This is a genomic window from Actinotignum sp. usb-actsch-213 (genome assembly GCF_059085665.1).
The window spans coordinates 57672-103536 of the sequence record NZ_JBHNSQ010000028.1 but is presented as its reverse complement, the minus strand read 5'-3'; the positions used below and the strand labels follow the sequence as shown (position 1 = coordinate 103536).

The following is a 45865-nucleotide window of genomic DNA, read 5'->3' as shown; positions in this document are numbered from 1 at the left end:
ACTGCGGCTGAGCTGAGACGAGTCAAGGCGGGAAAACCGAAGTTTTCCCGCCTTGTGCTGTACCCCGTACCGGATTTGAACCGGTGTTACCGCCGTGAGAGGGCGACGTCCTAGGCCGCTAGACGAACGGGGCCTATGAGGATGCCGAAGCATCATCGCTGGGGTACCAGGACTCGAACCTAGAATGGATGAACCAGAATCACCTGTGTTGCCAATTACACCATACCCCAAGGGTGTGGACCTCAGAATCATGACGTTCCCGAGGACGACAGATAAAAAGCTTAGTGGAATCTCCTCGAGCTGGCAAATCCGCTCGGCGTGTGACGCACCACGTTCTCGGCCCGCGCTAGTTCAAGCGGCGCACCTGCTCGAACTGCGCTCGTACCGCTCCCGCGCAAGCCATACCGAAACCCACCGCTACCATTCACGCACGCGGCCCTGCCGCTCGGCTTCCTCCCGCAAGGCATCCGGCACCCGCAACCAGATGCGGGAACCGGGCGTACAACCGGTCAGCATCGTATAGCCATCGCAGGCGGGCAGCGGCGAAAATACGGTGCGCACAGCCCCGGCGATGGTGATGTCCACGGCGTTGTAATCGCAGCGCGCCCGCGTCCAATTGACCGTGTAGGTATCCAGGCCGCCAAGGGCATCCGGGCTCCATGTCCGGTCGAGAGGAATCCGGAGCGGGTAGCGTTCCACCAGCTTGACCCAGTCGGCCACGGTGAGAATCCGATAGATCCGCGAAGGATCCGGCTCGACCGCATCCGGAAGCGCGGTGCGGACCAGGCGGGAATGGGGGTAGTCGCCGGCGTCGTCGCCGAAAAACGACCAGGTACTGGAGAGCTCCCCGAGGGAGTGACCAGCAAAGAACTCGCCCACGTCGAAACTGAGGTAGCTGAAGGCAAGATAGTCCTCCGGGAGCGCCGGACTATCGGCCGGGCCGAGGATTTCGATGATCTGCGAACTGATCTCCCAGCCAAGTGGAGCGCGGCTGCGGCGGGAACGGTGAGTGCGGCGGCGACTAGGTAGAGCTACCTCGTGGAAACGTAGCTGCTGGGGTTCGAAGCTCGCCTCCCATTCGGGCGGAATACGCTGCTCAAGTACATGATTGATTCGCGCGGCCTCGCGCGCACCCACAGCCCAATCCCCGGCAAGAACCCGGTCAATATCCGCATTAAAAGCAAAATGGATGGAGAACTCCACCAGCGCAAGGTTCGCGCACTGGAAACGCCCCACTTCAGCTAGCGGCCAGGACGGTTGGGAATTTTTCGCACCGAAGAGCCCCACCCGCGGAACGCACTCCACGCTGCCGTCATCCATGTCGAGAGGCTCGAAGAATACCCTGCAGGCCGCTCCCTTGCCCGCACGCGCGCCTTCGCTCGCGCGCGTGCCCCAAGGTTCACCCGCCCCCGCACAGTCACCTGCACCTACAACTACCCGGTCCCAGGCCCTGCCCCAGGCACGCAAGTAGGTTCCCGGCGCGGGAAAAGACGCGGCGGGCCGCGGCGGCGGCGTCGTACATACCACCATCGCGGCCCTCCCCGTCCGTATCTTAACTATCCGGAAATCTTCTCCAGGAGTTGGTCGATGCGCGCCACCGCTTCCTCACGCCCGAGGATAGCGATGGAGTCAATAACAGGAATGGACACATTCGTGCCCGTCATCGCCACGAAAAGCGGGCCGAAGGCGAAACGCGGTTTGATACCGAGCCCCTCCACCAGCGCCGCGTCAAGGGCGGGCTTAATAGCATCCGGAGTGAAATCATTCAGAGCGCTCAGCGCTTCACGAGCCCCGCGCAGCGCTTCGGGCGCCGAATCGCGCAGCTTGGACAGCGCTTTCTCGTTGTATTCCAGTTTCGCAGCACTAACGAAAAGGAAACCGAGCAGATCCCGAGCCTCCCCCAGCAGCTGCATACGGGTCTGCGCCAACGGCGCCGCCGCGTCAAGAATTTCCCGTTCGCGATCCGTGAGATCCTCATAGGTGGAGGCGCTGAGCACATCACTGAGGTAAGGAACGAGGCGCCGGGTGTAATCGGCCACGTCAAGGAGGCGGATATGGTCCGCATTAATGGCCACGCACTTCTTGTCATCAAAACGTGCCGGGTTCGGATTGACATTGTGGATATCGAAGTGCTCCACAAGTTCTTCCTTGCTGAACACATCACGTTCGGCGGAGAAAGACCACCCGAGCAGGGCCAGATAGTTGAGCAGGCCCTCCGGAATCATGCCGCGTTCGCGGTGAAGCAGCAGATTCGATTCCGGATCACGCTTGGAAAGCTTCTTGTTGCCCTCCCCCATCACGTAGGGCATGTGACCAAAGCGCGGCGTCCATTTCGCGATGCCCAGCTCTTCCAGGGCACGGTAGAGCACGATCTGGCGCGGTGTGGAGGACAGCAGATCCTCCCCGCGCAGCACGTCCGTCACTTCCGTGAGGGCATCGTCAATGGGGTTCGTGAGAGTGTAAAGCGGATCCCCGTTGGCACGCACAATCACGTAATCCGGGGTGGAGCCGGCCCGGAACGTGATATCCCCGCGGATCACATCCGTGAACGTAATATCCTCATCGGGCATGCGCATGCGCAACACCGGTTCGCGCCCTTCAGCCCGGTAGGCGGCCTTCTGTTCTTCTGTGAGGTCACGATCATAACCGTCGTACCCGAGCTTGGGATCCTCCCCGCGCTCCCGGTGGCGCGCCTCGATTTCCTCCGGGGTGGAGAAAGATTCGTAGGCGTAGCCGCGCTCCAATAGCTGGGCCGCGACCTTGCGGTAGATATCACCGCGCTGGGATTGCCGGTAGGGACCGTGTGGGCCGCCCACCTCAACCCCTTCATCCCAGTCCAGCCCGAGCCAGCGCAGGGAATCAAGAATCTGGTGATACGACTCTTCAGAATCACGGGCTGCATCGGTATCTTCAATGCGGAAAATAAAAGTTCCACCCACGTGCCGGGCGTAGGCCCAGTTAAAGAGGCAGGTGCGTACCATACCGACATGCGGGGTGCCGGTGGGTGAGGGACAGAAACGAACTCGGATCTCGCGTCCGGTAGCAGTTGTGATAGCCATGATGGGTTAAGGATACGCTACGGATATGACATATGATTTCGACACTCGCACCATCTCTGATCTCCTCGCGCAGGGATCGCACAAATGGTCCGCGTTTGGGGATGCTATCGCCATGTGGGTGGCCGAAATGGACTTGGGAATCGCGCCGGAAATTCGCGATTACCTGGTGAGCGCAGCGCAGCGCGGCACCCTCGGCTACCTTCCTCCCCGCGAAATTCCGGGGATTATGAACGCAGTTTCCACCTGGCTCGGCCAATTCGGCCCAGCTCCCGACCCGGAGCGCATGTTCCTCATTCCCGAGGTTCTCAGTGCCTTACGGATCACGATCACGCAGTTCACAGCCCCGGGAGCCCCGGTTATTGTCCCCACCCCAGCCTATATGCCGTTCCTCACACTTCCGGGCGAGTATGACCGGGAGGTACGCCAGGTCCCCTCGATTTTCCGCGAGGGGCGGTGGGAGCTAGACCTCGAAGCGCTGGAAGAGGCACTCACCCCCGGTTCTCTCCTTGTTTTATGCAACCCGTGGAATCCGGCGGGCCGATGTTTGAGTGGCCCGGAGCTCGATAAGGTCGCGGCCGTGGTGGAGCGGCGCGGGGCCCGCGTTTTTGAGGATTCCATTCACGCCCCGGTGCTGATTGACGGCACCTACGTTCCCTACGGCCCGCGCAGCGCGGCTACCCGCGCGCATACGATCAGCGCGACCAGCGCAACGAAGGGCTGGAATATCCCCGGTCTCAAGGCCGCGCAGCTCATTTTTTATAACGACGACGACACCGCCCGCTACGCACCCCTTGACAACGCCTGGAGCTCCCCGACTTCCACGGTGGGAGCCCGGGCCACCAAAATCGCTTTCGAGGAGGGGCGGGATTGGAATCGCGCGGTGTGCTCCTATATCGCTGAAACGTTGCGGATCGTGGAAAACCGGGTGCGGACCTGGCCCGGGGTGCGCATGGCCCACGTGGAAGGCACCTATATCGCTTTTCTCGATTTTTCCGAGGCGGAATTTGTGCGCGCGGAGGAGGAACGTGCCCGCGAAGAGGCGCGTGAGCCGAAGGGCGCCGTCGCCACTATTTTGGAGCGGGCCAACGTGGCACTCACTCCCGGGCGGGCCTCGGGCGCCGGTTTTGAGCAATGGGCGCGCATGGTGCTGGCGACCCCGCGCGCAATCGCACTGGAGGCCCTGGACCGAATCGAAGGCCTGCTGGAGGCGGGGGCGTAACGCGCAGGTAGCAAGGCAGCACAGCAACGTGCCTTCGGGGCGCCGGTCGCTAAAGTCTAGGTGAAATACTAAGGTTATTGATATGAAAATAGCACGCTTGAGTTTGAGCCAGGGCCCGCGCTACGCGGTCTACGACGAAGGCGCTGATGACTTCGTTATCCTCGCCGACGATCCGATTTTCGGGGAGATCCAACCTACCGGAGAGCGGGTGGCCGCTGCCGATGCCGTGCTCCTCTCCCCCATGATTCCACGCTCGAAGGCAATTGGTTTCGGCAATGCAACCGCACCGGGTGCCACAGCTGATGACCTCTTCTTCTTTATGAAGCCCAATACGGCGGTGTGCGGGCCTGATGATCCAATTATTATTCCGGACTGGGCTAGCGAAGGCCTCGCCCACGAAGTGGAACTCGGGATTATTATCGGGCGGGTCGCCAAGGACGTTCCCGAAGAACGCGCGCTGGAAGCCATATTTGGTTACACCATTATTAATGATGTAACCGCCCGCGGGGATGTGAACGGTGCACAGAAGATGTTTGATACCGCGCTCCCGGTGGGCCCCTTTATTCTCACCGATATTGACGTGAGCGATCTGGCCATGACCTCGCGGGTGAACGGGGAAACCTACACCCGGGCGCGGACCTCTGACTATCCGCTCTCCGTGGCGCAGTCGGTGGCAGCGGCCTCGCGGCGCTGCACCCTACTTCCCGGCGATATTATTCTGCCCGGTGCCTTTAACGGTGAGCCGCCGCTGAAAGCGGGCGACGTCGTGGAATGTGAAATCGAAGGTTTCGGGGTGCTGCGCAACCCGGTCCTTGCGGCGAACTAAAGTCCGGCAGGCGAACTATACAACCGAGGACCGTACCCGCACCGCGGACGGGCCCATGCAGGAGGATAGATGAAGAAGCATCGCGATGGTTCCCTATCGCAAAAAGCTCCTTTCAAGAACGAGTCGTATCACACGGTTCCGTGGCTGCTCGCGCAGCGGCAACGCAAGTATCCGCGCGATATCGCGGTGCATATCCAGAACTCCATCGGTGGGAATTGGAAACCGTTGACGATTACGGAATTCCTCGAGCAAGTCCGTCTTACGGCGCGCGGGCTCATCGGCCTGGGCCTGGGGCACGGCGAACGCATCGGCATTCTCGCGGCTACGTCTTACGAGTGGGCGCTGCTAGATGCGGCCGCCTTGCACATCGGGGTTGTGCCGGTGCCGATTTATGAAACAAGTTCCGCCAAGCAGATCGCGTGGATGGTCGCGGATGCGGAGATCACCCATATTTTCACCGATACCCGCGCCCATGCGGAGTTGGTTGATTCGGTGACGCCGCCCGCGATTCCGCCCGCGACCGTCATGACGGAGGATTGGCGCGCCGCTCTCAATGCCGCGGCTCTTGAAGTTCCCGAAGAAGATCTCGACGCCCGCATCGCGGCGGTCACCGCTGATTCCCTCGCGACCATTATTTACACCTCGGGCACCACCGGAGATCCCAAGGGAGTGGAGCTTACCCACGGGAATTTCGCGCGCACCGTGCTGGGAACATGGCATTACGAACCGGAAATCCTCAATAATCCGCAGGCGTCGCTGCTGCTGTTCCTCCCCATGGCGCACGTCATGGGGCGGATTTGCGCCTACTTCGGCTTGGCCACCCGTATTTCGGTAGGTTTCGTAGGTAATCTCAAGAATCTCATGAGCGACCTAGAAACTTTCAAACCCACCCTGCTGCTGGTGGTTCCGAGGGTGCTGGAAAAGGTCTATAACGCGGCCGAGGCGAAAGCCGGGGCGGGCCTGCGGCGCCGGATTTTCCGCTGGGCGGCAGACATCGCGGTGCAGAACGGCACCCGGCGCCGGCGCAGTCCGATTTTCGCGGTGAAGCGTGCACTGGCACGCAAACTGGTTTTCAATAAATTGCGCGAGGCAATGGGCGGGCGAATTCGTTTCGCGATTTCCGCCGGGGCGCCGCTGGGTACCCGCCTGGGGCGCTTCTATCGCGGCATCGGCTTAACGGTGGTGGAAGGTTACGGCCTCACGGAAACCACCGGTCCGGCAAATGCCACGCGCGCGGCGAATCCCGTGTTGGGTACCGTTGGATGGCCGCTTCCGGGCATGCGCATCAAACTTGCCGACGACGGCGAAGTCTTGGTCAAGGGCCACTCTGTCTTCCGCGGTTACCATAACAATCCCGAAGCTACCGCGGCTGCCTTTGCGGATGGTTGGTTCCATACCGGGGACCTCGGGACGCTCGATAAGCGCGGCAACCTCACCATTACCGGCCGCAAGAAGCACCTGATCGTAACGGCCGGGGGTAAGAATGTGGCGCCGGCGGTGCTGGAGGATAAGCTGAGCTCTCACCCCCTCATTTCCAATGTGGTGGTTTTAGGTGATGGCGAGCCCTTTATTTCCGCGCTCATTACTCTTGATGCGCAGATGCTTCCCTCCTGGCTTTCTTCGCACGGTTTGCCGAAGATGACTCCGGCGGAGGCAATGAATTCTGAGCCGGTTAACGCTTCGCTCCAGCGCGCGATTGACCGCACCAATGCGCAGGTATCGCGTGCGGAATCCATTCGTAAATTCGTGATTGTGCCCGGTGATTTTAGCGAGGCGAATGGTTTGCTCACGCCGTCGCTTAAGGTGCGCCGCGAAGTTGTGCTCGAGCGGTACCGCGATGTGGTGGATGGTATTTACGGAGCGAATCATTCCGAGTCCACGAAGAAATCGGAGGCGAAGGAACGCCGGAGGGCCGCGCGGAAAGAACGGCGCGCGCAGCGCCGGCTTGGGCGGCTGCGGCGGCGCGGTATGCTCGGACAGCACGGGATGCAGTCTGGTCAGCAGGATGATCAGCACCCTGGAGCGGTAGGCGGCGGCGAGAAGTAGCACGATGGGGATTAATGGGCGCACGGTTAGTTACGCCGTGATCGGGCATCCGGTGGGACATTCCCGCTCTCCCGCCATGCATAACGCATCCTTTTCCCACCTGGGCGTGAACGCTGTTTACCTCGCGTATGATATCGCGCCGGATTCGGGCGCTCGGGCAGTTACTGCTTTATGCGACCTTGGTTTTGGCGGTTTTAACGTGACGATGCCACATAAAACCTCCGTGTATGAGCTTGTTGATGAGCTCTCCGACGATGCCCGGCTCATGGAGTCCGTAAACACCGTTCACATTCGCGAGGATGGGAGCACGGTCGGTCATAACACCGATGGCCGCGGTGCTTTTGCAGCGGTACGGGCGGCAGGCTATGACCCGGGTGAAGCGCTGGTGGTTCTGGGAGCTGGCGGAGCTTCGCGTGCGATCTATACTCGGGCCGCCCTCGAAGGCGTGTCCCGTATCCGGGTTTTTTCCCGGCGCGGGCAGAATTTTGAGCGCGCCGTCAGTATCCTCGGTCGCTTGCGTGCCGAGACGGGTGTGGATGCCCAGCTTTGTGACCTCAGTGATGAGGACGCGCTCCGCCGCGAGGTTGATGCGGCTTCGCTTCTGGTCAATGCCACAAGTGTGGGGATGAGTGCTTATCCGGGGGCTCTGATTCCCGAAAACTGGCTGCGCCCCGATCACATTGTTTTTGATGCGGTGTACGAACCGCTAGAAACTGAGCTCCTCCAGCGAGCCCGCCGGGTCGGCGCGGGGTGCGTATCCGGCCTGGATATGCTGCTGTGGCAAGGTGTTTTTGCGGAGGAAATCTGGCTGGGCCGCACCGACATTCCCGTGGAGGTCATGCGGGCGGCCCTGTGCCAATAGTGGCGATATTGCCCACGAACACCTTGATAGGTATTGATAGGAAAATAATTCACAAGAGTGCGCACGGAGGGACTCGAACCCTCACGCCCAAAGGCACTGGAACCTAAATCCAGCGCGTCTACCAATTCCGCCACGCGCGCGTACCGGTCTATCCTAGCGGATTTCCCGGTGCAGGAAAATTCAGAAGCTGATCGGAAGATCAGAAAACGACCGGAAGCGTTCCGAGAACTAACGGTAGTGTTCCGGCGGCTCATTCCTCCCGATTACTCATCGATACCGAGATCGCGCCGTAGCCGTGCCACATGCCCGGTAGCTTTCACATTATAGAAAGCTGCCGCCACGGTACCATCCGGATTAACCACTACGGTGGAGCGGCGCATCCCGATAACCGTTTTACCCCAGTTTTGCTTTTCTCCCCAGGCACCCCATTCGCTTGCTACCGCATGATCCGGATCCGAGGCGAGCACAAAGTTGAGACCCTGCTTCTCCCGGAACTCCTCCAGCGAAGTGAGCGAATCAGGGGAAACTCCCACCACGGCGTAACCAGCTGAACGCAAGGAATTGAGATTATCCCGGAAATCACAGGCCTCGGTAGTACACCCCGGGGTATTTGCTTTCGGGTAAAAGTACACGATGACGCCGCGGGCGCCGTCGTTCAGATGCTCGGATAGCCGGAAGGTTCCCGCCGTGCTCTCCAAAGTAAAATCGGGGGCACGATCACCAGAATTTAACATTATTTTCCTTCACAATAAGCACGGCCCACGCGATGAGCATGGCGATACCAATGCCGAGGGGCCACAGCCCCAGGGGTGTGGGCGCGAACCACAGCATAAAAACAGCACCGGCCCCGAATATCCAGGGGCGTTCGCTCCGGTACCCGATCCCGCAGGCCACCGCTCCGACCGTTCCAAGCGTGAGAATCACTCCGTACTGTGGAAGAAGATTCCCACTGATGGCGATATACCAACCTAAAATGAGGGTTGCCACGCCCAGCACAAGAATAGCGAGGGCTAGGTAGTTGAGGTATCGAGCTTGGCGCATGCCACTCAGTCTAGCTTCCTAGCTTCCGCATCACCCACCGCTCCCTGGCTCGCACCGGCGCTCTACGCGAAAATGCAGATGTTTCGCGGGTAGCGTGGAGTGGACCACGGGGCCGCGAAGCCCGGCAAAATTAAGAACATGAGTGAAGTCGACGCAGCTGATATGGGTCCGTGGCTCAGCCCCGAAGAACTCGAATTTGTCCGGCACAAGGTCCCGATGGTGTACGTGGATATTGTTCCGGTTCGCCTGGATGAAACCGGGCGGGTGATCGCTATCGGGATGCTGCTGCGTGCCGATTCTGAGGGAATTTTGCGGGAGTTCCCCTCGGGGCGGGTGCTCTTCCACGAACCGGTGCGCGCCGCGCTCATCCGCCATATCGATAAAGACCTAGGCTCGGTGGCACTTCCTCAACTTCCACCGTACCTGGCACCGTTCACGGTCACCGAATACTTCCCCACTCCCGAACCGGAGGCCGGGTATTACGATGCACGCCAGCACCGTGTTGATCTGGCCTATATCATCCCTATTCACGGGGATTGCGATCCGGGAAATGATTCCCTGGAATTCACCTGGTTCACGCCCGGGGAGGCACGCACCGCGGAGCTGCAAGCGGAAATGTCTGATGGGCACGCCGCGCTCCTGCGCGCCGCGCTCGGCTATATTGGGCGCTGCTAACCGTTGTAAACAGCGCTTATGGCAGCGGTTACGCGGCTTGTAAGCGGTGTTCACACAAATCCGGGGAACACCGCTCCGCCGCCCGGCTACTTCTGCGCACTAATCCCGCTCGGCCAGCACCTGCATAATTACCGGGGCTAGCTGGGCAAAGGCCTTGCCCCGATGGGAGATGGCGTCCTTTTCTTCCGGGCTCAGCTCCGCATTGGAACGATTGAAGCCGAGCGGCGCGAAGATGGGATCATATCCAAAGCCGCCGCTGCCACGTTCAGCGCTAAGGAGATTACCCGGCATATCCCCTTCACGTACTTCCTCACGACCCTCCGGGGTTACCAACGCGGCCGCGCAATGGAAATGCGCGCCACGATTGGCCCGCGGCACATCGGCCAGCTGGGCGAGGAGGAGCTCGCGGTTTGCGGCGTCGTTGCCGTGGGCACCGCTCCAGCGCGCCGAAAAAATCCCGGGCGCCCCACCTAAAATATCCACGCATAGGCCCGAATCATCGGCAATAGCCGGTAAGCCGGTGGCCCGCGCGTAGGCCCGCGCCTTGATGAGGGCGTTCTGCGCGAACGTGGTTCCATCCTCAACGGGTTCGGAAACCTCAAATTCCGCCCCGGAGACGAGCTCAATTTTCTGCAACCACGGCGCCAGAATATTGCGAAGTTCCGTGACTTTATGGGCGTTTCCGGTAGCGACGACGACGCGCCGCGACTGCGCTACTTCCACTGCTCACCACCGGTAAAAACATCGCTACGCACGGGATTATCCCCCTCGAAAAGTACCCGGTGCTGGAGCTCACGAAGCTCACGGGTGCCCTTATCCGCCAGATCAAGTAAAGCCGCCAGATCAGCGCGGTTAAAGGGGTGGTGTTCGGCAGTTCCCTGAACTTCCACGTAGTCCCCACTGCCCAAAGCCACGATATTCATATCGGTATCAGCCCGCACATCTTCTTCATAGGGCAGGTCAAGGCGGGGCTGGCCGTCAATCATACCCACAGATACCGCGGAAACCGAGGTGGTGAGAACCGGGCGCCGCACCAGCTTACGTGCCCGAGCCCAGGAGATGGCATCCGCCAGGGCCACGAAAGCGCCGGTAATGGCCGCGGTGCGAGTTCCGCCGTCGGCCTGCAAAACATCGCAATCCAGAGTAATGGTGTTCTCCCCCAAAGCTTTCATATCAACAACCGCACGCAGGCTACGGCCGATAAGCCGCGAAATCTCATGGGTGCGGCCCCCGATTTTCCCGCGCACCGATTCGCGCGGTGAGCGATCCGAGGTAGCACGCGGAAGCATAGAATATTCTGCAGTAACCCAGCCTTCCCCGCTGCCTTTACGCCAGCGCGGCACCCCTTCTTCAAAAGAGGCAACACAGAGCACGGTAGTGCGCCCGTAGCGCACCAGCACACTGCCTTCCCCGGTTTCAAAATAGTGGCGGTCAATGGTGACGGGGCGCATCTCATCTGCGGCGCGCCCATCTGCACGAGTGGCGCTGGAGTTCTTATCAGTCATGGCTTAAGGCTACCGCGCCGCCCCGACATGAAAAATTCACAGAGCCCAAAGCGCGGTACCTGACAGCCGCACACGGCTCCCCGCCACGGCGCCGCGCCGCCCCGCCCCACTCAACTCGCGCGGGGCTTAGATACGGAAGGCTTCGCCGGCCCGCACGCAGGCCACCCGGCCCTCGTATTCTTCCTGCGCCGCGGCCCGCACCGAATCCCGATCCGTCCACGGCTGCAGGTGGGTGAGGAGCATCTCATGTGCACCGGCCTGCGCTGCCAAAGCGCCAGCTCGCGAACCGGTGAGATGAATGCCGCGTACGGTATCCCGTCCGTCCTCATAAGCGCATTCGGAAAGAAGCAGATCGGCGCCGCGCGCCGCGGCGACGACGCCGTCGCACATATCGGTATCCCCCGTGAACGTGAGCACCGCGTTCTCCCCCGGGCGAATATCCGAGGGCCCGGTGATCCGGTAGGCGAAAGCTTCCACCGTGTGGAGTGCGGGGAACGCCTGGATGGTCATAGGGCCGATGCGGAAAGTATCCCCACTACGAACCTGGCGAAAATCGAAGACATCATCGTAGGTTTCCTCGGGGCCGTCGTCGCCCAGCTGGCGGGCGCGCCGCCGGGCATCGCCGGGGCTGTAGACCGCCACCCGGGGAAGCGGGCCGGAGGGGTGCCAGCGCCGGTAAACCTGCATCCCGATGAGGTCCGCACAGTGATCGGCGTGCAGGTGCGAGATCACCATGGCATCCACAAGCGCCGGGTCGGTATAGCGCAGCAGATGGCCCATGGCTCCGGGGCCGAAATCCAGCGTAAAGGTGTAGGTGCGCGGCGCACCGTTCGCGTCCATTCCTTCCGCCTGCACGAGGTAGGCCGAGGCCGGAGATTCGGGCCCGGACATCGATCCGGAACATCCAATGATTGTCAGTCTCATGCCGAGAGTTCCTCCGTAGATAGCACGGTTCCTACTTCCGGACCGAGGAATCTGCGGGCGAGGCGCCCGAAACTCACCGGGTCACCGGTGGCGTAGAAGCGGCGCCGAGGGGTGCCCGGGCCGGCAAACATATCGCGGGTGGCTAGTTCGCGGTAAACATCGCGGGCGGTTTCATCCGCGGAGGACACGATGGTGACATCCTCCCCCATGGTGTAAGAGATCACGCCAGCGAGCAGCGGGTAATGGGTACAGCCAAGTACCAGGGTATCCACCCCGGCGGCCCGCACCGGGGCCAAGTAGTGTTCGGCCACTGCCTGCACCTGGGCGCCGGCCGTCTGCCCCTGTTCCACCAGCTCCACGAACTCCGGACAAGCCCGGGTGGTGAGTTCCAGATTCGGGGCAGCGGTGAAAGCATCCTGGTAGGCACCCGATTCGATGGTGGCCGGGGTGGCAATCACCCCGATTTTCCCGTTCCGGGTGGACCGGACCGCGCGGCGCACCGCCGGGCGAATCACTTCCAAGACCGGGATCCCCATTTCCGTAGCAAAGCGCTGCCGAGCGTCGGCAAGTGCCGCGGAAGTCGCAGAGTTGCAGGCGATGACCAGCATTTTCACACCGGATCTCACCAATTTATCCATGATGTCCATGGCGTAGGCGCGCACCTCGGGGATAGATTTGGTGCCGTAGGGGCAGTGCGCGGTATCCCCGATATAGGTGATGGATTCGCCAGGAAGCTGGTCAATAATGGCGCGAGCGACCGTGAGGCCACCTACGCCGGAATCAAAAATACCAATGGGACGGGAATCCATACTGTCAAGTTACCGCCGCAGCTCTTTGTTCTGAATGGCAGTGATGAGTGAATCTTGCCACCACGCGATAATCACGTAGAGCACGCCGATCATGTCGTCGGTGGTATCGATCTGGGGGCGTTCGGATTCCATAATGCTGAGTGCACGCGAAGTTACCGCCTGCGATTCTGCCGCCGTGGTGATATTGCGGCGGGTGCCGAGCACAATGCGGATATCGTTGGCGCCGGCCAGCCACGCCCCGGCATCTTCGTTACTCACCCACACTTTTTCGGTTGCCAGCGAGGTGTAGAAAACTAGCAAGTTGCGGATTTTTGTGTGGCAGACCGCGGATTCGGTAAGCGAACGTAATTCGTCCGCGAGCGCGGGCTCTTCCGACATGTCCGGGAGGAGGCGGGCGAGTGCGGTATCCATATTGCTGGCCGGGGTGTAGCAGCGTGTACTCTCCAGGTCAGCTAATTCGCGTTCGTAGGAGGCGAGTACATCGCTGGATTCTTCCATGTTATGGACGCTACTTTTGCCTGTGACATGGCTGGTAAGGCCACCTTCTTCGTGCATTTCTTCGTCCAGGTTGTAGCCGAGCAGCGTTGCAACATCGCGCGCGAGTCCGGCAAAAAGTTGCCGTTCGGTCGCGTCAACACTGGCGCGGTAGCCGCCGCGGGCGGGGCGGAAAGGCAGCATGGTTATCTCCCGCCTTCCGGTTCTTCTTCGATGGTGGCGAGCAGGCCGTAGGTGTGCATGGCCCGGGCGTCTGTTTCCATCTGCTCGCGCGGTCCGGATGATACGACGGCGCGCCCGCGGGTATGGACCTCTAGCATGAGGGTGAGGGCACGGTCGGCCGAATGGCCAAAGTAGGATTGGAACACCCATTGCACATAGCTCATGAGGTTGATCGGGTCATCGTGAACAACGGTACGCCAGGCACGGGCCGGGCCGGCTACCGCTTCGAAAAGCGTGAGGCTTTCGGTGTGGGTGGCTGGGCTGCTGGCCCCTAAATCTTCAGAAGATGGGTGCGCGCTCATATCTCCATCCTAGTGCCAAGCTCTAACCGGCGCGGCCAATCATCCCCGGCCAGCTCAGGCGGGCGCGGGTAGACTCGTGCATATGAGTGTTTCAACTGCTTTGCTCACTGATATGTACGAGCTGACCATGGTGGATGCCGCCATGCAGTCGGGAAAGGCCCAACGGCGGGCCGTTTTTGAGATTTTTGCGCGCCGGCTCCCGGGCGGGCGCCGCTACGGGGTGGTGGCCGGAACTGGCCGTCTCCTCGACGCCCTGAAGAATTTCCGTTTCGGGGAAGAAGAAATTGAGTATTTGCGCGCCAATAAGATCGTTTCCGATTCCGCTTTGGAGTGGCTGCGCACATTCCGATTCTCCGGTGATATTTGGGGTTACGCGGAAGGTGAAATGTACTTCCCCGGCTCTCCGATTCTCACCGCGGTGGGAACTTTCGCGGAGTGCTGCGTGCTGGAAACTCTCGCGCTATCTATTTTCAACTATGACTCGGCGGTGGCGACGGCTGCCTCGCGGATGACGATTGCGGCGCACGGCCGGCCCTGCGTGGACTTCGGGGCGCGCCGCACCCACGAACGCAGCGCCGTTTCCGCGGCGCGCGCCGCCTATATTGCGGGCTTTGTGGGCACCTCGGATCTGGAAGCCGGACGCCAGTACGGTATCCCGGTTTCCGGTACCTCAGCGCATTCTTTCACCCTGGTTCACGATTCGGAGCGGGAAGCTTTTGACACTCAGATCGCGGCCATGGGCACCGGTACCACCCTCCTCGTGGATACCTACAATATCGCGCAGGGCGTGGAGAATGCGGTGGCTGCCGGGCGCGCGGCCGGCGGCGAGATCGGCGCGGTGCGTATCGATTCGGGTGATTTGATCGCAACTGCTTTCAAGGTGCGCGAGCAGCTTGATCGCCTGGAGGCCACCTCCACGAAGATTACCGTTACCTCGGATCTGGATGAGTACGCTATTGCGGCCCTCAATTCCGCTCCGGTGGACGGCTACGGAGTGGGTACCCGGCTGGTGACCGGTTCGGGGGTTCCCACCGCACAAATGGTCTACAAGCTGGTTCAGCGCGAGGGCGCTGACGGCCGCCCCGAGGAGGTCGCCAAGGCCTCGGAAAATAAGGCCTCGGTGGGCGGGCTCAAGGTTGCCGGGCGCCTGGAAAGCGGCGGGCATGCCACCGAAGAGCTGGTGGTGAGCGCCTCGAGTTTCGCCGAGGGCCTGGCCTACCTGGAGAAGCAGGGCGCCCGCCCGCTCCAGGTTCACCTGGTGAATGCCGGCAGCATTGACGAACGCTATTGCGGCACGGAAGTCCTCTCCGCCGCGCGTCTGCGCCACGACACCTCACGCGATGCTCTCCCCTACGACGGTTGGCGCCTCTCCGCCGGGGAACCCGCTATCCCCACCCGCATGGTGGATATTTTCCCGGGCGACGACGCCGCGGTTTAATTCCCGCTCGCCTTCCCGCTCGCTGCGGCGCTGCTTCGGGGTTACGCGCTTAGCGCTGGCCCACGAACCAGCGCCGCAGTGTTTTCACCCGTGCCTCAATCTGATCGGCACTAGCCCGGGCGACTTCCGGACCGCCGCAGGCCCGGCGCAGCTCGGTGTGAATAAGGGCGTGCGGATCCCCGGTTTTCTTCGCCCAGGCGGCCACCAGCTGGGTGAGTTCCTTGCGGGCGGTGCGCCGCCGGGTGAGTTCATCGTTTCCGGAAGCCGGACGTTGAGTACGGGCCTTTTTCGCCTGCTCTGCCTGGTGGGCCCGCAGCAGCGTCGTTACTTCTTCTGGCTCCAATAGCCCGGGAATCCCCAAGAAATCGGCTTCTTCTTCCGAACCGACAGCCGCGCCGAGCCCGAACTCACCGCCGTCAAAAAGTGCCCTATCGAAAAGCGCACCCGATTCCAAGGCTTCGTAGCCCGGGCCGGCCAGTTCCTCGCTGGCTTTTTCTTCCCGGTTGGCGGCCTCCAGTAGCTCATCTTCCCAGCCGGCCACCTCCGCCTGCTTCGAAATCGCATGGTCGCGTTCTTTTTCCATCTGGGCGGCCAGCTCCAGCAGCACCGGCACCGAGGGCAGGAACACCGTGGCGGTTTCTCCGCGGCGGCGGGCCCGGACGAAACGCCCGATAGCCTGCGCAAAATAGAGCGGAGTGGAGGCTGAGGTGGCGTAGACGCCCACCGCGAGCCGCGGCACGTCCACGCCTTCGGATACCATGCGCACCGCCACCATCCACCGGGAATCTGAATCCGCGAACGTCGCAATCTTCTCGTTCGCGCCGGCATCGTCGGAGAGCACCACCGTGGGTGCCTCCCCGGTGATCTCGGTAAGGATCTGCGCGTAGGCCCGCGCGTCTTTCTGGTTGGAGGCGATGACCAGCCCACCCGAATCAGGGAGCGAGCGACGCACCACCGTGAGGCGTTCGTTCGCGGCGGACAGCACCTCGGGGATCCATTCCCCGCCCGGGTTGAGTGCGGTGCGCCAGGCCTGCGCCGTCATATCTTTGGTGAGTGGCTCGCCCAGGGTTGCCGCCACCACGTCTCCCTGTTTGGTTTGCCAGCGCACCTGCCCGGAATAGGACAGGAAGATGACGGGCCGGACCACGCCGTCGCGCAGGGCCTGCGCGTAGCCGTAGGTGTAATCAGCTTTGGAGCGCAGGTTTCCGTAGCCGTCCGGTTCGTAGGTGACGAAAGGGATGGGTGAGGTATCCGAGCGGAAAGGTGTTCCGGTGAGGGCCAGGCGCCGTGCCGCCGGGGTGAAAGCTTCGCGGATGCCATCACCCCAGGAGAGGGCATCCCCGCCGTGGTGGATCTCATCCAGAATCACGAAAGTGGGCCGGGCGCCGGTGCGTTCACGATGCAAGGCCGGGTTGGCGGCAACCTGTGCGTAGGTCACGCACACCCCGTTGAAGAAGGATCCCTCGGTGCGTTGCGCATTCGTAAAATCAGCGTCCAGCTGAATACCTACGCGGGCTGCGGCCTGCGCCCACTGGGTTTTGAGGTGTTCGGTGGGACAGACCACCGTGATGGTGCGGGCCTCGTGGCGCGCGAGCATTTCGACGGCGACGCGCAGCGCGAAGGTGGTTTTTCCCGCACCGGGGGTAGCTACCGCGAGGAAATCACGGGGCATGCGTTCCAGGTAGAGGCGCAGCGCTTCGGCCTGCCACGAACGCAGGCTCGAGGTGGTTCCCCAGGCCGCGCGGGCCGGGAAAGCCGGAGGGAGATTCGAAGCGGCAGAAACGGAGGGGGTATGCGGGGTGGAAGCAGGAATCGAGCGGTGTAGACTCACTTGCCACTTCCCGGCACGTCCGGCCCGAAAGGCCATCCGGAGCCTTGGTTGCCCATCTGTTTACGGATCTCCTTGCAGGTGGGGCACACCGGGTAGCGGTCCGGGTTGCGCGAGGGAATCCAAATTTTCCCGCACAGCGCCACCACGGGCTGGCCGTATACGGCTGAGGCCACGAGGCGATCCTTGCGGACATAGTGGGAAAAACGTTCCTCATCACCGTGGGAGAGGCGTTCTTCGGTGCGTTCCAGCACCCCGACGGATTGTTGAGATTCCGTAGCCGGGCCGGCCGGGGCCGATGGCGCGCCCGGAGTTCCTAAAGGATCGGGAAGGGAAGTACTCATGGGCTCTATTGTACGGCCCGGGCCGGCCCGGGGAAGACGCCCCGAACACGCCACCTAGAAAGCGACAGTGGACAGCAGCCCGGCGGCGCCGTCGTACCTCACCTCAGCACACACAAGAATCGCCTCCCCGGAACGAACCGAGGAGGCGATACTGGACAACCAGTGACCTTACTTGTTGGACACAGCCTTCTTGAGGTTGGAGCCAGCCGAGATCTTCACGCCGTAACCGGCGGGAATTTCGATCTCGTCACCGGTGCGGGGGTTGCGGCCCTTGCGGGCGGCGCGCTCGGTGCGCTCCACGGAGAGCAGGCCGGTGATCTTCACGGCTTCGCCCTTGGAAAGCGAATCGACGAGCACTTCCTGGAGCGCGGCGATCGCCTTATCTGCATCAGACTTGGACAGGCCGGAACGGTCGGCGATAGCTGCAATGAGCTCTGTGCGGTTAACGGACATGAAAATACCTCTCGATATCTGTTCAGGTACATGGCTCATAAGAACCACTAAGCAAAAATGTAGCGGAAACTGGCGCCAAAGTGAGAATTTTCTGCGAAATCACCGCGTGTCGGTTAAGACATACATCACAACTCCCACCAATTTCCACAGTTGTCACAGGATTTGCGCGCCCGCAGCGCCCCCGTTTACCGGCGCGAAGGCCCGGCTTAAGGGCATAATGAGTAAGGTTCAGGATGCCCCGGGGCCTGCCAGCGCCGTGACAGCGAGCGCGCGGGCCCGGGCGTCGTCGTCGAAGAAAGGTTCCCCGGTGTCGCGACTTGTCGCTTTCATCCGCTCCCATCCCCGCCCCTTCAAAATCACTTTCTATGTGCTGGTGATCGCCGGGGTGGCGGCCGTGGCTCGTACCCAACTCCAGGAGTTGAGCGGGGAACACATGGCGCGGGTGCTCAGCGAGACACCGCCGATAGTCCTCGTGGAACTCGTGGCTCTCGGTTTCCTCGCCTTTACCGCCACCGGTATTTATGACATTTTCGCCTCGCGGCATTTCGGCGTGGAGATCCCGGTGGGAACGGCAGCGAAAATCGGGTGGATCGCCCAGGCGTTCAACAATTTTGCCGGCCTGGGTGGGCTAACCGGCGGGGCGATTCGCTCGCGCTACTACAAGCGGGCCGGAGCCTCCACCAAAGCCGCTGTGGATGCGAGCGTTGCGGTATGGGCCGCGAACCTGCTCGGGCTTTTCGCCATGCTGCTGGCCACCCTGCCTTTCGCTTTCCGCTACGACGGGCGTTTCCTGGTGGTACCGGTGGTGGCCTGCCTGTATATCCCCGTGTATTTCCTGGCCGGCAAGGTCCATTTCTGGAAGATTGACCTGCGCAACACCGCGATTGGCACCCAGAATTTCCGGCAAAAACTCCAGATGCTTTTCGCCTCTGTTGCTGATTGGCTGGCCGCGGCAGTGTTCTTCTGGATTTGCGTGCGGACCTTCCTGGGTGAGGTTTCCTTCGTGCAGGCGGTGTTTGTATACGCCACTGCCACCCTGGTGGGTCTGCTCAGCTTCATCCCGGCGGGCCTGGGAACTTTCGATCTCACCGTTATCGTCTTCTTCCAGCACCTCGGTTTTGATTCCTCCGTCCTGGTGCTCGCGATTATTGTTTACCGCGTTACTTATTACGCGCTACCGTGGCTGGCGGCCACCGTGTACTGGCTGGCCGAATACGCCTACCCGCGCCTGGGCCTAGAGGATCGGGATAAGCGTGAACGCTGGCTCATTAATGCACTGTCCACCGGCGTGGTGATCCTGGGGATTTTCTCCATCGTCAATGCTTTCGCGCCCTCCTTTTACGCGCGGGAGGCACTGCTGCATGTATTCCTCCCCCACGAAATGATTCGCTCCTCGCGTATTGTCTCGCTGCTGGTGGGGATTATGTTGCTTATTTTGGCGCGCGGGGTGCGCCAGCGGGTCAGCCGTGTCTTCCCCATTATTTTGATTCTGCTGGGTGTGGCCGCGGTGGCCTCGGTGGCGCGCGGGCTGGATACCGGCGCCATTATCGTCATTATTCTGTTCTCGATTCTGCTCTACCTGGCGCGCGGGGCTTTCAACCGCGAACCCCTCCCCTTCGAGTGGCGTTCTTTCGCGTTTTCCGCGGTTATCGCGGTGGGGATCCCGCTGGGGATTTTTGCCTGGCGCTGGATCCACGGGGCCCCGCAGGCGCACGTGTACCCCACGGCCCATGCGCTCCTCACCGGGCTAAGCATGATCTGCTTCGTTTCCCTTATTTCCCTCGCGTTACTTTTCTCGCGGTCCCGTGCCCCGCATTTCGAGCTACCCACCCCGGATGATGTGCAGCGGTTCGAAACGTTCCTGAGCCAGCACAATGCCGGCAACGCTTTCACCCATCTTTTCTACCTGGGTGATAAGCAGGTCTTTTATTCTTCTAACGGGCGTGCCGCGCTGCTTTACCGGACCTACCGGTCCTCCATGCTGGTGCTCGGCGATCCGTTCGGGGATGAAGCTGCTTTCGAGGAGCTTTTCGAGGAATTCGTCACCTACGCCGATGAGCACGGCTGTTCGGTCGCGATTTACGAGATTGCGGATATCTACCTGGGCGCCTGCGCAAATATCGGTTTCTCCTTCGTGAAAATCGGGGAGGATGCCACCGTGGACCTGGCCACGTATTCCAATGTGGGGAATAAGGGCAAAGTTTTCCGGCGGATGCGTAACCGCATGGGTGAGAAGGGCACGCATTTCGAAGTGCATTTCCCGCCCTACCCTCCCGAATTCATTGAGGAACTGCGCGAGGTTTCGGACGCGTGGCTGGGCAAACGTTCGGAAATGGGCTTCTCCCTCGGTTTCTTCGACGCCTCCTATATTGGCCGCACCCCGGTGCTGCTGGTGCGCGGGGAGGAACGTATCGAAGGTTTCGCAAGCCTCATGCCGATGGCCCCGGGGGTCGCTTCCGTGGACCTTATGCGCATCCGGCCGGACGCCCCGGGCGGCACCATGGATGGTATTTTTGTTTCCCTTATTGAATGGGCGAAAGAAAACGGGTACACCCACGTCAATTTGGGGATGGCGCCCATGTCCAATACGGGTACCACGCGCTTTTCGCGGGCGCGTGAAAAGGTGGTGCGCGTAATCTACGATTTCGGCGACCGTCTCTACAATTTCAAGGGCCTGCGTTCCTACAAGGAAAAGTTCAAGCCGCGCTGGCAGTCTCGCTATCTTGCGTATACCGGAACCACGGCGTTCACCCCCACCATCCTGGGTCTCCTCAACGTCATCCAGCATCCAGATCGCAGCCGCGGGGCAATTCCGTTGCAATGGAGCCTGCCTGCGCCCTGCCCTAGTGAGGGCGACGACGCCGCAGCTGCCGTTCCGGCAGCTGATACTACGGCTGCCAGTGCGGCTGGAAAGAAGGTGCCTGATGGCCAAGCGCCCCTCGATGCGCAATCCTGAAACGCCGATGGATGAATTCGGCACGGTGGTGCTGCGCGAGCCCACCCAGAATGCTACTAGTGCCTTCCTCAACGCGTCACGGCCACGGGAATTTGAGCTGAAAGAAGCCCAGCGAAAGGCCGCCGATACACAAGTACGTGGTCTTTTCCCTCAGGCGCGAATTTGGCATCTTCACGCGCGCCCGCGCCGGAATGCGCTCAAGGGAATTACTGCTTTTATTGCTAGCATTTTCGACCTTGACCTCTTCCGGATCTGGTTCAAGGAAAAGGCACCGCGCGCTTTTTACCTGGTAGATGAAGGTGTAGGCCAGCTCCTTGTCCGCGTGACAGATGCAGACCTTGAGGCGATCGCACTTCCCACGCCACCCGCGCCCGTAACCAAGCGCCGCTTCACCCTCGGGCAAGATGCATTCTTACGCGAAGAAGAACTTGCCTGAATAGCACGAGCTATTCTTCCTGGGCGGCTACTGTATTCTGACCCGTTGCTGCTTTGCGGGAGCTGCGGCGCTCTTTCCATGTCATGCGGCCGAGCACTCCGATGGTGCCTAGCACTGCGGCTCCGTAGGCGATAGCGAACCACGGGAAGCGTGGCAGATCCGAGGGCTTATTCGCGGCTTTCACGTCTTCCACCGGCGTGGGAATAATGCGCTCGCCCGTGACCAGGATGCGATGGGAGTTAATGCCGAGCGGGGTGCAGGTCACCAGGGTGACGAGGTCTTTGCCTTCTTCTACCCGTAGGGTATCGGTATCTTCCGGGGCTACTACTTTGGTATCCCGCACGTGGTAGGTGAGTACATCACCGAACACTTCGATGGTGAAGGTATCCCCCACGTTAACTTTGTTGAGGTCGGTGAACATACGGGCGTTGGCGAGGCCGCGGTGCGCGGTGATCACTGCGCGGGTGCTCGGCCCGCCCACCGGCAGCGAGGTGCCTTCCAGGTGGCCAGCCGCACGGTTAAGGACCTCATCTGAGGTGCCGTGATAGACGGGTAGGTCAACGTCGATAGTGGGGATGCGGAGCCGGGCCATGAGGCCTTCGGAGTCCGCGGCAAGAATTCTTTCGTAAGGCCAGATGCCGTCCGCGGCGGTGGTGTCGCCGGTGCCGGTGGCTTTACGTTCATTGGCTTCTAAGATTGCGCCGGCGTTGAAGGCTTCGTTATAGGCGTGCGCGGCGGCTAGCTGGGTGTCTTTATCAGGCTGTGCGGTGGCGATTTGTTCGGAGTAGGCACCGGTGACTTTGGATTGCTCGTATTGGGAGAGCCAGGCGGCGGCGTGCGGGTACACCAGCAAGGTGAGCCCGAGGATAACAAGGAGCCCGATGAGGTAGGGCAGCAGCAAGTTTTTCTTCATGAGATACAGACCCGGGTGGGGAGGTACCAGATGGTACCTCCCCACCCGTTCGGTAGGCCGCGAGTGTTACGCGGTCAGTTCTGTGCTTAGGCGTTCACCGCGCGGTTGCGGCGAACCTGAGCGACGGTCAAGCCACCAGCAGCACCCAGCAGCGCGAGGCCACCGAGGGTGAGCATGAGCTGGCCAGCCGCACCGGTCAACGGCAGGTTCGGGCCGTCATGCTTGGTGTTGTCAATGGTCAGCATGACATTAGCTGCAACGCCCTTGTGGACAGTAACTTGCTTCACTTCAGGGCTGATCACGTAACCGGCCGGAGCCTTCTTTTCCTTAAGGAAGAAGTCCTTCTGATCTGCGTCACCAAGAACCAGGCCCGGGAAGCGGACCTTGCCATCAGCATCGGAGGTCGCGGTTGCGATTTCGTTGGTACCGTTGGTCGCATCTTCCTGCGTCGCGTAAACAGCGAAGACGGCGTCCTTCAACGGCTTCTGGTTGTCCTTGTCCTGCTTGAGAACGAGCAGTTCACCGATCTTCACCTTACGATCACCAGGAGTCTTATCGACACCCGGGGTGTGGTCGTTAACGATGGGACCGAAGGAGTTGGGGATTTCGCCGTTCTTCGGGAGACCAGTGATCTTCGTCGAAAGTTCAACCTTGAATTCCTGGCCAGCCTTGACCTTGGCCAGACCTTGCGCGGTCAGCTCGATGGTGACCTTCTGACGATCAGTAACGTCAGTGTCCCCCTTGGTCTCGTTCGTGACCGTCACGGTGTAGTCAGCTTCGGCAAGAACAGTGTCACCGAGGGAGACCTTGGCACCGGCGTACTTGAGATGTGCATCAAGGAGATCTTCCATCCCGATGCGCTTGTAGGTTTCGTCCTTGGCCAGCGCCGGAATCGCGTACTTAATATCCCACTTGACGGTATCACCAATCTTGCGAGCATCAACGTCATTCAGTTTCTTGGTGCCGTCGTCAGCCACGGTGTTCTTCGGGTAGGCGTGAACATCGTAAATCCACTCGGCCTTGTTATCAGCCTTTGAAGGGAAGGGGATGGAGACAAAGAAAGGCTTGGCCTTCTCGATCACATTGTTGTTGCCAACGCTGCCTTCACGAACGAGGTAGACACCAGCGGCAAGATTGGCGAACTTCGTAACTCCACCGGCCGCGGTGGTCTGCTTCGTTTCAGCTCCCAATGTGTAGTTCTGGCCGTCAGCCGTTGCCTGGTTGGAGCCTTCGGTGTAGGCGAGCTTCGAGATCTTCGCCCAGTCCTCGGGCTTCTTCAGATCGATACCCTGCACAGGCTGCAGGATAAATTCAACGCCTTCAAGAGCTTCCGCAGCGGCGGGAACATCCGTGATCTCACGGCCGTTATTCGGCTTGTCCCAAGCCGGGTTCTTGTACTTATGAACAGTAATAGAACCAACCTTGTCGAGGTTCGGGTTGCCAAGTGCGTCTTCAGCGCCCGGAACAGCGTGGGCCCCGGGTGCGAGCACCAGACCAGCGGCGCCCAGCAGGGCGGTGATCAGGGCGGCGAGCACCGCGCGGATAGATTTCTTCAGCTGCATGGTAGTACTCTCCGTGATTGCAGCACATATTGCTTCAATTAGTTGTGTGGTTATTTTTGCCCGAAGGGCGGCGTTAGCTGCGCAGTTTTACGTGCGCAGTTCTCAGTGGCTGAGCCTTTATTCCACGCTCACCCCCGGTTTCGCCGTCTGATCATCACGATGCTCACCAGGAGCACAGCTCCCCCGAGCACCGCGAAGCCTGCCGTGCGGAACGCGTCCTCGCTCCATCCACCGGTGAGTGGGAGCGGCGGTGCCTCACGAAGCTTGTTATAAATCACGCCGAGATTCAGTTCCACGGGTTCGTTACGATCATTCGTGACGGTCGTGGCGCCCACCTCCACGGTTTTCACCTCGGTGGACTTCACATAGCCCAGCGGCGCAGTCTTTTCTTCCAGGGTGTAGGTACCCCAGGGAATGTTTTCCAGGCGCAACTTACCCGGGCGAGGATCCTTATCCTGCCAGAGCTTGGTAGCCGAGCACGCCTGCGCGGTCTCCCCCACACAGTCGCTTACCTCGAAAGGCCGCCCATGCTGATCGCGTACCGTCCACACGGATCCCTTGAGGAACTTCTCCGACCCGGTTTCCTTCTTATCCCACACGATGGTGCCACGCACGCGATCATTCTTAATGGTGACCACGGGATTCTGCTGCGCCGTCGTTACTACCTGCGGCGCGCCAGCGGGCCGGTACCCACGTGGGGCAGATACTTCGTCCACCACGTAGCGCCTACCAATGAGCACATTGTCCCACCTAGCCCGACCGTATCCGTCCGTGGTGCGCTCGCCTTGACGCGGCTCGCCGGCATCGCAACGTCCGTTCCCGTTGGTATCCTCGCACAGGTCGAAAACGGCCCCGGGCAGCGGATCATTCCAGTCGCTATCGCGCTTCTCCACGGTCAAGGACGTCACCTTCGGGGTATTCAACACCGAACACGTGAGATTCCCGTTCACAGCAGGCCCGGTCACCTCCCCAGTAAACGCACCGTTAGCTTCCCTCTGGTTACGAACAGGAATCGACCGCCCCAGCTTGTCCGTGCACGTCCACACTTTGTTGTAGTCACTGAGCGACGACGCCGAATCGCCCGCCATCTGCTCCTTGAGCACATATACGCGATCCCGGCCACGCAGCAGCGTACGCGTGGGAGTTTGGGGACCGGTGGTTTGGCCCGTCGTCGTCATAGATTCGGAAGAAATACCGCCTAACGGATTATTACCGGGATTCTTCTCCGCGACGCTCACCGTGAACTGATCACTGTTATTCAGGCGCTGAGTAATGTTTTTCGCGGCGCTAATAGTCGGAAGATCCGCACATCCTTCGGTATCGGCAATTTCTTGATCAAACTAAGAATCGCTCTGACTACCAGTAGTTTTAGGCACATCGAAAACTGGGCGACCATTGTTCTTGACCTGGCCGGAAACGATATCAACTTCATAGACCCGTGACTGGGATCGACTCTTCTGACCAGGTTTCACGTTCCCATGCTGGCCGGTGTACCGCCCCGAAACGTAGAAAGATCCGTTCGAGCCAGCAGCTAGACCGTCGGGTTCAAACATCATGGTATTAATAAAGAAAGAACGGACAAGAGTGGTGTTCAGATTCGGGAAGTTCTTATTCTTTATTCTGGCAAGGTTAAGCGTTTTGTGCTTCCCAGATTGCGTCGGAGTCACAAACTGGCCCGCCTTAATCGCCCTGTCATAGGCATTTTGGAATTCCGCGGCATCAATACGGTCAATGCGCATCTGGCTAAGGCCGGTAAAATCGCGCCCCTGATTATCCTTACGTCCCTCCGAGGAACCAGAAAGCAGATAAAGATTGCCCTCCTTATCGAAAATAAGATCCGAGAAAATAGCCGAGGATATGCTGGTGGTCTGAAGGTAACCGAGAGTGACAAGCCGCTTTTTGTCCGGATCAAAAACCACTAGTTTACGCTTGGAGGCGTACGGCTGGTTTATCCTACCTGCTTTAGATTTACCCGTGTCACCGATCATCACGTACATGCCCTTCGGGCCCGGAGACATCGTGCCACCACGAATCGGCATTTCTGTTGAGAGGACTTTGTAGCTCTCGATGGACTGGTATCCATTATCTCCGGTATTGGTAATACGTCCGTGAGCGATCCACGTTTCAGGACTTGACCCAGGCGTCGTATCCCCACTCAGCTCGGTATGCCACATAGATCCGTCCGCGGCGACCGCAAGGGCATCATAGCCGACGTTCTTCTCAACGCGGCCTCCACCTTTCCACTCCACACGTCCGACAAGTTCGGAGCCGAGCTGACCGTTCGGTTTAACGGTTATCAAGTTAATTTCACCCTTACCGGCGCCCATGGAATAAAAACCGCGACCGGAGCACTGCTCCATAGAAGTTTGTCGCACATTGCGCGGGGCAAAACGATTCGGGCGCGCGGTGAGCGGGCTGGCCGAGCCGTCCCGCGGAGTACCTTCTGGCTGCTCAAGAATTCCGAGCTGCTCGCGCCAGCTCTTCTGCGCCCGATCCAGCGGAGTGGCGGCCTCGGCGGTTTCCGTATCGGTATCCGGTACCGGGGTAGGTTCGGTGGTGCCGTCTGTTCCTTCCGCCGTGCCTTCTTCAGCGCTGGGCGACGGCGCCACCGGGCTGACGGGCTCGGGCTGCTCAGGATCCGCGGCACCAGTGCCAGGCTCCGGAGCTTCCGAGGCGGCCTGGTCGCTTGCATCTTGAGCGGTGGTAACACCAGGGGTGGGATGAGGTGCCGGGGTACCCGAAAAAGGGACACCCGTGGCGTGGCTGGTCATGAGTGCGGCCACGATCGTCGCAACCGTTGCCGGTATCGCCCGAAAATTCACGCTCATCCTGTCCATTACACGAAGGTTCGATCACCAGAAGTGGTTTATCGGCCCGCCGTATAACTAATAGTTATCAATCGGCTTAATAAGCTACGGGAATGAATACCTACTGTCCAGTAGGTAGAAACGTGATTCATATCCGCCAAAGTTCCCAGACAGCTTTCAGCCTGAAAATTTTTTGCAAATCTTTACACTCAACAAATTGGCATACTATGGCGCAAAAATCCCCAGAAATAGCACCCCCTCCCCCGCATTTTTCACAGTACCGTAGCACGGCAAATTCTAGGACATTTGACCTAAAATTGTTTACCTCAAATAAAGTTTCACCGATTAGTAAAGAATTTTATGTTACGAGCACCACACGATAATTGACGAAAAGTACGTAATATGTCCATGGTTGTCTAGCGACAAATTCGGCGTGATAGTCGGTGTTCAGCCGCTGGGCACACTCCGGGAGTAGTTGAACGAGTCCACGACCGGGTTTACGATCAAGTTATGTCACGCAAAGATCCGCAGCTCCTTACCGGGCTCCTCACCACCATGGGAGCGCTGCACTTCGTTACTCCCAGGCCCTTCGACTCGATCATCCCACCCCAGCTTCCCGGCGAACCGCGGGCCTACACGCTGGCCTCCGGGGTGGCCGAATTGGTCACAGCCGGACTCATTGCGCAGCGCCGCACCCGCAAGCTCGGCGGAGCGGCGGCCATCGCGCTGTTCCTCGCCGTTTTCCCAGCGAATATCTATATGGCCCAGCAGTGGCGGAATCAGCCCTGGCCGCTCAAGGCTATTGCTTACGGACGGCTCCCCCTCCAAGCTCTGCTCATTAAGCAAGCACGGAATGTCATGAAAATGGATGCTGAGGTGGAAGCCGACGTGAAGGCAAATACGGGAGCATAAACCCGATAGAACACCGATGCCGGCTCGGATAGCTGTGGGCCGGTGAGCTGCGCCGTCGTACCCACCTGTACAGACGCAAGCTCGGCAAAAATCGTTACACAGCGGCACACAACGGTGGCGGCCGCTCCCCGCGGGGAAACGGCCGCCACGTTTATTGAGCCGAGTACCAGCTATTCCGAGGCGGGGCTTAACGCTCCACTTCCCCGCGGATGAAAGCCTCCACCGCCGCGCGAGCTTCTTCATCGGGAAGCTGCTGCGCCGGCGACTTCATGAAATAGGCACTGGCGGAGAGCAGCGGGCCACCGATACCGCGATCAAGGGCGATCTTGGCGGCACGGATCGCGTCGATGACCACGCCGGCGGAGTTCGGGGAATCCCAGACCTCGAGCTTGTATTCCAGCTTGACAGGGATATCACCGAAGTTACGCCCTTCCAGGCGCACGAAAGCAAATTTGCGATCCTCGAGCCACGGAACCCAATCCGAGGGCCCCACGTGGATATCATGCGGGTCGAGCTGCTGGGTGATATTGCTGGTGACGGCCTGGGTTTTAGAAATTTTCTTTGATTCCAGGCGCGAACGCTGCAACATATTCTTGAAGTCCATATTGCCACCCACGTTGAGCTGGTAAGTATGGTCAAGAGAAATCCCGCGCTCTTCAAAAAGGCGAGCGAGTACCCGGTGGGTGATAGTCGCACCGATCTGGCTCTTAATATCGTCACCCACAATTGGCACGCCCGCGTCCGTAAACTTCTGGGCCCACTCTGGGTTGGAGGCAATGAACACCGGCATGCAGTTAATCATGGCGACGCCCGCATCAAGGGCGGCCTGCGCGTAGAACTTTGCGGCTTCTTCGGAGCCGACCGGGAGGTAGGAGACCAGCACATCGGCCCGCGCATCCTTAAGCGCGGCCACCACATCAACGGGTTCGGCATCGGATTCGGTAATGGTGGCGCGGTAGTACTCCCCCAGGCCATCCAATGTGGGGCCACGCAGCACCTCCACTCCGGTGGGTGCCACATCGCAGATTTTAATTGTGTTATTTTCGCTAGCGTTGATCGCGGTGGCCAGGTCGGCGCCGACTTTCTTGGCATCGACGTCGAAGGCCGCAACGAACTCAATATCGCGGATATGGTAATCGCCAAATACCACATGCATCAGGCCCGGGACCGTTTCGCTTTCAGATGCGCCGTGGTAGTAGGTCACGCCCTGCACCAGCGAAGACGCACAATTACCTACTCCCACAATGGCAACGCGAATCGACATACGGTTACTCCTTTGTAGTTATTGATGAAACGTGATTGTTTTTTCAGTCATCGATGCGGCGGATGCCGCGGTGAGCGAGACTGAACGGGGCACCTGCGCCCCCATCACCAAGCCACTATGTCACTAAAAAGTTCGTTTGTGAAGAGACCTTACGGGTGGATGTGGTGGAATGGCGCACGGAGATTGGCGGGCGCAATAGTGTGGGGCGGCGACTTTATGGCGTCGCCGCCCCACAATGAGTCACATTAATGTGTCGAGTACAAGGTGCTTAGCTGCGCCGTCGTACCACCATCACCCCTCCCGCTGCCATGCACGCGATACCCGCCAGCGTCAGCGCTGGGCCGGCCATAGAGGTTCCCGTTTTCACGAGCTGCTCCCGAGGTGTAGGTGTGGTTGTAGGCGTGGGAGTTTGCGAGGGAACCGGCGGGGTTGTTGCCGGAACCGACGGGGTTGGCGTGGGCGTAGGAGTCTCCGATTCGGTAGGCGTGGGAGTTGGTGTCGGAGGCGGGGGCACGATAGAGTTCGTCACCACGAATCCGTCCGTCATATTGCCCGCCACGGTCGAGGTATACCCGTCAACAGACTCCTCCACAATCGTGTAATTGATGAGGTAGCCATCCGCGCACTTGTCCACGTCAGCGAAGGTTGCCTTCCAGCCTTCCGCCGCGCCAACAGTCTTACGAGCAACTTCCTTACCGTCCCCCAGCAGCACGAAAGTGATGTTCTCCGGGCGTGTCTGCTTAGCGTTATCGTCATCCTGCCACGCCTTCGTTGCCGAGACATCCGTAGCCAAGGTATTGGTGAACCGGAATGTACCATCCGGATTCAGGTCAGCATCGCTGCGGTACCCGGGGGTAGGAATTTCGGTGATGTTATATTCGACTTCATTATCGGTCCAGGTAGGGCCGGCAAGTTCATACCTGGGGACACTGAACGTAAAATTCCACTCATCGACCGTTGAGGGGTAATTAACGACCTCGTATTCATGCTTGCTGGCTTCATAACGTGGATTGATCCAGAGCTGCTCGCTGCGATCCTGGTACACCTTGAACACTGCGTATTTGATGGTTTCCTTGGGTAATTCCTTTTGCAGGTTACCTTCCGCATCGCGAGTGTACTGGGTTCCCCACAGTTCCAAGGTGATGAAATCTGGGTGCTCCTTAGCCGGGCAAGCTACCCGCGCGACCGGGCTATCGACCGGTTGGGCCTGCGAGTAAGCTGTGATACCCAGCAAGCCCAGCAGAAGCGCAACGGCCATCGCGCCGAGTTTACGTAGATGCGTCATATTTCTTCCCTCCATCGGCTCAGCCATGCCCGGTGCGCGCGACGTCTTCATCGCCGCATTCCGGCCGCGAAAAGGCGTGTTTTCGTATTTTCGCGCGGCTGCTTGTTTCATCATCGCTTATGCGGTGCGCGGCCATTACGGGAACTAAGTCCCACGGCTCTAGTACGACGACGCAGCCACTTCCCTCACCAGCACATATGCCACGATGGCGCGGAAAAACTGGATGTGAGAAACTGGGGTATGTCCCAAGAAATGCGCATCGTCATTCCTAAATATCAAGCCACGCTGGAACCGCCGGTTATCGGAGCTGCGCTTGTGGAGGCCTCTATTAGCTACGACGGTTTACCGGTGGCGATCTGGAGCACTGACGAGGATTGGCACAAGTTTTTCGGGCGGTCAAACGGCGGTTGTACCGCCAACGCATATATCGACGGAGTCGTTGATGCCCTGCTAACGCGGCATAATGCCGACGGCAAGATTATCCAGAAAACACCTATTTTTCGATTCCCCGTCTGTTTCCCCAGTATCCAATCCTTGCCTTCGGGAGCTTTTCTTATTGTCGGAGGGCGATGGAGGTGGTACGCAGAGGAGAACCATGCTAATCACAACGCTTTTATCTACGATTTCGAAGGCAAGCTGATTAGAAGCGGAACTGTTGGGGATGCAATAAACAAGGTTCAAGCGCTGAGCGATGGAACCTTCTGGACCAGCTACTTCGACGAAGGCATAGGTGACAACCTTGGTTGGGATCCGCAATTCCCGAGCAACGCACCCAATCTGCACTATCGTGAACCATTTGAGGTCACCGGACTCATTCATTGGAATAGTGAACTGGAACCGATATGGGTTTATCCCACCATGGAAGAACTACGCCCGCGATTCGGTGATCGAGGCGCTTTCTATGCATCGATGTTCCACATGTCCTCCATGAATTTTGACGTGGATCAGACAGTTGTTCTCCCAAGTACATCGTGTTCCATTATTACGATTGAGAATCACGAAATCACCAGGTATATCGACACCGAAGGAGATTTCGAAGGTGTGCCCGGCGTGGCAATCTCCGGTGACCGCGTCCTTATTTGGTCCTGGCGTGGTAAACCGATTATCACACTCATTGATATCAGCGACGGGTACCGAGTAGTTGAGAACTGTGAGCTACGCTATCCGAAGGAATTCGATACCGACTCGTTCTCATCTTCGAATTACATTGGACCTACCATCCACGATATTGATGAGGATGGCGTCTGGATAACCCTGGATATCAACGACGTGTGGCCGGATGAGTAGCGGTGAAATGTACAGCGTCGTCGTACCTTAGCGTGAAAAAGTGAAGCGAGGGAAAGGTCGAAGATCTGATGGGACAGTGCGCATCGCATCGACACCCGTCGATCTGCCCGTTTCCGTTCCCGATATCCAATACTTGCCTGACGGTACGTTCCTGGCCGTCGGCGCGCGATGCCGGTGGTCCAGCGACCGGCATGAAGCCACACACAACGCCTACATCTATACAGCGGACGGGGAACTGGTGCGATCCGGGGTGCTCGGTGATGGCATCCAAGATGTGCAGGCCCTCGGTGATGGCAGCATCTGGACAAGTTATTTCGATGAAAGAATTCTCGGTAACTTCGGCTGGGATTTTGGAGTCCGCGGGGAGAAAAGCGGCGAAGCGGAGAACCTCGCGATTGGATTTTGCGGGCTCTGCCGCTGGAATAGCAAGCTGCAAGCGGAATGGCTGTACCCCGACTGGCACGACGTGGAACCGGAGTTCGGTGAGGAGCTGGCCCGCCTGACCTTTATTGCCGATTGCTATGCCATGAACTGCACCGATGAGCAGACGATTATTTGCCTCTACTCCGATTTCCCGCTGGTTACGATAACGGGAGATCGGATTACCCGAATTGTTGATACCCGTAAGGAAATACCGCGGCTGAGAGGTTTGGCGGTTTCGGGAAATCGTGTGCTGGCCTACGGTGATTATGACGAAACTATCTGTGCGCTAGCGGATACGAGCAACGGCTACCGCGAAATCACCCGCTGCCAGGTACAACATGCAGCCGATGCCGTGCTCCCCTATTACCCCGCCGGATCCCGCGGCTCTGCGATCCACTTCATTGACAGCCTGCACCGGTGGTTCGTGCTGGATGTGGATGAGGCGTGGGTGGAAGCGTGAAGCCGGCCGGAGAAGACTCCTGTGACTAGCGCCCGACCTGGATTCGATTCCCGGCATCTCCACCTAAAGCTGCTCCCCTCTCCAATACATCGACGTCAAGAATTCAAAAATAGGTACAGATTCGCACTCCGAAATAGAATTCGTACCTCTTTACATAGCGGTGGGAATAGCGCGCGCGGCGGTCGCGTTGTAGACTGATGAATCCACCGCGTTACCGGCGTTGAATGCCGGGCGGGTGGAACTGTTTGATAACAGCATACGGGGATGATCGGTTTCGACGGCGGTAGTTAGTCGGAGGGAAGCGGGCCGAGGATGTAGAGTCACCTCGATAACGCTCTCTGCAAACCAATAGGTGCCAAGAACAAGAGCACCGATTTCGCCCTCGCTGCCTAAGCTAAGCGACCTGCGAAATCTGCTGAACTAGGTGTGCTTTCCGCCTAGACCTCAGCATCGTTGAGAAAGCCACTGGTGAGTACGTTTGCTACGGGCGTGCTCGCGACACCAACATAGATAGGTTCGTCAGGGCCTGGTTCGTGTGGAACCCTGGAGCCGAAAACAACTATCAACGAACTGCGCCCGGAGAATACTCCTTTGGCTATCGTCGGACCCGGGTTCGATTCCCGGCATCTCCACTTATGATGAGCACCCGCTCCGGTTTTCCGGCGCGGGTGCTCATTTTATTCTGGATCGGTAGTATCTGATAGCAGGAGAGTGATTCACCATGGGCACTAGCAAATCCGAAATAGGCGAACGCATCATCTCAGCTCGGACACGCGTCGGAATGTCGCAAAGTGATCTAGCTACGGCCTGCGGTCTGTCCCTGGGAACAATCAACGCCATCGAAACAGGAGACCGCTCAGCAAGCTACATCGAGGCAACACTCATTGCAGATGCTCTTGGGATATATGCCGACGAACTACGCGGCACAAGTACCCTGCTCGAAGAAGCTCTCTGTACTGGCTGTGCGGGTACCGCGGGTTCCAAGAAACTAGCAGATTATCTCGTTAGCGCGCTCGCATTATCCCAGCGGCTCGATGAAATCGGCATTCCCGGGTAGCGTACCGCGATACCCGTCATATATCCGTGAGCCCGGCTACCGCACCAGCCCTTCGCGGCGCCGGGCGGCAGACATCGCCCGCTGCGCCTCCCGATCCGCTTCGCGCCGGCGGATCGTCTCGCGCTTATCCCATTCCTGCTTGCCCTTAGCCACCGCGATTTCCAGCTTGGCCAGCCCGCGCACGAAATACAGCTCGAGGGGCACGATCGTATAGCCCTTCGCCTCGACCGCCCGCGCCAGCTTCTCGATCTCCGATTTGTGCAGCAGCAGGCGCCGCTTGCGGGTGGGCGCGTGATTCGTCCACGTTCCCATGGCGTAAATCGGTATATTGATCCCGTGCGCGTACACCTGCCCGCGATCCACCTCAATCCAGCCGTCCACCAGCGAGGCCCGGCCCATGCGCAGCGCCTTCACCTCGGTTCCAGACAGCGACATCCCCGCCTCAAAGGTGTCCTCAATGAAATAATCATGGCGCGCCTTCTTATTGCGCGCGATCACCTGATGCGCATCGGCCGCCGCTTTCGCCTGCTGGGCCGCGCTCAGCTTTCCTTCTTTTTTCTTCGCCACGCGGGCTTCTCCGTTCTAATCCTTGAGCTCACGCCGGTCAGTGATGAGGAACCACACAAAAATCAGGGTTCCGGCCAGCAGTACCACCGCTGGCGCGCTCACGTCCAGCAGATGATCGGTGAAGAACGACGGCGCAGCTGCCGCATCGGTATTCACCGTCAAGGTGATAATCAATCCAATAACAAAAGTAGTCACGCCGGTAGCTACCCCGGCAACCGCGATTCCCCGCCGCGTGGCAATCGTATTAATCATGCGGCGTACCATCGCCAACACAATGAGCGCCGCGAAACCAACCGCGAAAAGCAACGTTCCCACCGCGTAAGGCGAATCGGTGATAGCAGCCCGATCCCAAACAAACCAGGCGAGTACCAGCCCCAGCACCCCGGTGAGCACCTCGTATGCGGTGGCCTTACGCTGCCCGCGCGCGTAGCGCTTCTCCAATTGCCGGCGCGAATACTTGCTCACGTCAGTTTTCTGCTTCTTCTTCGCCGCAGCTGGCGCTTGCCCCGCAGTCGGAGCAACTGCGCCCTCACCAGCCGGAGCTCCCTTCTCCGTTTCTCCGGGCTGGGTAACCGCCCCGGCCGGCTTATCCGTGCCGAGTGAGCTACCTGGCTGTTGCGGCGGCGTCGTACTAGAAACGCCCGGCGCGGTGTCACGTGCGGTTGAGGCTGCGTCGGTGGTGGGAGCGGGATCGGTCGAGCCGTGTGCTTGTGTCATGATATCCTCTTCGTCGATTCGTGGTTGCGCGCTTGGCTACGCCAGCGCACCGGGATAGCCACTGTTACTGGAGCGGCCAAAGTGCCGGGCCGCCGGGCTAGCCGCCCTAAGCCGGGCTGCCCCGCACGCTATTCGTAGAATCCAGGCAGGGACATCGGGTCGATAACCACGCCGTCCTGCCACACCTCAAAGTGTACGTGGCAACCGGTGACCATGCCCGTCATGCCGGTCCAGCCGATCACATCGCCCTGGCCCACGCTCTGCCCCACGGATACATTGAAGCCGGAAAGATGATTGTAAACCACCACGTAGGACGAGCCGTTAATATAGCCGAGGTTAAGGATGACCTGGTTGCCGTGTGTGCCGTTACCTGAGGCCGGGCGTACCGCCGCGACCACGCCAGCTGCCGCCGCATATTGCGGATTACCGCAGGCTGAACGCAAGTCCACGCCTTCGTGCATCCACCAACCGCCATCGAAGGGATAGACACGCATCCCGAAAGGCGAGGTCACGTACAGCGGGGCCGGCACGGGCGGGATAAGCGCACCCGAAGCTGCCGGGGGTGCTGCCGGGGCACCTCCCCCGCCGCCCTGGGCTGCTGCTTCCGCCGCGCGCCGCCGGTTTTCCTCGTCAATACGGGCGATCTGCGCGGCGGTATCATCGCGGGCCGCGTTCATGGCCGACAGCGAGTTCTGGAATTCCCCGCGCCGCGCCTCCAGAGCTTGGGATTGCTGGGTGACAGAAGCTTCCAGGTCCGCGAGTTCCTTGGTGCGGGCCGCGGCGGCTGCCTCTTTCGATTTCTTTTCCGCTACCGCGGCATCCGCCTGGCTCTTGAGCTGGGAAATCTCCCCTTGTACTGCCTTTTGCCGCTGGGCACGGGTCCGGTTCGCCGCCGTTGTTTGGGTCACGTCGGTGAGAGTTTGGGATTGCACCCGGGTAATCGCCTGGTTCGCGGACAGCGCGTTGAAGAAATCCGCGCTTGATTTTGCGCCGATCAGAAGCTCCACGGTGGAAACCCGGTTATCACCGCGATATTCGGAACGCGCAATCTCGCCGAGGTTATCGCGAGTTTCACTCAGTTTCTTCTCACCTTGCGCAATCGAGGTGGTGATGGAATCAAGCTCGCCCTTGGCCGCATCCAGGCGCGCCCCGATTTTTTCTTGTTCGCGCTGGGCTGCTGCGGCGTCGTTCTGCGCCTGCAATAACGCGGCCTGCGCCCCGGGAACCTGCGCCTGCGTTTCTTGCAGCTTGAGGTAAACGTTTTGCAGATCCACGTCCACTCCCTCGAGGGAAGAACGCAGATTCTCAATTTCGGCTTCCTGCTGTTCTTGCTGGCGGACGAGGTCGTCGCGGTCATCGGCACGCGCCGGCGTCGCCAACCCGGCAACGCCCAGCGCCCCCGCAGCCAGCGCCCCCAACCATCGTCTGCTCCCGATTCTCACCGGTTCACCTTTCCTATATGTATCTCTTTTAGCGACCGTACCGTTAGGCTTGGCGACGACGCCGCGGCGCCGTCGCCCCACCTCCGTTATACGCGTGCGTACCTGCGCAAAGCGATCCAGGACGCCAAGCCGGACACCAGCACTGAACCAATGAGCAGCCAGGGTGCCACCTGGAGGGCCTCGCTCACGCCGATCACCCGAATCCACGGCAGCGACTGGGAAATCCAATCCTCGAGCAGGAATTTCGCTGCCAGCCACAGCCCACCGACCGCAAAAATAGCGCCGACAAGCGAGGCAATAATTCCTTCGAGGATGAAGGGCAGTTCGATGAAGAAATTCGAGGCGCCCACGTAGCGCATAATCCCCGTTTCGTTACGCCGCGACATTGCCGAGAGCCGGATCGTGGTGGGGATGAGGAGAAGCGCGGTGAGGATCATGACCGCGGCCAGCCCGCCGGCAATCGCGGTGAAGCGATTAAGGGTGGCGAAAACCGGTTCTATTTGTTCACGCTGGTCGTACACACTCTGCACCCCGGGGCGGTTACCGAGGTCTTCCACAAGAACCTGGTACTTTTCCGGGTCGTGCAATTTGACGCGGAATGAAACCTGCATTTGATCTGCTGTGACGGTGTCACGCCAGACCGAATCGCCCATTTGTTCCCGGTAGTTTGCGAAGGCTTCTTCTTTGGTTTCGAATTCGTAACGTTCGACCTGGGAAGCAAGCGGTTCGGTGGTCAGGGCGGTATCGATGGCTTTGATTTGTTCGTCGGTGGCTTCGTTACCGGCGCAGGGTTCGGTAGCATCATTCGCCGCACACATGAACACCGAGACTTCCACCTGGCTGTACCAATCGGCACGTAGGTGGCTGATCTGGGTTTGGAGCAGCGCTGCCGCGCCCACGAAAAGGAGGGAAACGAAAGTGACGAGGGAAACCGAGGCAGCCATCGCCTTGTTATTGATAAGTCCCTTGAATGTTTGGGACAGGACGAAACGACTGCGCATTAGTGTTGCCCTCCTCCGTACTGGCCGCGATCCTGATCACGAACGATCACGCCGTTGGCCAGCTCAATGACGCGCTTACGCATCTGGTTCACGACGCTGGCATCATGCGTGGCCATAACCACCGTGGTTCCCGAGCGGTTGATCCGGTCCAGGAGGCGCATAATCGACAGCCCGGTGTTTTGGTCCAGGTTTCCGGTCGGTTCGTCAGCGAGGAGAATTTCGGGGCGGTTGACCATGGCGCGCGCAATGGCCACGCGCTGCTGTTCCCCGCCCGAAAGTTCGTTCATACGGCGGCGTTCCTTGCCATCCAACCCCACCATTTCCAGTACTTCCGGAACTTCGGTGCGGATGCGATGGCGCGGGGCCCCGATGACCTGAAGCGCGAGCGCCACGTTGTCGTGAACATTCTTATCGGGAAGGAGCCGGAAATCTTGGAAAACCGTACCGATGCGGCGCCGCAGGAAGGGGACACGCCGCTGGGAGACCGTGGCGAGGTCCTTGCCGAGCACCTCAATTTTTCCGGATGTTGGCCGTTCGGCAACGTTGATGAGCGAAAGCATCGTTGACTTTCCCGAACCGGAGGGACCCACGAGGAAAACGAATTCGCCGCGGTCAATATCCGCGCTTACCGAGTCCAGCGCGGGTTTCGCGCCCTTCTGGTAGAGCTTCGTCACCTTGGTAAATGTGATCATAAACTTGCCCTTAGATTACTACTATCGTGCTTTACCCTACGGAACAGGCCGTGAAATCGCGCGGGACGCGCCGCGTACTCGCAAAAGACGCGTCAATCACTCGTGCACCCGCCGCGTGCTCGTGCACCTTACTACTCGGTATGCGCGGTGCGGTCGCGTTATTCACCGTCTACTCCCCCACGTTATTACTTGTCTTTTCCCCTGCCTTTTCGCCCGTGGCACGCCAGCGGATACCAGCGTCGATAAAACCGTCAATATCACCATCAAAAATAGCGTCGGTATTCCCCGATTCGTACCCGGTACGCAGATCCTTGACCATCTGGTAGGGCTGGAGCACGTAGGACCGCATCTGATCCCCCCACGAAGCCTTAATATCTCCGCGTAGTTCCTTCTTTTCGCGTGCTTCCTCTTCCTGTTTGAGCAGGAGTAGGCGCGATTGCAAGACCCGCATAGCGGCGGCCCGGTTTTGAATCTGAGATTTCTCATCCTGCATCGAGACCACGATCCCGGTGGGCAGGTGGGTGATACGTACCGCAGAATCGGTGGTATTCACGGATTGGCCGCCCGGCCCCGAGGAACGGAACACATCAATGCGGATATCGGTATCAGGAATATCGATATGGTCAGTTTGCTCGATAAGAGGAATAACCTCGACGGCGGCAAAGGAGGTCTGGCGCCGGCCCTGGTTATCAAAAGGCGAGATGCGCACCAGCCGGTGGGTCCCCGCTTCCACCGAGAGGGTGCCATAGGCATAGGGTGCGCTCACCTCAAAGGTGGTCGATTTCAATCCGGCCTCTTCGGCGTAGGAGGTGTCGAGCACTTTGGTGGCGTAGCCGCTACGTTCGGCCCAGCGCAGGTACATGCGTTGGAGCATCTGCGCGAAATCGGCCGCGTCCACTCCCCCGGCCCCGGAACGAATAGTTACCACGGCATCACGTTCATCGTATTTGCCGGAGAGCAGGGTGCGGATGTGGAGTTCTTCCAGCGCCTTTTCTGTGCTTGTCATTTCTTCGCCGAGCGCTTCGTAGAGTTCCCGAGCCGAAGCCGGATCTGAAAGCTCTTCTTCTTGCGCTATTTCGAGCAGCGCACCGGCATCCTCGATACGCGCGCGCATGGTCTCAAGTTTCTCCAGTTCACTTTGGGCGTGGGAGAGTTTCGAGGTGACTTCTTGGGCACGGGCGGTATCATCCCAGAGCCCGGGAGCGGAGGATTCTTCCGTCAGCGCGGCGATACGCGCGGTGAGGCCCTCCACATCGGTCACCGCTTCGATTTGGTGAAAAACACTGCGTAGATGGTCAAGACGTTCGGAAAAATCACTCACGGCATAAGGCTACCTCAGGTCAAGGCGCGCCCGGGCCTGCGCGCGGAGTGGAACGGGCAGGTCCAGTACCGGCAGCCGCACCGTTTTTTCCAGGGCGACGACGACGCCGGCGCTATCCGCGCCGGTATCTGGCAGCACGCGCTCCGCGGGACATGTTGCGGCAGCGAGCTGGCGCACGGTGGTGGTGCTGGGATGACAATCGGCCAGGGGCGCGCTGCTGAAATAGCATTCGCGAGTGATCTCTTGGCTGATCGCGAGCGCGGCGGAATCGGCCTGCCCCTGGAGCGCGTGCCGAGCGGTGAGGACGGTGGCGAGGTAGATAAAACCCAAGCACAGTAGGGCGCTGAGCGCCCAGGTTCCCAGGCCGAGGATGAGGATATTGCCGCGTTCCCGGGGTGTTGCTCGTGCCCGCAGTGCCGGAGATTTCGCCAGGGTGTTCACGGCCGCGCCTGTCGAAAACGATCCACGGTTGTTGAGGCACTCTGCTCGATAAGAACAGTGCGCCCAAAATAAACGAGCGGAACCGAGACCCCGACCGTGACGGTGATACGTGCTCCCGGGCTTAGGCACGGGTGGGCGGAGCAGGAGATCCGCGGGGGCGCGCCGCTTAGGGTGGCGCCGCTAACCGCGGCATCGCTCACCGCGGCGTGAACAACCGCCCGAGCTCGCGCTGTTCCACTGGCCGTGTTGTCCGCGGTTGCGAAACTGCGGGCTGCTTCCTGGGCTGCCTGCGCAGCGACCGCGCGGGCGCGGTTAATCCCGGTGCTTTCCACGGTAAATATGAAGAGCGGGAGAACAAGCACAACGAGGATAGCGAAGGCTTCCAGAGTTCCGTTTCCTTTTTCGCGGGTGCTTCGGTACCTCACCTGGTTTTTCATAACGGTGATCCTTTCGCGGGTGGAGGGTGGGTGTGCGCCCTACGAGCGGTGAGGACGTGTGCGTGGGCTCGCAGCTTGACTGGATGTGTTCCCAGGAGGGAGGAATATGTTCCGGCGATTTCGACCCGCAGGAATTCTTCTTCTCCGATGCGAATCGTGCTCGCGCTGGCTGTGCACTGGCAGGCGGGTAGGCGCGCGGTGATCTCCGCGGTGGCCTGGCCAGCTATCTCGGGCAGGCTGAGCTGGCGCACCGCTCCCGCGCGAGCGGCCCGTGCTGCGCAATCACGTATCTGTTCGATTGCAAAGACGCGGGATCCGAGAACCGCAAGCGCCAGGGCGGCGAGGACCATCCCCCCGGCGAGGAGGCAAAAATCGATGACTGCACTGCCGCGTTCAGAATCTGGCGCGCGAGGAAAGGGCGCGCTGGACACATGCTCTGCGGGGAGTGGCTTGCCGGAAAACAGCGCTGTGGGTTCAGGTATCGGTGTCATGAAAAACTCGAGATGCGTTCGATGGCGGTGGAGAAGAGGTTCGTGAGGGCCGGGCCGGCTATCGCCCAGATGGCGAGCACCAGGCCGACGGTCATGAGGGTGACAAGTACCCAGCCAGGCACGTCTCCGCGTTCCCGAGAATCCGGAATGGTCCACGTTGCGGCTGGTAGATCAGGGTGGATAAGCGCGCTGTGCGTGCTGACTGGCATAAGTAGTTCCTTTCGCTAGATAGGTTGGTTGTGGCGGTGGTTTATGGGGAGGTGAGGGGAAGAAAGGTGAGTCGGGCCAGGCCCGGGTAGAGGGCGATGACCACGATGAAGGGCAAGATGAGGAAAACAACGGGGATCATCATGAGGATTTCGCGGCGGCCTCCACGTTCGAGGAGCTGGCGGCGGGCATAATCTCGTGCTTCTTCGGCTTGTACCCGCAAGGTGTCTGCGAGCGGAGAGCCGTGGGCTAGTGCGGCAACTAAGGCTTCGCATAGGCTTTGCAAGGCCGGGTTGTGTACCCGTTCGTTAAGGTGGCGCACTGCGGTGGTAAGCGGGTCTCCGGCGTAGACGTCCCCGAGGGTCCGCCGCAGTTCTTTTCCCAGGGTTCCGCCGGCGAAGCTCGCAACATATTCAATAGCTCCCACGATGCTGGTACCTGCCCCGACCGCGATGCTCAGGAGGTGGGCAATATCGGGAAGTTCTGTGGTGATAGAGCCGTCGCGGCGGCGCAGGCGCGCGGTGAGCTGAGAGTCCACGCCGAGGATGGCGCCGATGAGGAAGAACACTGGGCAGGCGGTCGCGAGCGCAGCGGGTAATCCGCGGGCCAGGCAGGCTAGCCCGAACACGATACCGACCGCTCCCGCGAGTACTCCCGCGCGTAATTGGGCAAAGCGGAAGTCTGCGACGTCGCCCTCCCCTAAACGGTGGAGGCGGCCCGTGACCGATGCGTGAGTGGAACCGAATTTTTCCGCGCCGCGCAACAGTATTCTGATAATGCGATGGGGCAGGCGCGGGCGGGCACCGCCCAGGTAGGGCACGATGCGCGAAACCAGTGCGGGGCCTGGCCAGAGCCACCACCAGCCGAGGAGCACGAGGCCGGCCGCGCAGAGACTCCCGGTAAGTGCAGGGAGGGGTGCAGGAAGAAACGCGCGAAGGGGAAGAAGCATAGGAGCGGTCCCGTCCTATACTGCGGCGCGCCGGGCGCGACTGGGACGGGGCGGCGAGGACGAGCCGACCTGTGAGGCGGCTGGCGAAGCAGTGGGCAAGGTAGTAGGTAAGGCTCTCGGAGCGGATCTCGAAACCGATCCCGGCGCAGATCCCGGTGAGCCGGCCAGGACTCGTTGTTCTTCGGGGAGTCGGCCCAGGTGGAGCATGAGTCCGTAGGCAAGCAGTGTGGCGCCCAGGCCAAGCAGGAGGATGAGGGTGCCGGTTGGCGAGGTGAAGGCATCCATCGTGCCCGGCCTGGTGGAGAGCAGGAGGAGGACGAGCCACGGGGCAAGAGCGGCCACCCGTGCCCCGTTAACGGTCCATGATTGCCGGGCGAGGAGTTCACCCCGGGCCCGGTTTTCTGCGCGCAGGGATACCGCGAGCGATTCCAGGACGCGGGGTAGATCGTGGCCGCCGTGGCGCACCGCGAGTCGGAGAATTTCGAGGACCCGGTCCGATACCGGGTCGTGGAAGGAATCTTTGAGGCGGGTCAGGGAGGCATCAATACTTCCGGTTGTTTGCAGGTGAGTGGCGAAGGAGCGCATTGCGGGCGGGGCGTCTGGCCGAGTGGCGAGATAGAGAAGAGCTTCGGGGATAGTGCGCCCGGCACGCAGGGAAGAGAGCAGCTGATCGATACGGTCAGGCCAGGCCAGACGCTGCGCTTCCCTGGTTTTTCTCCCGGTGTGACGAGCATGCCAGAATGGCAGCCATATTCCTACCGTTCCTCCGGCTACGCCGAGGAAAGGATGACCGGTGGTGAGCAAGGCACCCAGGGCCAGTCCAAGACCGCAACACAGAGCTATCCCGAGTCTGCGTGTGGGAATGGTGATGCGCGGCTTTCTTTGACGCGCAGGCCAGCCCGAGCGATCCCGCCAGCCCGAGCGGTCCGGCGCGGACAGGGCGCGAATAACTGTGAGGATTCCGGTGGCAAGTAAAGCTCCTACGATCAGTCCCATGATCAACTCGCCTTCCTCGTAAGAATGTGGCCATCTGGCGCAAGACCTCCGACTTCCAGAATCTGGGTAACCCGGCGCTGCCCGCTGGCGGCACGCGCCACGTGAATGACGAGGCTGATGGTGGCGGCAACGGTGGGTGTGACGAAGTTCGGGGTAATATTTTCACCCGCGAGGAGGGGGAGGATCTCCAATTTGGCCAGGGCTTCCCGCGCACTGTTGGCGTGAATGGTGCAGGCCCCGGGAATACCCGCGTTGAGGGCCACAAGAAGATCGAAGGCTTCTGCTCCGCGTACTTCTCCGATCACGATGCGGTCCGGGCGCATACGTAGACTTTCACGCACGAGGTCACGGAGCGTCACCGCGCCGCGCCCTTCCAGGGAGGGCGGACGCGTTTGCATCGCAACAACATCGGGGAGGTCGATACCCAGCTCAAACACTTCCTCAGCGCTGATGAGGCGTTCTGTTGGTGGTATCGCGCCGAGCAGAGCACGTAAAAGAGTAGTTTTGCCGGCCCCCGTTGATCCCGATACCAAAATATTGCGCCCGGCGATCATGGCTGCGCTCAGATAGTCTGCCTGCTGCGCTTCTAACATGTGTACATCCACCAGATCACTAAGCTTGCGGGCCCGCACCGTGTATTTTCTGATATTGATCGCCCAGTGGCGTGCGGTGATATCGGGGATGGCCACGTGGAGGCGTTCTCCGCTAGGCAGCTGGGCATCGACAAAAGGGGTGGATAGGTCTAGACGCCGACCGGAAGCATAGAGCATCCGCTCGACCAAAGTGTGGATCTCACTTTCGGCCATGGTGAGATCAACACGGGCGGATACCCCGGCGCGGGCCACAAAAATCTTATCGGGGGCATTGATCCAGATTTCCTCCACCTGCGGGTCATCGAAGAATTTTTGTAGTGGTCCGTATCCGCCCAATTGGGAGATGAGGTGGGAGCGCACGCTCTCCGTATCCGCCAGTGCCGCGTGTTCCCCGCGCACTGATTCGTCATTAAACGTGGTGAGGGTTTCTCCCACGATGGTTTCCAGGAAGGCGGTATCCCGGCGGGGATCAATTCCGCGGTGCCGAATCGTTGCCCGAACTCGCTCTTCTATGGCCTGCCGGGTGGCGGAGGCAGGGCGATAGGCACGACTGGCCGCGTGCGCTGAGCGAGCCGAGGCGAGGCCCGCTGGCCCCGGATATGCCGTTTCGTGCATGGCGCCCCCTTTGGATATTCGGGTGGTGATCGTGGTGAGGTGCTCTCACTGTAGGGTCTCCCGCGTCCGGGAATAGCACCCAGCCGGCTGGCTGTGGATAGGGGATGCGTTTCGCGATGATGTGGATAGATCCGGTGGCCGGTCTATATCCGGGGTGTAGGCAAGCACGTGGCTGAGTTTTCGGATAAATTGAGGGGGTGACTACTTCTCCGCTCTATCTTGCTGCGCTTGCCGTCGGGGCTCTCGGCGTCGAGATTGTCTCCACGCGCCAACCGTTTGTTGAGACGGAAGATTTTGTTTCCGGTTGTGTCCTTGATTCTCAGGGGCGCCACTGGATGGTTAAAGTTCCTCAGAATGGCACGGCGGCAACATCCTTAGAAGCCGAGGCGGCTCTGGCCCCCCAGCTTTTGGAGGAATTGCGGGCCGGTCGCCTACCTTTCGATATCATGCGACCGGCTGGTTTTGTTGATGCGGATACCGGGGGCCGCGCGGTGGTCTACCCGGAGCCTTTTGGGCGGGCGCTGGTTTTCGAAGCCCTCGGTGAGGAAGAAGTACGGGAGATGGGGCGTACTCTCGCCGCGATTCACAGTATTGATCGGGATGTGGTGGCTCGTTCCGGGTTGCCTGTTTATACGGCTGGGCAGTGGCGTGACCGGGTGCGAGCCGAGCTGGAGGCAGCCGATCAGGAAACGTCCCTTCCCACGATTTTGCGCCAGCGCTGGATGGATGTGCTGGATAGTGACGAGGTGTGGGATTTTGAGGAAACGGTTGTCCACGGTGATGTGGCTTCCGATAATTTCTTGTGGTCGAATGGCTCGGTTGCGAGCGTGCTCGGTTTTGGTGAGGCGCACGTGGGCGACCCGGCTCGGGATTTAGCGGCGATGCTTGTTCTTGATGATGAACAGTGGCCGAGTTTTATTACTTCCTATGAGAATGCGCGCTCGGTTGAGCTGAGGGAAGCGGATTACACCCGTATTATTTTCACTTCGGAGTTCGCGATTATTCGCTGGCTCATGTACGGGATTCGTACGGGCAGCATGGAGATTAGGAACGACGCCGTCCAGATGCTCGGCGCGCTGGCTGAGGATGTACGTGAAGCCCCGGATTTGCTTCCCGCTCCCCCGGCATCGGAGTCGGCTTTCACTGAAAGTGCTTCCGATGCCGAGGCGAGCGGTGCGGATGAGCTGACCGGGGAGACCGCGGTTACTGCTCCTGATTGGGCAGACCCGCACGAAGCAGAATTTCCTCCTCGCTGAGCTTCCCGGCCCGTAGTTCCTCAGCTCTGTTTCCCCGCAGGTATACGAAGGAAGCGTCGATGTCCGCAAGGGGAACGCCGTGTGCCCGGGACCAGGCAAGCCGATAGAGGGCGAGCTGGAGTTCGCGGGCCGCTTTGGTTTCCCCGTAGGGGCGCCGCCCGGATTTCCAGTCCACGATAGTCACCGGGGCACGCCCGGGTACCTGAGAGGTATCAAAAACGGCGTCGAGTGCGCAGTGGACAACATGCCCCCCGATAACCACACCGAGTTGCTGTTCGATGGCGAGCGGCGGGTAGCTCGCCCATTCGGATGCTTCGTAGTTTTCATACATATGCATGATTTCTTCCGCGCTGAGAACAGGATCATGTTCGAGGGGATCCTCGCTATCAATATTGAGCACGGCGGCGCTCGCGTAACTATCAGCGATTTTTTCGTGCAGGATCGTCCCCAAACGCGCAGCTCGCGAGGGCTGGCGGGGAACCGGGCGGCGTTTATTGAGCAGGTATTCTTCCCGGTGTTCAGCCCGGTAGACCAGCTCGGTGGCGGTGTAATGCCCGCCGGCCTCGGTGTAGTCGGCTGTTTCCGCTTGCTGTTTGCGTGCGATGAGCCGGCCGATGACCTGGGTGAGTTCGGCGCGCTGGTCAGCATCGAGAGTTTCCGCCTCGATAGGGAGGCTGCGGGCCAGGTCACGCGGCCAGGCAAGCAGATCGGGCGCCTCGAAATAATGCGG

At 60.1% G+C, this 45865-nt stretch carries 46 protein-coding genes, 3 tRNA genes and 1 other RNA gene (1 of these 50 running past the window's edge); 14 read left to right on the top strand and 36 right to left on the bottom strand.

The window, feature by feature from the left end:
• Positions 1 to 60: 60 nt before the first annotated feature.
• The 4 genes from AC5RK6_RS02925 to gltX form a co-directional block, all read right to left on the bottom strand.
• Positions 61 to 133, bottom strand: a tRNA-Glu gene (locus AC5RK6_RS02925).
• Between the two features lie 25 nt (positions 134 to 158).
• Positions 159 to 230 (bottom strand) — tRNA-Gln (locus AC5RK6_RS02920).
• Between the two features lie 187 nt (positions 231 to 417).
• Entirely contained in the window at positions 418 to 1320 is a 903-nt protein-coding gene (locus AC5RK6_RS02915) for a hypothetical protein (protein WP_435730725.1), read from the bottom strand.
• Positions 1321 to 1556: 236 nt separating this feature from the next.
• Positions 1557 to 3059: a glutamate--tRNA ligase gene (gene gltX / locus AC5RK6_RS02910; protein ID WP_435730724.1), complete on the bottom strand. Its 1503-nt coding sequence runs from the start codon at positions 3057 to 3059 to the stop codon at positions 1557 to 1559.
• Between the two features lie 25 nt (positions 3060 to 3084).
• Between gltX and AC5RK6_RS02905 the strand changes: the two genes are divergently transcribed.
• From AC5RK6_RS02905 to aroE, 4 genes are all read left to right on the top strand, one after another.
• Positions 3085 to 4278: a MalY/PatB family protein gene (locus tag AC5RK6_RS02905; RefSeq protein ID WP_435730723.1), complete on the top strand. Its 1194-nt coding sequence runs from the start codon at positions 3085 to 3087 to the stop codon at positions 4276 to 4278.
• An 82-nt stretch (positions 4279 to 4360) separates the two neighbouring features.
• Positions 4361 to 5104 (top strand): fumarylacetoacetate hydrolase family protein, encoded by a 744-nt coding sequence (locus AC5RK6_RS02900; protein ID WP_435730722.1) that lies wholly within the window; start codon positions 4361 to 4363, stop codon positions 5102 to 5104.
• 69 nt (positions 5105 to 5173) lie between these two features.
• Positions 5174 to 7150: an AMP-dependent synthetase/ligase gene (locus tag AC5RK6_RS02895; RefSeq protein WP_435730721.1), complete on the top strand. Its 1977-nt coding sequence runs from the start codon at positions 5174 to 5176 to the stop codon at positions 7148 to 7150.
• A gap of 4 nt (positions 7151 to 7154) precedes the next feature.
• Entirely contained in the window at positions 7155 to 8012 is an 858-nt protein-coding gene (aroE, locus tag AC5RK6_RS02890) for a shikimate dehydrogenase (protein ID WP_435730720.1), read from the top strand.
• Between the two features lie 58 nt (positions 8013 to 8070).
• On the opposite strand, the gene AC5RK6_RS02885 is transcribed toward aroE, so the two are convergent.
• The 3 genes from AC5RK6_RS02885 to AC5RK6_RS02875 form a co-directional block, all read right to left on the bottom strand.
• A tRNA-Leu gene (locus AC5RK6_RS02885) sits at positions 8071 to 8152 on the bottom strand.
• 123 nt (positions 8153 to 8275) lie between these two features.
• Entirely contained in the window at positions 8276 to 8746 is a 471-nt protein-coding gene (locus AC5RK6_RS02880; RefSeq protein WP_435730719.1) for a peroxiredoxin, read from the bottom strand.
• Complete coding sequence (locus AC5RK6_RS02875; RefSeq protein ID WP_274735939.1) at positions 8730 to 9053, bottom strand: hypothetical protein; 324 nt, start codon at positions 9051 to 9053, stop codon at positions 8730 to 8732. Before AC5RK6_RS02875 ends, AC5RK6_RS02880 begins: the two co-directional genes overlap by 17 nt.
• A 138-nt stretch (positions 9054 to 9191) precedes the next feature.
• Between AC5RK6_RS02875 and AC5RK6_RS02870 the strand changes: the two genes are divergently transcribed.
• A complete protein-coding gene (locus AC5RK6_RS02870) occupies positions 9192 to 9728 on the top strand; it encodes a DUF4916 domain-containing protein (protein WP_026429485.1) in 537 nt (178 codons plus the stop codon).
• Between the two features lie 99 nt (positions 9729 to 9827).
• On the opposite strand, the gene rdgB is transcribed toward AC5RK6_RS02870, so the two are convergent.
• From rdgB to clpS, 6 genes are all read right to left on the bottom strand, one after another.
• On the bottom strand, positions 9828 to 10451 hold the full coding sequence (rdgB, locus tag AC5RK6_RS02865; protein WP_435730718.1) for an RdgB/HAM1 family non-canonical purine NTP pyrophosphatase: 624 nt from the start codon (positions 10449 to 10451) through the stop codon (positions 9828 to 9830).
• Complete coding sequence (gene rph, locus AC5RK6_RS02860) at positions 10442 to 11233, bottom strand: ribonuclease PH (RefSeq protein ID WP_435730717.1); 792 nt, start codon at positions 11231 to 11233, stop codon at positions 10442 to 10444. Before rph ends, rdgB begins: the two co-directional genes overlap by 10 nt.
• A 126-nt stretch (positions 11234 to 11359) precedes the next feature.
• Complete coding sequence (locus tag AC5RK6_RS02855; protein WP_016442943.1) at positions 11360 to 12157, bottom strand: MBL fold metallo-hydrolase; 798 nt, start codon at positions 12155 to 12157, stop codon at positions 11360 to 11362.
• A complete protein-coding gene (gene murI / locus AC5RK6_RS02850) occupies positions 12154 to 12966 on the bottom strand; it encodes a glutamate racemase (protein ID WP_435730716.1) in 813 nt (270 codons plus the stop codon). The genes AC5RK6_RS02855 and murI overlap by 4 nt, the downstream gene beginning before the upstream one ends.
• A 9-nt stretch (positions 12967 to 12975) precedes the next feature.
• Positions 12976 to 13644, bottom strand: a complete 669-nt coding sequence (locus AC5RK6_RS02845; RefSeq protein WP_435730715.1) for a DUF2017 family protein — start codon at positions 13642 to 13644, stop codon at positions 12976 to 12978.
• A 2-nt stretch (positions 13645 to 13646) separates the two neighbouring features.
• The gene (gene clpS / locus AC5RK6_RS02840) at positions 13647 to 13985 is read right to left on the bottom strand and encodes an ATP-dependent Clp protease adapter ClpS (RefSeq protein ID WP_435730714.1); all 339 of its coding nucleotides are present in this window, start codon (positions 13983 to 13985) and stop codon (positions 13647 to 13649) included.
• A gap of 82 nt (positions 13986 to 14067) precedes the next feature.
• Between clpS and AC5RK6_RS02835 the strand changes: the two genes are divergently transcribed.
• Positions 14068 to 15423, top strand: a complete 1356-nt coding sequence (locus AC5RK6_RS02835) for a nicotinate phosphoribosyltransferase (protein ID WP_320757109.1) — start codon at positions 14068 to 14070, stop codon at positions 15421 to 15423.
• A gap of 49 nt (positions 15424 to 15472) precedes the next feature.
• Here AC5RK6_RS02835 and AC5RK6_RS02830 read toward each other — a convergent pair whose 3' ends face one another.
• From AC5RK6_RS02830 to AC5RK6_RS02820, 3 genes are all read right to left on the bottom strand, one after another.
• Positions 15473 to 17290: a DEAD/DEAH box helicase gene (locus tag AC5RK6_RS02830; protein WP_320757110.1), complete on the bottom strand. Its 1818-nt coding sequence runs from the start codon at positions 17288 to 17290 to the stop codon at positions 15473 to 15475.
• Entirely contained in the window at positions 17251 to 17595 is a 345-nt protein-coding gene (locus AC5RK6_RS02825; protein ID WP_274735925.1) for a DUF3039 domain-containing protein, read from the bottom strand. The genes AC5RK6_RS02830 and AC5RK6_RS02825 overlap by 40 nt, the downstream gene beginning before the upstream one ends.
• 168 nt (positions 17596 to 17763) lie before the next feature.
• Positions 17764 to 18048, bottom strand: coding sequence for an HU family DNA-binding protein (locus tag AC5RK6_RS02820; protein WP_016442950.1), 285 nt, complete (start codon positions 18046 to 18048; stop codon positions 17764 to 17766).
• Positions 18049 to 18265: 217 nt separating this feature from the next.
• On the opposite strand from AC5RK6_RS02820, the gene mprF reads away from it, so the two are divergent.
• Both mprF and AC5RK6_RS02810 read left to right on the top strand, forming a co-directional pair.
• Entirely contained in the window at positions 18266 to 21004 is a 2739-nt protein-coding gene (gene mprF / locus AC5RK6_RS02815; protein ID WP_435730713.1) for a bifunctional lysylphosphatidylglycerol flippase/synthetase MprF, read from the top strand.
• Positions 20973 to 21440: a hypothetical protein gene (locus tag AC5RK6_RS02810; protein ID WP_394532228.1), complete on the top strand. Its 468-nt coding sequence runs from the start codon at positions 20973 to 20975 to the stop codon at positions 21438 to 21440. Before mprF ends, AC5RK6_RS02810 begins: the two co-directional genes overlap by 32 nt.
• A 10-nt stretch (positions 21441 to 21450) precedes the next feature.
• Here AC5RK6_RS02810 and AC5RK6_RS02805 read toward each other — a convergent pair whose 3' ends face one another.
• The 4 genes from AC5RK6_RS02805 to AC5RK6_RS02790 all read right to left on the bottom strand — a co-directional run bounded on the left by AC5RK6_RS02805 (position 21451) and on the right by AC5RK6_RS02790 (position 26743).
• Entirely contained in the window at positions 21451 to 22398 is a 948-nt protein-coding gene (locus tag AC5RK6_RS02805) for a class C sortase (RefSeq protein ID WP_435730712.1), read from the bottom strand.
• A gap of 41 nt (positions 22399 to 22439) precedes the next feature.
• Positions 22440 to 23915, bottom strand: coding sequence for a SpaH/EbpB family LPXTG-anchored major pilin (locus AC5RK6_RS02800; protein ID WP_394532230.1), 1476 nt, complete (start codon positions 23913 to 23915; stop codon positions 22440 to 22442).
• A 128-nt stretch (positions 23916 to 24043) separates the two neighbouring features.
• A complete protein-coding gene (locus AC5RK6_RS02795) occupies positions 24044 to 25207 on the bottom strand; it encodes an MSCRAMM family protein (RefSeq protein WP_435730727.1) in 1164 nt (387 codons plus the stop codon).
• A gap of 48 nt (positions 25208 to 25255) precedes the next feature.
• Complete coding sequence (locus AC5RK6_RS02790; RefSeq protein ID WP_435730711.1) at positions 25256 to 26743, bottom strand: hypothetical protein; 1488 nt, start codon at positions 26741 to 26743, stop codon at positions 25256 to 25258.
• Positions 26744 to 27232: 489 nt separating this feature from the next.
• Between AC5RK6_RS02790 and AC5RK6_RS02785 the strand changes: the two genes are divergently transcribed.
• A complete protein-coding gene (locus tag AC5RK6_RS02785; protein ID WP_394532345.1) occupies positions 27233 to 27634 on the top strand; it encodes a DoxX family protein in 402 nt (133 codons plus the stop codon).
• Between the two features lie 187 nt (positions 27635 to 27821).
• Here the strand turns inward: AC5RK6_RS02785 and AC5RK6_RS02780 are convergent, their stop codons facing one another.
• Together AC5RK6_RS02780 and AC5RK6_RS02775 are read right to left on the bottom strand one after the other, a co-directional pair.
• Complete coding sequence (locus tag AC5RK6_RS02780; RefSeq protein WP_394532347.1) at positions 27822 to 28898, bottom strand: inositol-3-phosphate synthase; 1077 nt, start codon at positions 28896 to 28898, stop codon at positions 27822 to 27824.
• A gap of 268 nt (positions 28899 to 29166) precedes the next feature.
• Positions 29167 to 30183 (bottom strand): Cna B-type domain-containing protein, encoded by a 1017-nt coding sequence (locus tag AC5RK6_RS02775; protein ID WP_435730710.1) that lies wholly within the window; start codon positions 30181 to 30183, stop codon positions 29167 to 29169.
• A gap of 240 nt (positions 30184 to 30423) precedes the next feature.
• On the opposite strand from AC5RK6_RS02775, the gene AC5RK6_RS02770 reads away from it, so the two are divergent.
• The 4 genes from AC5RK6_RS02770 to AC5RK6_RS02755 all read left to right on the top strand — a co-directional run bounded on the left by AC5RK6_RS02770 (position 30424) and on the right by AC5RK6_RS02755 (position 33410).
• A complete protein-coding gene (locus tag AC5RK6_RS02770) occupies positions 30424 to 31470 on the top strand; it encodes a hypothetical protein (protein WP_394532351.1) in 1047 nt (348 codons plus the stop codon).
• A 76-nt stretch (positions 31471 to 31546) separates the two neighbouring features.
• Entirely contained in the window at positions 31547 to 32353 is an 807-nt protein-coding gene (locus AC5RK6_RS02765; RefSeq protein WP_394532353.1) for a YxiH-YxzG fusion protein, read from the top strand.
• A 260-nt stretch (positions 32354 to 32613) separates the two neighbouring features.
• Positions 32614 to 32988, top strand: a transfer-messenger RNA (tmRNA) gene (gene ssrA, locus AC5RK6_RS02760).
• 86 nt (positions 32989 to 33074) lie between these two features.
• Positions 33075 to 33410, top strand: a complete 336-nt coding sequence (locus AC5RK6_RS02755; RefSeq protein ID WP_394532354.1) for a helix-turn-helix domain-containing protein — start codon at positions 33075 to 33077, stop codon at positions 33408 to 33410.
• Between the two features lie 36 nt (positions 33411 to 33446).
• On the opposite strand, the gene smpB is transcribed toward AC5RK6_RS02755, so the two are convergent.
• The 13 genes from smpB to AC5RK6_RS02690 form a co-directional block, all read right to left on the bottom strand.
• A complete protein-coding gene (gene smpB / locus AC5RK6_RS02750; protein ID WP_026429507.1) occupies positions 33447 to 33977 on the bottom strand; it encodes an SsrA-binding protein SmpB in 531 nt (176 codons plus the stop codon).
• Between the two features lie 15 nt (positions 33978 to 33992).
• Positions 33993 to 34694, bottom strand: a complete 702-nt coding sequence (locus tag AC5RK6_RS02745; protein ID WP_284898669.1) for a hypothetical protein — start codon at positions 34692 to 34694, stop codon at positions 33993 to 33995.
• Positions 34695 to 34822: 128 nt separating this feature from the next.
• The gene (locus AC5RK6_RS02740; RefSeq protein ID WP_155875951.1) at positions 34823 to 36136 is read right to left on the bottom strand and encodes a M23 family metallopeptidase; all 1314 of its coding nucleotides are present in this window, start codon (positions 36134 to 36136) and stop codon (positions 34823 to 34825) included.
• A gap of 86 nt (positions 36137 to 36222) precedes the next feature.
• The gene (gene ftsX / locus AC5RK6_RS02735; protein ID WP_274735628.1) at positions 36223 to 37137 is read right to left on the bottom strand and encodes a permease-like cell division protein FtsX; all 915 of its coding nucleotides are present in this window, start codon (positions 37135 to 37137) and stop codon (positions 36223 to 36225) included.
• Positions 37137 to 37829 (bottom strand): cell division ATP-binding protein FtsE, encoded by a 693-nt coding sequence (ftsE, locus tag AC5RK6_RS02730; RefSeq protein WP_016442972.1) that lies wholly within the window; start codon positions 37827 to 37829, stop codon positions 37137 to 37139. The genes ftsX and ftsE overlap by 1 nt, the downstream gene beginning before the upstream one ends.
• Before the next feature lie 169 nt (positions 37830 to 37998).
• Positions 37999 to 39150 carry a peptide chain release factor 2 gene (prfB, locus tag AC5RK6_RS02725; protein WP_274735633.1) on the bottom strand — a complete coding sequence of 384 codons (1152 nt, stop codon included), beginning with the start codon at positions 39148 to 39150 and terminating at the stop codon, positions 37999 to 38001.
• A 9-nt stretch (positions 39151 to 39159) separates the two neighbouring features.
• Positions 39160 to 39591 carry a hypothetical protein gene (locus AC5RK6_RS02720; protein ID WP_274735634.1) on the bottom strand — a complete coding sequence of 144 codons (432 nt, stop codon included), beginning with the start codon at positions 39589 to 39591 and terminating at the stop codon, positions 39160 to 39162.
• Positions 39588 to 40028 (bottom strand): hypothetical protein, encoded by a 441-nt coding sequence (locus tag AC5RK6_RS02715; protein WP_435730709.1) that lies wholly within the window; start codon positions 40026 to 40028, stop codon positions 39588 to 39590. The genes AC5RK6_RS02720 and AC5RK6_RS02715 overlap by 4 nt, the downstream gene beginning before the upstream one ends.
• Positions 40025 to 40519 carry a hypothetical protein gene (locus AC5RK6_RS02710; protein ID WP_435730708.1) on the bottom strand — a complete coding sequence of 165 codons (495 nt, stop codon included), beginning with the start codon at positions 40517 to 40519 and terminating at the stop codon, positions 40025 to 40027. The genes AC5RK6_RS02715 and AC5RK6_RS02710 overlap by 4 nt, the downstream gene beginning before the upstream one ends.
• Complete coding sequence (locus AC5RK6_RS02705; RefSeq protein ID WP_435730707.1) at positions 40516 to 40728, bottom strand: hypothetical protein; 213 nt, start codon at positions 40726 to 40728, stop codon at positions 40516 to 40518. The genes AC5RK6_RS02710 and AC5RK6_RS02705 overlap by 4 nt, the downstream gene beginning before the upstream one ends.
• Positions 40729 to 40769: 41 nt before the next feature.
• Positions 40770 to 41675, bottom strand: a complete 906-nt coding sequence (locus AC5RK6_RS02700) for a type II secretion system F family protein (RefSeq protein WP_435730706.1) — start codon at positions 41673 to 41675, stop codon at positions 40770 to 40772.
• Positions 41676 to 41690: 15 nt separating this feature from the next.
• Positions 41691 to 42671, bottom strand: a complete 981-nt coding sequence (locus AC5RK6_RS02695) for a type II secretion system F family protein (RefSeq protein WP_435730705.1) — start codon at positions 42669 to 42671, stop codon at positions 41691 to 41693.
• Between the two features lie 2 nt (positions 42672 to 42673).
• Complete coding sequence (locus AC5RK6_RS02690) at positions 42674 to 43879, bottom strand: TadA family conjugal transfer-associated ATPase (protein ID WP_435730704.1); 1206 nt, start codon at positions 43877 to 43879, stop codon at positions 42674 to 42676.
• 197 nt (positions 43880 to 44076) lie between these two features.
• On the opposite strand from AC5RK6_RS02690, the gene AC5RK6_RS02685 reads away from it, so the two are divergent.
• Positions 44077 to 45135, top strand: a complete 1059-nt coding sequence (locus tag AC5RK6_RS02685; protein WP_435730703.1) for a phosphotransferase — start codon at positions 44077 to 44079, stop codon at positions 45133 to 45135.
• Here AC5RK6_RS02685 and AC5RK6_RS02680 read toward each other — a convergent pair.
• A protein-coding gene (locus AC5RK6_RS02680) for an ATP-dependent helicase (RefSeq protein ID WP_435730701.1) crosses the window boundary here: on the bottom strand, positions 45083 to 45865 show its end. 3060 nt of this gene lie beyond the right edge of the window; 783 of the gene's 3843 nt are visible here — the last part of the coding sequence; its start codon lies beyond the right edge, outside the window; it ends in the stop codon at positions 45083 to 45085. The two genes, AC5RK6_RS02685 and AC5RK6_RS02680, sit on opposite strands and share 53 nt — an antisense overlap.

Bases quoted from the DNA above. Each gene is read 5' to 3' on its own strand.
- AC5RK6_RS02915 (WP_435730725.1), bottom strand. From the start codon at position 1,320: ATGGATGACGGCAGCGTGGAGTGCGTTCCGCGGGTGGGGCTCTTCGGT.
- gltX (WP_435730724.1), bottom strand. From the start codon at position 3,059: ATGGCTATCACAACTGCTACCGGACGCGAGATCCGAGTTCGTTTCTGT.
- AC5RK6_RS02905 (WP_435730723.1), top strand. From the start codon at position 3,085: ATGACATATGATTTCGACACTCGCACCATCTCTGATCTCCTCGCGCAG.
- AC5RK6_RS02900 (WP_435730722.1), top strand. From the start codon at position 4,361: ATGAAAATAGCACGCTTGAGTTTGAGCCAGGGCCCGCGCTACGCGGTC.
- AC5RK6_RS02895 (WP_435730721.1), top strand. From the start codon at position 5,174: ATGAAGAAGCATCGCGATGGTTCCCTATCGCAAAAAGCTCCTTTCAAG.
- aroE (WP_435730720.1), top strand. From the start codon at position 7,155: ATGGGGATTAATGGGCGCACGGTTAGTTACGCCGTGATCGGGCATCCG.
- AC5RK6_RS02880 (WP_435730719.1), bottom strand. From the start codon at position 8,746: ATGTTAAATTCTGGTGATCGTGCCCCCGATTTTACTTTGGAGAGCACG.
- AC5RK6_RS02875 (WP_274735939.1), bottom strand. From the start codon at position 9,053: ATGCGCCAAGCTCGATACCTCAACTACCTAGCCCTCGCTATTCTTGTG.
- AC5RK6_RS02870 (WP_026429485.1), top strand. From the start codon at position 9,192: ATGAGTGAAGTCGACGCAGCTGATATGGGTCCGTGGCTCAGCCCCGAA.
- rph (WP_435730717.1), bottom strand. From the start codon at position 11,233: ATGACTGATAAGAACTCCAGCGCCACTCGTGCAGATGGGCGCGCCGCA.
- AC5RK6_RS02855 (WP_016442943.1), bottom strand. From the start codon at position 12,157: ATGAGACTGACAATCATTGGATGTTCCGGATCGATGTCCGGGCCCGAA.
- murI (WP_435730716.1), bottom strand. From the start codon at position 12,966: ATGGATTCCCGTCCCATTGGTATTTTTGATTCCGGCGTAGGTGGCCTC.
- AC5RK6_RS02845 (WP_435730715.1), bottom strand. From the start codon at position 13,644: ATGCTGCCTTTCCGCCCCGCCCGCGGCGGCTACCGCGCCAGTGTTGAC.
- clpS (WP_435730714.1), bottom strand. From the start codon at position 13,985: ATGAGCGCGCACCCATCTTCTGAAGATTTAGGGGCCAGCAGCCCAGCC.
- AC5RK6_RS02835 (WP_320757109.1), top strand. From the start codon at position 14,068: ATGAGTGTTTCAACTGCTTTGCTCACTGATATGTACGAGCTGACCATG.
- AC5RK6_RS02830 (WP_320757110.1), bottom strand. From the start codon at position 17,290: ATGGCCTTTCGGGCCGGACGTGCCGGGAAGTGGCAAGTGAGTCTACAC.
- AC5RK6_RS02825 (WP_274735925.1), bottom strand. From the start codon at position 17,595: ATGAGTACTTCCCTTCCCGATCCTTTAGGAACTCCGGGCGCGCCATCG.
- AC5RK6_RS02820 (WP_016442950.1), bottom strand. From the start codon at position 18,048: ATGTCCGTTAACCGCACAGAGCTCATTGCAGCTATCGCCGACCGTTCC.
- mprF (WP_435730713.1), top strand. From the start codon at position 18,266: ATGAGTAAGGTTCAGGATGCCCCGGGGCCTGCCAGCGCCGTGACAGCG.
- AC5RK6_RS02810 (WP_394532228.1), top strand. From the start codon at position 20,973: ATGGCCAAGCGCCCCTCGATGCGCAATCCTGAAACGCCGATGGATGAA.
- AC5RK6_RS02800 (WP_394532230.1), bottom strand. From the start codon at position 23,915: ATGCAGCTGAAGAAATCTATCCGCGCGGTGCTCGCCGCCCTGATCACC.
- AC5RK6_RS02790 (WP_435730711.1), bottom strand. From the start codon at position 26,743: ATGAGCGTGAATTTTCGGGCGATACCGGCAACGGTTGCGACGATCGTG.
- AC5RK6_RS02785 (WP_394532345.1), top strand. From the start codon at position 27,233: ATGTCACGCAAAGATCCGCAGCTCCTTACCGGGCTCCTCACCACCATG.
- AC5RK6_RS02780 (WP_394532347.1), bottom strand. From the start codon at position 28,898: ATGTCGATTCGCGTTGCCATTGTGGGAGTAGGTAATTGTGCGTCTTCG.
- AC5RK6_RS02775 (WP_435730710.1), bottom strand. From the start codon at position 30,183: ATGACGCATCTACGTAAACTCGGCGCGATGGCCGTTGCGCTTCTGCTG.
- AC5RK6_RS02770 (WP_394532351.1), top strand. From the start codon at position 30,424: ATGTCCCAAGAAATGCGCATCGTCATTCCTAAATATCAAGCCACGCTG.
- AC5RK6_RS02755 (WP_394532354.1), top strand. From the start codon at position 33,075: ATGGGCACTAGCAAATCCGAAATAGGCGAACGCATCATCTCAGCTCGG.
- AC5RK6_RS02745 (WP_284898669.1), bottom strand. From the start codon at position 34,694: ATGACACAAGCACACGGCTCGACCGATCCCGCTCCCACCACCGACGCA.
- ftsX (WP_274735628.1), bottom strand. From the start codon at position 37,137: ATGCGCAGTCGTTTCGTCCTGTCCCAAACATTCAAGGGACTTATCAAT.
- ftsE (WP_016442972.1), bottom strand. From the start codon at position 37,829: ATGATCACATTTACCAAGGTGACGAAGCTCTACCAGAAGGGCGCGAAA.
- AC5RK6_RS02715 (WP_435730709.1), bottom strand. From the start codon at position 40,028: ATGAAAAACCAGGTGAGGTACCGAAGCACCCGCGAAAAAGGAAACGGA.
- AC5RK6_RS02710 (WP_435730708.1), bottom strand. From the start codon at position 40,519: ATGACACCGATACCTGAACCCACAGCGCTGTTTTCCGGCAAGCCACTC.
- AC5RK6_RS02705 (WP_435730707.1), bottom strand. From the start codon at position 40,728: ATGCCAGTCAGCACGCACAGCGCGCTTATCCACCCTGATCTACCAGCC.
- AC5RK6_RS02700 (WP_435730706.1), bottom strand. From the start codon at position 41,675: ATGCTTCTTCCCCTTCGCGCGTTTCTTCCTGCACCCCTCCCTGCACTT.
- AC5RK6_RS02695 (WP_435730705.1), bottom strand. From the start codon at position 42,671: ATGGGACTGATCGTAGGAGCTTTACTTGCCACCGGAATCCTCACAGTT.
- AC5RK6_RS02690 (WP_435730704.1), bottom strand. From the start codon at position 43,879: ATGCACGAAACGGCATATCCGGGGCCAGCGGGCCTCGCCTCGGCTCGC.